Below are 56,137 nucleotides of genomic sequence, written 5' to 3'. Positions count from 1 at the left end.
TTTCCAGCGAACCGAGCATGCCCAGTTTGACCGCCGCGACTTCGGAGTCGTTGAGTACGGCATTGGCTTGAGCCAACACCCACTCACGGTCGAGGACGCGAAAGTCAGTGACATTGACGGTGTCTTGCACAGTCAGGGCGGTGACGGCCGGAGCCGCATGGCAACCCTGCGCGAGCAGGGCTTCGATATCTGCCTGCAAGCCGGCGCCACCACTTGGGTCGTGGCCGGAGAGACAGAGGACAACGGGGCGGGAGCTGTAGATATTCATGGTGCGCGAGCTTACCACCAAAGCTGATTTTCGGGTTCAGTGCTGTTGTGGCGGGCCGATAACCCGGCAAGAGATTGCGACCATGCTGTCACAAGCTGACCAACTCAACAGCTCTAGCTCGCTGCTTTGCTCTGAAACGCCCGTTCTAGAGCCTTTTCAGGAAAAATTTCGATGGTGCTCAATGGCCATCAACGGCTATGCTAGTCTGGATCCAAACCAATAACAGGTAATACCGGTTTTACGTCTACTCAAAGGGAATGGGGGGCTTCCTGACACAACCGGACGAGCCACGCTGGGGCTTCAATGCGCTATTTGCTGATGTTGCTGTTCTGCTTGCCCTTTATGGCGAGCGCCGTCGAATTCGACGAGTTCACCCAGAGCCTCCCTCTGGGCCGGTCGCTGCAAGTGTTCGAAGACCCGAGTGGTCAGGCGAGCATTGCCGATGTTCGCGCGCAGGCTGCCGCCGGCAAGTTCAAACCTCACGATAAAGCCACGCTCAATGCCGGTTATTCACGCTCGGCGTTCTGGTTGAAGATCGACCTGCATTACCGTCCGAGCAATCCCGCCGCCCAGCGCACCTGGTTGCTGGAACTGGCGTATCCACCGCTCGATCATCTCGATCTGTACATGCCCGATGCTGCTGGCGACTACCGTCTCGTCCGGCAAACCGGTGATGCCTGGCCGTTCACCAGCCGCGAGATTCGCCAGAACAACTATTTGTTCGATCTTTCATTCAAACCGGATCAACAGCAAACCGTGTACTTGCGTTTGGCCAGCGAAGGCTCGATCCAGGCGCCGGTGACGTTATGGTCGAGTACCGCGTACCTCGAAGACCAGCCAGTGCGCCTTTATGTGCTCGGCATCATTTATGGCGTGCTGCTGGGGATGGTGGTCTACAACCTGTTCATCTACCTCAGCGTGCGCGACACCAGTTACCTCTATTACATCCTCTACATTGCTTCGTTTGGTCTGTATCAACTGTCAGTGAACGGTGCGGCGGTCGAGTACTTCTGGCCGGACAACCCATGGTGGGCTAATGCCGCGACGCCTTTTTTCATTGGTTGCGCCGGCCTGTTTGGCAGCCAGTTCGCCCGCAGTTTCCTGCAAACCAAAAACCACAGTCGTGCGCTTGATCGTGTACTGATCGGATTGATCGCGTTCAGTGCGTTGGTCATCGGCCTGTCGCTGATGACCACTTACGCCCTGGCCCTGCGCTTGGCGACGACGCTGGCGCTGACCTTCACCGTGGTGATTTTTGCCGCCGGGATTCTGGCCTGGTGGCGCGGCTTGCGCGTGGCGCGCTATTTCATCATTGCCTGGTCGGCGTTTCTGCTTGGCGGCATCGTCAACACGCTGATGGTGCTGGGCCTGCTGCCGAACGTGTTCCTGACCATGTACGCCAGCCAGATCGGCTCGGCCATCGAAGTAGCGCTGCTGTCGCTGGCGCTGGCCGACCGCATCAACGCGATGCGCGAACAACAGGCGCAGACGTTGTACGACGCCGGGCAGAAACTCGAAGTGCTCAACCAGCAACTGGCCCACAGCAACAAACTCAAGGACGAATTCCTCGCGACCCTGACCCACGAACTGCGCACGCCAATGAACGGTGTGATCGGTTCGCTGGAACTGATGCAAACCGTCGAAATGGATCCGGAGCTTGAGCAGTACCAACAGACCGCCGCCGGGTCCGCGCGGGACATGATGCGTATGGTCAACGGCATCCTCACCCTTACCGAGTTGCAGGCTGGCAAGCTCAAGGCCGCGCCGGGCAGTTTCAGCCTGCGTGGCGTGGTCGAAGCGTTGCGCGTGCAATTCGACGGCAATGCGTCGAGCAAGTCGCTGGACTTCAAGGTCGATGTACTGCCGACCCTGCCGGATCGCTTGCACGGTGATAGCGCAAAACTCGCGCAATGCCTGGAGTGCCTGCTGGATAACGCGATCAAGTTCACCCGCGTTGGTGGGCTGGCATTGCGGGTGACTGGCAAACCGTCGACGGGCAATCGTCTGGCCCTGTCGTTCGCAGTGATCGACACCGGCATCGGTTTTACCGATCTGGGCGAAGCGACGATGTATCAGCGCTTCTTCCAGCTCGACGGTTCGATGACCCGCGAATATGGCGGACTGGGCGTCGGCCTGGCGATCTGCCGACAGTTGGTTGAGCTGCTCGGCGGCAAGCTTACCCATCGCTCGGAACCTGGGAGCGGCAGCCGCTTCCAGTTGGACGTCGAGTTCGAATTGCCGGTGGTTGAATCTGCGCCAATCTCCGCGCCTTCGCACGATTGTGTACGCGCGCCGCAGGACTGCACGGTGTTGCTGGTGGACGACAACAGCGTCAACCAATTGGTGATGCGCGGCATGTTGCTCAAGCTCGGTTTCCGCGTGCGCACTGCTGACAACGGCGCGGCGGCACTGGATTGCCTGCAGCGGGAAACCTTCGATGCGGTACTGATCGATTGTCAGATGCCCGCCCCTGAAGGCACGTCCTTGTGCTGCCGGATTCTCGCCATGCCGGGCTGCGCCAACCTGCCGGTGTTCATGCTCGCATTGACCGCTGACCGAGAGCTTTGCGCCACGGGAGCACCGGTCGATTACCTGAACAAGCCGGTGAAATTCGAGGAACTGCAATCCGCACTGGAGCGTCGAGTGCTGTGCTGTTGATAGGGTAAAAGCGCCGCCAATTCGGCGCGTATGACACTTTGATCAGCTTGGGGGCGGTGCTTAACTGACCTCTCCGGTTGATTCAAGGAGCCCCGTCATGAACCTGCATCAGTTCGCTGAAACCCACGAAGTCACCAACCAGCCGCCGTCGCTGGACGGCACCAACCTCTACCGCATCGACCTGCCGCTGCAGGAGTGGTCGCGGCGCTTTGGTGCTGGTTGGGCGGAGTCGCGGATCGATGCTTACGGCGCGCTCGCCGGCGGGCCGCTGATGGAAGCCGGGTTCCTCGCCAATCAGAACAAACCTGCGTTCGCCAGTCATGACCGCTACGGCCATCGCATCGATCTGGTGGAATTTCACCCTGCTTATCACGAACTGATGCGCACGGCGATCGAGCATGGCCTGACTTCGCTGCCATGGGCGCATCCACAGGATGGCGCCCACGTCGCCCGCGCCTCGATGACTTATCTGCACAGCCAGGCCGAGGCGGGCAGCGGTTGCCCGTTGACCATGACCTTCGCCAGTGTGCCGGCCCTGCGCTTGCAGCCGAATATCGCTGAGCAATGGCTGCCGAAAGTCCTCGCCACTGAATACGATCCGCGCAACGTCGGCATGGCGCACAAGGCCGGCGTGACCATCGGCATGGCGATGACCGAGAAACAGGGCGGCACCGACGTGCGCGCCAACACCACCAAGGCCTATCCGGTCGGCGCCAGCGGCCCGGGTCAGGCTTATGAACTGGTCGGGCACAAGTGGTTCTGCTCGGCGCCGATGTGCGATGCCTTCCTGACGCTGGCGCAAACCGACAAAGGCTTGAGCTGCTTCCTGTTGCCACGCCATCGCCCGGACGACACGCGTAATCAGTTCTACATCCAGCGTCTGAAAAACAAACTCGGCAACCAGTCCAACGCCTCCAGTGAAGTGGAGTTTCGTGGCGCGCTGGCGTGGATGGTCGGTGAGGAAGGACGGGGTGTGCCAACCATCATCGAGATGGTGGCGATGACCCGATTCGATTGCATGGTCGGTTCCAGTTCGCTGATGCGTCAGGCGCTGACCCAGGCCAGCCACCACTGCGCACACCGCAAGGTCGGCGGCAAACTGCTCAGCGAACAGCCATTGATGCAAAACGTGCTGGCCGATCTGGCCCTGGAAAGCGAAGCCGCTCTGGCGCTGAGTTTGCGCATGGGCAAGGCGCTGGATCATCTGGATGATCGCCACGAAGCGCAATTTGCCCGGTTGGTGACGGCGGTGGGCAAGTACTGGATCTGCAAGCGTGCGCCGGGGATGATCAACGAAGCGGCGGAATGCATGGGCGGCGCGGGGTATGTCGAGGACAGCATCCTGCCGCGTCTGTATCGCGAGGCACCGGTGAACTCGACGTGGGAAGGTTCCGGGAATGTGCAGTGCCTCGACGTGCTGCGAGCCTTGTCGAAAGAGCCGGGCGTGCTGGATGTGTTGTTCAGCGAGTTGGGCGATGGGCATGGTGACAAGCGCCTGGCCGCGCATATTCAGCAGTTGCAGGCACAGTTCAAGGACACCAGTGACATTCAGTATCGGGCGCGGCAGTTGACTGAGGACATCGCGCTCGGTTTGCAGGCCAAACTGTTGTTGGAAGCCGGCAACTCGGCGGTCAGCGATGCCTTCATTGCCAGCCGTCTGAGCGGTAGCGGCCGCGTCTACGGCGCCTTGCCGCGCGGTCTGGACGTCGAAGCCATCGTCGCCCGCTCAACCCCGCAAGGTTTCTGATCTCAATCTCCCCAACTCCACAAAATCCTGTGGGAGCGAGCTTGCTCGCGAAAGCGGTACATCAGTCGACATCAATGTTGAATGACAAACCGTATTCGCGAGCAAGCTCGCTCCCACAGGGGATATCCGTTGATGGGGAGATTTAGGTACACCCACAACGCCACTGTTCCCGTGACGCCACGATGCAGGCAAGATGAAGCTCTGCAAGTCAGAACACAGGAAGCTGATCGTGACCGAAGCGTTTATTGTCGTTCAAACCGCCGAACAAGCCGTGGATCGTCTGGCCGAGCTGCACGAGCGGGCCACCACAGCGCTGAACTCGGCGCTCAAGCGTTACCTCAAGGATCGCGTCGAACCCGACGCTGCGCAGCGTGCTCTGTTTCGTTATCCCGAACTGCGTCTGACCTATCACTGCCAGGGCGAAGTCCCGCAGACCACCCGTGCTTACGCCAAGGTGCAGCTGCCGGGCACTTACAGCGTCACCGTCACCCACCCGGCGGCGTTTCGCAAATACCTGCTCGAACAACTTGTGCCGTTGATGCACGACTTCACCGTGACCGTGGAAGTCGGCGTCAGCCAGCAGAATATTCCGTATCCGTACGTGGTCGAGCAGGGCGATGAACTGGCCGGCTCCGGCGTCACCGCTGCCGTGCTGGCGCGGGTGTTCCCGAGTACCGACCTGTCCGCCGCCACCGATGGTATCGCCGACGGTCTCTACGACTGGGAAAACACCGACCCGCTGCCGCTGGCGTTGTTCGACGCTGCACGTGTGGATTTCTCGCTGCGGCGTCTGGTGCATTACACCGGCAGCGACTGGCGTCATGTGCAGCCGTGGATTCTGCTGACCAACTATCACCGCTACGTTGACCAGTTCATCGTCCATGGTCTGGAGCAATTGCGCAGTGACCCGCGTTTCGTGCGCATGGTGTTGCCGGGCAACGTGATCATCGAGAAGGGCATGGATCACGGCGAAGCCTCGGCGATTGCTGCCGGTGTGGTCTGGCACCGTTACCAGATGCCGGCCTATCACCTGATCGCCAGCGATGGCCACGGCGTGACCCTGGTCAACATCGGCGTCGGTCCGTCCAACGCCAAGAACATCACCGACCACTTGGCGGTGCTGCGTCCGCATTGCTGGCTGATGATCGGCCACTGTGGTGGCCTGCGTCAGTCGCAGACCATTGGCGACTACGTGTTGGCCCACGCTTACATGCGTCGCGACGGCATTCTTGACCGTGTGGTGCCACCGAACATTCCGATCCCGGCACTGGCTGAAGTGCAAATGGCGCTGCAACAAGCAGCGGCGAATGTCACCGGCGAGAAGGGCGATGACCTGAAAAAACGCCTGCGTACCGGCACCGTACTGACGTACGACGACCGTAACTGGGAATTGCGTTGGGCGCAGGAACGGCCGTTGATCAACCTGTCCCGCGCCGTGGCGGTGGACATGGAAAGCGGCACGATTGCCGCCCAGGGTTATCGCTTGCGGGTGCCGTACGGCACGTTGCTTTGCGTTTCGGATAAACCGCTGCACAGCGAAATCAAGCTGCCGGGTTCGGCCAACGCTTTCTATGAACGCGCGGTCAGCCAGCACTTGAAGATCGGCATCGAAGCGGTGGATCTGCTGCGCACCGAACTCAACTCGCTGCACTCGCGCAAGCTGCGCAGCTTCGACGAACCACCGTTCCGCTGATTTGTGGATGGTCATTTAACGGTCAGGCTACTAGCATTGGCAGCCCTGACCGTTAGATGTTCTTTTCGCCATGTCCCGTCCTCCACGTCCACCTTCCCGCCGTCCTGGCGCGAAGCCTCAGTCTGCTTCCCCGCGCCGTGTTGCCAAGGCACCACCGGCCGAGCCGAAACTGATCCTGTTCAACAAACCGTTCGATGTGCTGACGCAATTCAGCGACGGCGAAGGGCGGGCGACGCTCAAGGACTTCATCGATGTGCCCGGCATTTATCCGGCCGGACGCCTTGATCGTGACAGCGAAGGTTTGTTGCTGCTGACCAACGACGGGCAGTTGCAGGCGCGCATCGCCGATCCGAAACACAAACTGGCGAAGACTTATTGGGTGCAGGTCGAAGGAGTGCCGACGGCTGAGCAGTTGCAGCGGCTACGTGACGGTGTCGAACTGAATGACGGCATGACCTTGCCCGCCGAAGCGCGGCAGCTGGATGAACCTGAGTTGTGGCCGCGCAATCCACCGGTACGCTTTCGCGCGACCATTCCGACTTCGTGGCTGGAACTGGTGATTCGCGAAGGGCGCAACCGACAAGTACGGCGCATGACCGCGGCGGTCGGGTTACCAACGTTGCGGCTGGTGCGGGTGAGAATTGGTGACTGGACGATCGAAGGGCTTGATCAGGGCCAGTGGAAGGAAGTGCCGGCGCGCTTATAGAGCGCCGGATTCGATCAGGCCGATCACCACACTCTTGATGATGAACGCGGCTACGCCCAAGCCCAGTACGAAGAACAGAATGAACGAACCAAAGCGCCCGGCCTTGGACTTCTTCGCCAGATCCCAGACGATGAAACCCATGAAAATGATCAGGATGCTGACCAGTCCGGTCATCATCCACTCTTCTAATAAGGCTGGATCCATTGGGTTTCTCCGACGCGCATGCGGCTAAAAGGGCGCGGCGAGTATACGCCAAGGTATGTGGGGGGGGGCATTGATCTGGGTCTGATCCGAAGCCTTTGCCCTCACCCTAGCCCTCTCCCGGAGGGAGAGGGGACTGACCGGGGGATGCTCAAGGAATACGCCGACCTGAAAGTTCTGTTGTGAATCCACAATCGACTCAATCTTTCAGGTCGATGTATGACAGCAGACATCTCGGTCGGCTCCCTCTCCTAGGGGAGAGGGCTGGGCGGGCGGCGTTCCGATGAGGGGGCCTTTGATCAGCTACGCAAATGAGTCAGCGGCAGTTCAGTGCTGTTGAGCACCTGATTCAGCACAAAACTCGACCGAACGCTGGTCACGCCTTCAATCCGGGTCAGGTGCCCCAGCAACAATTTCTGATAGTGATCCATATCCGGCACCACCACTTTCAACTGGTAATCGGCATCCACACCCGTCACCAGACTGCACTCCAACACCTGCGGCAACGTACGAATCGCTGCTTCGAAATTCTCGAAACGCTCCGGTGTATGCCGGTCCATGCCGATCAGCACATATGCGGTCAGGCTCAGCCCGAGCATCTTGCGATCAAGCAACGCCACCTGACGCGAAATATATCCGTCGTCTTCCAGCTGCTTGACCCGGCGCGAGCAAGGGGACGGCGACAGACCGATGCGCTCGGCCAACTCCTGGTTGGAGATGCGGGCGTCGCGCTGCAATTCCGCCAAAATGCTCAGGTCGTAACGGTCGAGTTTGCTCATCAATCTGTCCTTGGTTGTAACTATTGCGGCGGATTATCTATCCCGGGTTAAAAATTGCGCAAGTGGTGTTTATTTCAGCAATCTTCGCAATCCTCTGTCGCCGCCTCAGGCCTATTCTTATCACCAGAATCACTGCTCGGTAACACAGTCCACGCGGCCCGCCCTATCCGGCCTGCCGCGGCCGCCACCCCCACAGGGGTTGTGCCGGCCCCCGAGCTGCACACTGTCCAGAAGACGGCGTGAGGTGAGCCGACGTCAAAAGCGTCGAGCCAGGACGAAGTTCTCTAAAGGGAGGCCGACGGGTCTCCCTTTTTTCTTGCCTGCGATTTCATGCCGGGCGCTCAATAAATAAGTTGCGCGACTGATAACCTGTTGCAGAACCGGGCGTGTGTATTCCCGGTCTTAGTGACAAGCCCTCTTACATTTACAGGCCCCGCAGTGAGAAAAAGCATGAATTCACGCCTCTGGCGTCTGGCCGGTGTTGGTTTGCTGTGTGTGAGTGTCAGTGTGCAAGCGCTTGCCGATGAGCCGCAAAATCGCGGGCCGGAGGGCGGTGGCCATGGCCAGGACCATCAGGGCAATAATCAGGGCCGTGGCGGCAACAATCAGCCGCGCCCGCAGAACAATCCATCGCAGAATCAACCGCGTCCGCAGAACAACGACATCATTCGTGGCGACAACAGCCGCCAGTTCGAGCACAACGGCAACAACAATGGCCAGTGGCAGAACCACGATCAGAACCGCCCGGCCTACAATCCCGACCCGGTGCGCCAACCACCACCGCCGCCACAACTGCCGGCCAACAGCCTGCCGATCCAGCCACGGCCCGACACCGTGCGCCAGACTCAGGAGCCACGTCAGGGTTACTACCGTGACGAGCGTCCGCAGAACGGTTACCACAATCAGCAATGGCAGACCGGCAACCGCCCCAACGACAATCGCTGGCCGGGGCGCCCGGACGGCCATGGCAATGGCTGGGGTCCAGGCCCGCAGTATCGGCCGGGGCATGTGATCGACCGTTTCCCGGATCGCGACTACCGCGTGCCGTATCGAGGTCAGGATTACTTCTATTCGGGCGGCTACTGGTATCGCCCACAAGGCCCGCGCTACATCGTCGTGCAACCGCCGCGCGGGATCCGCATTCAGTATCTGCCGGATTACGCCCGTGAAGTGTGGATCGGTGGTTCGCTGCTGTTTCTTGCTGCTGGTTCCTACTACGCGTATCAGGAAGCGACGCAGGATTACATCGTGGTCGAACCGCCGGTGCAGCAACAGCCGCAACCGCAGTCTCAAGGCTATGACGTTGAAGCGTATCCGGCCAACGGCCAGTCGCCGGAGCAGGTACAGCAGGACGGTTACCAGTGCTATCAGTACGCCGTGCAGCGAAGCGGTTTCGATCCGCGTACCGCGACGTATCAACCGGCGCCCGAAGTGGTTCAGGCCTACCGTCAGGCTCAGGGCAATTGCCTGAGCAGTCGCGGCTATCAGGTCAGTTACTGAAGCCGGGTTTGCGCCCGTTCTGACTTGACCACTTCCTGCGGGTCGGCGTGCACCAGCACTTCGGCGCGCGGGTAGGCTTTGTGAATGGCATCGGCGGCTTGATCGCTGATGCCGTGGGCCACTGATAACGTCAATTCTCCCGGTAATTCCAGGTGCAACTGCACAAACCAGTGGTTGCCGGAGATCCGCGTGCGCAAGTCATGCGCACCCAACACGCCCGGCACACTGCAGGCCAGTTCGAGCATGTGCTGGCTGACATCCGTCGGCAGTTCTTCATCCATCAGCACCGAAAAACTTTCCCGGGCGATTTGTATCGCGCTCCACAGAATGTAGGCGGCAATTCCCAGACCGAACCATGCATCCAGTTGCTCAAACCCAAAACCGGCGAGGATCAGCGCAATCAGAATGCTGCCGTTGAGCAACATGTCCGAGCGATAGTGCAGCGAATCAGCGCGCACGGCGTTGGAGCCGGTCTGCTTGATCACTCGATACTGCAACACCAGCAATGCCGCCGTCAGCAGCAGCGAAAACACAATCACACCGATGCTCAGCCATGGCGCACCAAGCGGTTGTGGATCGTGCAGTCGCTCATAAGCCTGAAACGCGATCAACACCGCACTGCCGCCGATGAACAACGCCTGCGCCATGCCCGCCAGCGATTCCGCCTTGCCGTGACCATAACGGTGATCGTCATCAGCCGGGCGCAACGCGTAATGCACCGCCAGCAGATTGAGCAGCGAAGTGACGCCATCCAGCGCCGAGTCGGTGAGGCCGGCGAGCATGCTCACCGAGCCGCTCAGCCACCAGGCGACGGCTTTGGCAACGATCAGCGTGCACGCGACCGCCACCGAGGCGCGGGTCGCCAGCCGTAGCAGGCGAGCGTGTTCGGGGCTGGATGTCATTGAACGTCCTTTTTAAGCGGCAGGTTGCAGGCCGAACATGGCCAGTTGTTGCGTGCTGCCCTTGTGTTGAATCAGGCGCGGATCGTCGAGTGGGAAATCTCGGCCCAACTCGCTTTCGAGAATAGCCTGCAACTTGTGATTATCGACCTGACCATCCGGGCCGATGGCTTGCTTGAGCTTGGCCGGATCGATCTGCGCCGTGTGGCCCGGTTCGAAATAGATTGCGCCGGTGGCGAAGTCGACGGCAAACGCGATCAGCCCGGGAATGATGTAGAACAGCAGGCCCACGGCATCGAGCACGGCAATCGCCGGGTCGATTTTGCCGTCGATCTGACCGCGCCGGTCCGGGTAGAAAATCGAACCGCACGCGGTGATTTGCGTGAGCAGGGTGGCGACCAGTACACCGCCGATCAGGCGAAAAGGTAAGCGCATGGGAAAATCTCCTGAGTCATCTGATAACGAAGCGTCGTCGTGTGAAGTTAAGACCCTGACGAACGCCCGCCAGTTCGCCGTTATACTCGGGCCTGGCAGGGCGTGCCCACAGTAAATTGCGGCCTCGTCTCACCCCCTACCGAAATATGTTGAGGATTGACGTTGTTTTCTCCAGATCGATACCGCGTGAAGGCTAATGAATCCTATCGGGGTTCGGCCCTCCGGGCTAAAGCTGTGAGCGCGCCATGCTGCGTTGCGGGACTTGGCAAGGAAACGCCCCTTACCTGCGTCCCGCGCCTTGCCTGGCACGCTCACAGCATTAACGCGACGCGCAATTTACTGTGGGCACGCCCTGGGGAGCCAGCATGAATTCTTTGCCGATCGACGATGTTTTACCCGCCCTGCGTGGAGCCTTGGCGACGCGCCACGAAGCCGTGCTCGAAGCACCGCCCGGCGCCGGTAAAACCACCCGCGTGCCCTTGGCTTTGCTCAATGAAGCGTGGCTTGCCGGGCAGACCATTCTGATGCTGGAACCGCGTCGTCTGGCCGCGCGGGCAGCGGCGGAACGTCTGGCGAGCGAGTTGGGCGAGAAGGTCGGTGAAACCGTCGGTTATCGCATTCGTCTCGACAGCAAGGTCGGCCCCACTACGCGCATCGAAGTGGTCACCGAAGGCATTCTCACCCGTCGCTTGCAGGACGACCCGGCGCTGGAAGGCGTGGGCTTGCTGATCTTCGACGAATTTCACGAGCGCAGCCTCGATGCCGATCTGGCACTGGCCTTAAGTCTGAATGGTCGCGAGCTGTTCCGCGCTGAACAGCCGCTGAAGATTTTGCTGATGTCGGCCACGCTCGAAGGTGACCGTCTGGCCGGGTTGCTGGATGATGCGCCGATCCTGCGCAGCGAAGGGCGCATGTATCCGGTGACGATGCGCTGGGGGCGGCCGTTTCAGCCCGGCGAATACATCGATCAACGCGTCACGCAAACCGTGCTCGAAGCGCTGCACGATGAAACCGGAAGTCTGTTGGTGTTCCTGCCGGGGCAGGCGGAAATCCGTCGCGTTCATCAACAATTGGTCGACTCGATGGGTGAGCGCAGCGATGTGCTGCTGTGCCCGTTGCACGGTGAACTCGACCTTAATGCGCAACGCGCGGCGATCGATCCGGCGCCGCCCGGCCAGCGCAAAGTGGTGCTGGCGACCAACATTGCCGAAACCAGTCTGACCATCAACGGCGTGCGCGTGGTGATCGACGCGGGGCTGGCGCGGGTGCCGCGTTTCGATCCGGGCAGCGGCATGACGCGTCTCGATACCCAGCGGATTTCCAAGGCCAGCGCCACCCAGCGTGCTGGCCGGGCCGGGCGACTCGAGCCGGGCGTTTGTTATCGCTTGTGGTCGCAGGATCAGCACGAACAGCTCGCCGCTTATGGCAGTGCGGAAATTCTTTCGGCGGATCTCGCCAGCCTCGCCCTGCAACTGGGGCGCTGGGGTGTCACGCCGGGCGAACTGGTCTGGCTGGATGTTCCGCCAGCAGCGGCTTATGCACAGGCGCAGGATTTGTTGCAAAGGCTTGGCGCGCTGGAAGGCGAGTCTCTGACCACGCACGGTCAGGCCATGGCTGAATTGCCGGCGCATCCGCGCATCGGTCATTTGTTGCTGCGGGGTCAGGCGTTGGGTCTGGCGAATATGGCGTGCGATGTCGCCGCGTTACTGGGCGAACGCGATATCTTGCGTGGCGCCGGTGCGGATTTGCACAGTCGATTGGCCCTGCTGTCCGGTGAAGAACGCGCGGCCCGTGGTGCGCAGGGCGGGGTGCAGCGCGCCAAGCAACTGGCGCGGCAATATCGCGGTTACCTGCGCGGCAAGGCCAGCGAGCCAGTCAGCGATCCCGATCATCCGCGCTGGCTCGGTGCCTTGCTGGCGCTGGCCTATCCGGATCGCGTCGCGCAACAGCGGCGTGCCGGTGGCGCCGAATATCGTCTGGCCAACGGCCGCGCGGCGCTGTTCGCCGAAGCCGATAGCCTGATGAAAGAACCGTGGATCGTCATTGCCGACCTCGGCAGTCGTCAGGGCCAGCGTGAGGAAAGGATTTATCTGGCGGCGGATTTCGATCCGGCGCTGTTCGATTCAGTGCTCGCCGAGCAAGTGCGTAATGTCGATCAACTGGACTGGGACGAGCGCGAAGGCGTGCTGCGCGCCGAGCGTCAGCGCAAGGTCGGCGAGCTGATTCTCAGCCGTGAACCGCTAACCGGTCTTGACGAAAATGCGCGCAGTCAGGCGCTGGTCAATCTGGTGCGACGCAAGGGTCTGGAGCTGCTGCCGTGGACGCCGGAACTGCGTCAGTGGCAGGCGCGGGTGGCGCTGTTGCGGCAGTTGGAGTTGAACAGTCAGGATGACAGTCAGTGGCCAGATGTCAGCGATGCAACGTTGCTGAACACCCTCGAAGACTGGCTGATGCCCTATCTGGGCAAGGTTTCGCGGCTCAGTCATTTTGCCAATCTGGATCTGTCGAGCATCGTCCGTAATCTGCTGCCGTGGCCGCTGCCGCAGAAGCTTGATGAGCTGGCGCCGCATCATCTGAGCGTGCCGTCAGGGTCGTCGATTCGTCTGGATTACAGCGAGTTTCCGCCGATTCTCGCGGTGCGCTTGCAGGAGTTGTTCGGGCTGGCGGATACACCGCGAATCGCCGGCGGCCGGCAAGTGGTCAAACTGCATTTGCTATCGCCTGCGCGGCGGCCGGTGCAGGTGACGCAGGATCTGGCCAACTTCTGGCGCAGCACCTATGCCGAGGTGAAGAAGGATTTGAAGGGCCGCTATCCGAAACATTATTGGCCGGATGATCCGCTGGTCGCCGAAGCGACTGCACGGGCGAAACCGCGCGGCACCTGAAGATAAAGAGATCGGCAGCGCCTACAAAATTGAAGTCGGCCACAGAATAAAGCTACGACATCAATCAACTGTGGGAGCGAGCCTGCTCGCGAAGACGTCGTTTCAGTCGACGCATCCGTTGCCTGATAAAGCGCTTTCGCGAGCAGGCTCGCTCCCACAGTGATCGGTGGTGTGCCGAAGTTGTGATCTAAGGCGCGGCGGGGAGCAGGAAGCGCGCAATCACCGGCAGGTGATCGGAGATGCGCAAGGTGTCGTCCTGGCGCACTCTCGCTTGCACCCGCTTCATTTTCGGGCTGTAAAACAGATAGTCGACCGTACGATCCGGACCATTCAGGCCAGGATCGTTGGGGTAATGGGTCAGCCACTGCGCACGGTCGATGCCGCTGGCCTCGTTGTTGGTCGGGATCATCGGGTATTTGTCCCACAGCAGGTGCAGTTCGCTGTCGGCGGCGTAGGGTGTGCGCTGCTCGGCGGGCAAGCGACGATATTGACCCAGCGGCAGCAGATTGAAATCGCCACCGATCAACCATGGCAGACCCTGACTTTCGTACTTGTCGAGCACTTTGGCCACGGCGCTCACTTGCGCCTGCAAAGTGTCATCGAGTTGCCTGGCACGCTCCAGATGGGTATTGAAAACGGTCAGTTGCCCACCATCGCTCAGCGGCAGTTTGGTCGCGAGCAAAGCGTCTTTTGGCTGGAACTGGCGGCTGATGAAGTTGGCCGAGGCGACCGGCAATTGCAGGCGCTCGGCGTGTTCGATGCGGTAGCGGCTCAGGGTCGCCAGTTGTCTTCCGACGCTGCCGAAAATATGCGCGTCGGGGATGAATTCGGCTTTCCAGTCAAACGCGCTGGCGCTGCACGGAAGCAGGTCGGCAACGCGTTCCTGCAGTAACTTCAGTTGATCCTGGTAGTCGCTGGCCTTGGCGCCATCATCGAGTTCCTGCAACAGCACCACATCGGGCTGCTCGTCGCGGATCACCCGCGCTACTTCATCGAGGCTGAAGGCCATGTCTTCCTGGGTCGGCGCTTCATCGTTGCCTTGGGCCAGATCATTCCAGAACACGTAACGCTTGCCAGCGAGGTACTGCACGTTCCAGGTCATGACTTTCAGCGCCTGGCCCGGCACCAGCGTCGGTGGCGTCCCCGTGCAACTGACCGGCAGGGTTTCGCGGGCGTCGGGGCGCCAGGTCAGGCTGAAGATCAGCGCGCCGATCAACACGACGGCCAGCACAACAAGCAACAGGGTGTAGCGCAGTAGACGGGTCATGGCTCGGCTTATAGCGTTACAGAAAGTGGCCCCGAGCATACCTGACGGCCGTCTCGAAGCCCAAGCGCAGTGCTGTCAGACCACTCTGTCACGTTTGTCAGGCAATTCGCTGATCAGCATGAACAGGCGGAACAACACCACACTGGTGAACAGTTGCAGAAAGCTGTGAGCGCTGTCGATCAGTATGCCGATCACCGGGTTCTGCGGCTCGGGGTACACCGCCAGCGTCGCACCTTTGAGCAACCACAGCGGCGTCATCACACAGAGAATGCACAACAGGATTCGCCAGAAATGCCCACGGGTCAGGCGCAGGCTTTCTTTCATTGCCTGCAAAGGGCCCATGCCGCGCAGCACCAGCAGGTATTCGCCGAATGCGAGCATGACCATCAGCATCAGGCCGGGCAGGAAGTACAGCGACAGGCCCAGCAGAATCAGCAAGGTGTTCAGCGCCGTGAGCAAAGCGAAACGTGGCCACAGAGTGGCGGCCATCGCCAGCAGATCACGGTTGCGCGGCGCCTCGCCACGGCTGCGTGCATCGAGGAACAGGATCAGCGCTGCGGTGTACAGCGGATACACCAGCAGACCAACGACGATACTGATCGCCGAGATGTTTTCCGGCCCGCTGGCGTGATCAACCACCTGTTGCAGGAATGCTTCGAATATCACCAGCGGCAGGCACAACCGCACGATGCTGCCCAAATGGCGTTTGAAAAAATACAGAGAGTCGCGCAGTACTTCGAGGGCATTCATCAGTCGGTATCGCAGGTTGAAAACAGTGGCTCACTTTAACCGATGATGGCTGGCCCGACACAAACGTAAACATTCGGTAAAGGTCATTGAAACGTTTTGTCACCGTCTCCATTACAGGAGAGCACCTCGGCCAACGTGGACGAGGGCAATGTTATCCCCGGCAATCTACGAGGTCGCCATGAACAGCGAAGAGCAAACCCTGATCGATGGACTGTTTTCCCGGCTGCAACAGGCCGAAACGGAGGCAGCCCCGCGCGATGCCCAGGCAGAGACGCGGATCAAGGAACACCTGACCCGCCAGCCAGCGGCAGGTTATTTCATGACCCAGGCGATTCTGGTGCAAGAGGCGGCGCTCAAGAGCCTCGACGAGCAGAACAAGCAACTGACTCAACAGGTTCAGCAGTTGCAGGCCGAGTTGCAATCGGCCAAGGCGCAAAGTGCCGCCCCGGCGCCGAGCGGTGGTGGCGGTTTCCTGTCGAGCATCTTCGGTGGCAGCCCGCGTCCGGCGCCGACCCAGAGCGCCCCTGCCTCGACTGGCGGCTGGCGCGAACCGGCCCCGCAGCAGAATTACGCGGCCCCGGCGCCACAACAGAACTTCGGCGCAGCGCCGCCTAACTATGCGCAACAAGCCGCTCCGGCAGCTGGCAGCAGCTTCCTCGGTGGCGCTTTGAAAACTGCGGCCGGTGTGGCCGGTGGCGTGATGCTGGCGCAGGGCATCAGCAGCCTGTTCCATCACAACCAGCAGCCGGAAGAAATCGTTGAAGTGATCAAGGAAGAACCGGCGCAGGTTGCCGACCAGAGCAACAACGGCTGGGGCGATGATCAGCGGGTGGCGGACAACGGCTTCTCTGGCAACGACCAGGGCGGCTTCACCGACACCGACTACGGCAACGACAACTCCTCGTTCTTTGATGACGACGATTCCTTCGTCTGATTCACCATTCGTCCGGAGCCCCTGAGGGCTCCGGGCCGATTATTCGCGGAACCCTCCTGATGGCTGGCATACTGAGCGCCTTTTTCGGGCCTGGCGCCTGATCCCGCTTCGTGCGCTTGCGCGCCCACAGGAACTCCGGTGAAAAAAATCGCAGTGTTCGCCGACGTGCAGAACCTCTACTACACCGTGCGTCAGGCCTATGGTTGTCACTTCAACTACGCCGCATTGTGGGCCGACATCAGCAAGGACGGGCAGATCGTCGAGGCCTACGCCTACGCGATCGACCGTGGCGACAGCAAGCAGCAGCAGTTCCAGCAGATCTTGCGCAACCTCGGTTTCACCGTGAAGCTCAAACCCTACATCCAGCGCAGCGACGGCTCGGCCAAGGGCGACTGGGACGTGGGCATCACCCTCGACATCATGGACGCCGCCGACCACGTCGACGAAATTGTCCTGGCCTCCGGTGACGGCGATTTCGACATGTTGCTTGAGCGCATCATCAGCAAGCACGGCGTTCAAGCCGTCGCCTACGGTGTGCCCGGCCTGACCGCCAACTCGCTGATCCGCGCGGCCAGCCGTTACGTGCCGATCGAAGGCGCGCTGCTGTTAAAAAATTAAGCTGAACAATTGATTTGTACGGAGTTGAACCCGGTTTGGAACGCATTGCAGTCATCGACTTTGAAACCACGGGCCTGTCGCCGAACAGCAACTGCCGCGCCACGGAAATTGCCGTGGTCATGCTGGAAAACGGCCGCATCGTCGAGCGTTACCAGAGCCTGATGAACGCCGGCGTGCGCGTTCCCGCGTTTATCGAGCAACTGACCGGCATCAGCAACGCCATGCTGCGCACCGCGCCGCCGGCAGAGCAGGTGATGAACGAGGTGAATGAGTTTGTCGGCTGCACGCCGCTGGTCGCACACAACGCATCGTTCGACCAGAAATTCTGGGATTTTGAGTTGGGCCGGATCAAGCGCACGCGGTTGCAGAACTTTGCCTGTTCGCTGTTGCTGGCGCGGCGGCTGATGCCTGCGGCGCCGAATCACAAGCTCGGCACGCTCACCACGTTTGCGCGCTTGCCGCACACCGGCCAGGCTCACCGGGCCATGGCTGATGCCGAGATGGCGGCCAACCTGATGGCGCATCTGGCCGATGAGTTGCGGCACAAGCACGGCGTCAGCGAGCTATCGCACGACCTGCTGTGCAAACTGCAGAAAGTCCCTGCCGCGAAAGTCAGCGAACACTTGCAGCGCTATCGCTGATCCCCAATCCAGCACACAACCCCTGTGGGAGCGAGCCTGCTCGCGAATACGGTTTTTCATTCAACATTGATGTTGGCTGATACACCGCTTTCGCGAGCAGGCTCGCTCCCACAGGGGAATCATCGTCCTCAGGATTTGCCGTTGCTTTCGATCTGGCCGAGCGGCACGCGTTTTTCGATCGCGCTAGACAACACAATCGAGGTCTTGCTGAAGCCAAACTTCGCCACCCGATTGATCAACTCCTCAAGCTCCGTCATCGACCCCACCGCAGCCTTCATCATCACGCACGGATCGCCTGTCACTCGAAAGCACTCGGTCAGTTGCGGGATTTTCACCAGTTCGTCGTAGACCTTCTGGCTGCCGTTCTGGTGCAGGCGCAATTCGATCATGCACTGGATCGGTAAGCCGATTTTCGACAGGTCGATTTTCGCCTCATAGCCGGTGATTACCCCGGCTGCCTCAAGCTTGGCCACGCGCTCGGCGACGGCTGGGGCGGAAAGGTTCACCTTTCGCGCGAGGTCGGCATAGGACGCACGGCCGTTTTCAAGCAGGGCGCTGAGCAGCATGCGGTCATATTTGTCCAAGGCCGGACTCCTCAAAATGCCAGACTTTCGAAATCGTGGTTTATTCCACCGATCTCCGTGATTTCCAAAGTGTACCGGCGCTATAAACAGGTTTTGTAGCTTATTTTTGCCCGCAAGCCTTTCTAGAATAACTAATCCCGAAAGCCTGACATTCGAGCTGCCCATGCCTGCCTTGCGCCGTTTTTCCTTGCCGCTGATCGCCGCGTTTTTTGCGCTGTACGTGATTTGGGGATCGACCTATCTGGTGATCCGCATCGGTGTCGAATACTGGCCACCGCTGATGCTTGGCGGTGTGCGCTTTGTGATCGCGGGTACGTTGATGTACGCGTTCCTGCGTTGGCGTGGAGCACCGGCGCCGACCTGGGCGCAGTGGAAAGCGGCGGGGATCATCGGGATTTTGCTGCTCAGTTTTGGTAATGGCGCGGTGAGTGTGGCTGAACACACCGGGGTGGCTTCCGGTGTTGCAGCATTGGCGGTGGCAACGGTGCCGCTGTTTACTTTGCTCTGTGGATATTTCTGGGGCGCGCGTAATACGCGTCTCGAGTGGGCCGGGGTGGCATTGGGGATTATCGGTATCGCCATGCTCAACATGGGCTCCAACCTGCAATCGAGCCCGCTGGGTGCGGCGCTGCTGATTTTTGCGGCGGCGACCTGGGCGTTCGGCTCGGTGTGGAGTAGACACTTGCCGTTGCCGCAGGGCGCCATGGCCAGCGCGGTGGAAATGATGGTCGGCGGAGTGGTGCTGCTGATCGGCAGCGCCGTCAGTGGCGAGCATCTGCAAGCGATACCTCCGGTTGAAGGCTGGCTGGCGCTGGCGTACCTGATCTTCTTTGGCTCGATCATCGCCTTCAACTCTTATATGTACCTGCTCAAGCACGTGCGTCCGGCAGCGGCGACCAGCTATGCCTACGTCAATCCTGCGGTCGCGGTGTTGCTGGGGATTGTGTTTGTCGGCGAGACCATCGGGATCGAAGAAGCGCTGGCGATGCTGGTGATCATCAGCGCCGTGGTGTTGATTGGCTTGCCGCAGTGGCGCCGTCCGGCACAGCCGCCAGTCGTGGCGCCGACAGCCGTTCCCGCAGAACAACGTACGAATTAGGGTAAACTGCGCGGCATTGCATGCCCGCGTCATTTTTTCCTACGGTACTTCCATGACTTTCGCCACCCTTGGCCTGATCGAACCCTTGCTGCGCTCCCTCGAGAAGCTCGGCTACCAGACCCCGACGCCGGTTCAGGCGCAAGCCATTCCGGCCGTGCTGGCCGGTCGTGACCTGATGGCTGCCGCCCAGACCGGCACCGGCAAGACCGCCGGTTTCGCCTTGCCGCTGCTGCAGTTGCTGGCCATGGAAGGGCCGAAAGTCGCTGCCAATTCGGCGCGTGCGCTGATTCTGGTGCCGACCCGCGAGCTGGCCGAGCAGGTTCATGAGTCTGTGCGCCAGTACGCCGAAAACCTGCCGCTGCGCACTTATGCGGTGTACGGCGGCGTCAGCATCAATCCGCAGATGATGAAGCTGCGCGGCGGCGTCGATGTGCTGGTCGCCACGCCGGGTCGCCTGATCGACCTGTTCCGCCAGAACGCGCTGAAACTCGATCAGCTGCAAACCCTGGTGCTGGATGAAGCCGACCGTATGCTCGACCTGGGCTTCTCTGAAGAACTGGCGAACATTTATCGCATGCTGCCGAAAAAGCGCCAGACCCTGCTGTTCTCCGCGACCTTCTCCGATGACATCCGCCTGCTGGCGGGGCAGATGCTCAACGATCCGCTGAGCATTGAAGTCAGCCCGCGCAACGTCGCCGCCAATACGGTCAAGCAGTGGATCGTCACGGTGGACAAAAAGCGCAAGGCCGAGTTGTTCGTGCACCTGATGCGCAAGAACAAATGGAAGCAGGTGCTGGTGTTCGCCAAAACCCGCAACGGTGTCGATGCGCTGGTGGAAAAACTTCAGGGCCTGGGCGTGAATGCTGACGGTATCCATGGTGATAAACCGCAAGCAACCCGTCAGCGCGCGCTGGATCGTTTCAAACTCAGTGAAGTGCAGATTCTCGTGGCCACCGACGTTGCTGCGCGAGGTCTGGACATCGAAGATCTGCCGCTGGTGATCAACTTCGATCTGCCAATCGTGGCCGAAGACTACATCCACCGTATCGGCCGGACTGGTCGTGCAGGCGCGACGGGTGAGGCGATTTCGCTGGTGTGCGCGGATGAAGTGAACATGTTGTCGGCGATTGAAATGCTGACGCGGCAGACCTTGAAGCGTCAGAACGAGCCGGACTTCGAACCTGAACACCGCGTGCCGGATACCGATGCCAGCGGACAGGTGATCAAGAAGCCGAAGAAACCGAAGAAGCCGAAGGCTTCCGGTGGTGGCGGCAAGCGCAATCTGGGCAAGTGGGTGGACAGCGGCGAGACGCAGGCGCCAGAGCCTTCGATCAAGCCTGTGCGTAAAGTGCCGGTGTTCAACACTGGACCGCGTAAGCGTAAGCCTTAAGGTCAAAAGCCCCTCACCCTAACCCTCTCCCCAAGGGAGAGGGGACTGATTGGAGGATGCTCAAGAAATACGCCGACCTGATACGTTTATTGTGAATCCATAATCGACAGGGCCTTCGCCAGACACCTCGGTTGGCTGACCAAATCCATAATCGGCTCGGTCTTTCAGGTCGATGTATGGCGCCGAACATCTCGGTCGGCTGACAAAACCCACAATCGACTCGGTCATTCAGGTCGAGGTATGACAGCAGATACCTCGGTCGGCTCTATTGAAAGTGCTTTGCCGAATCCATAATCGACTCGGTCTTTCAGGTCGATGGATGACGTCAGACATCTCGGTCGGCCCCCTCTCCCTCTGGGAGAGGGCTGGGGTGAGGGTTCAGGCAGACGCCTCGGACTTGAGCCACTGCACAATCCCCAACCCCGCCGCCCGCCCGCTGGCAAAACACCCCGTCAGCAAATACCCCCCCGTCGGCGCTTCCCAATCGAGCATCTCGCCCGCGCAGAACACCCCCGGCAACGCCTTGAGCATCAGCCGCTCATCCATCGCCTCGAACGTCACGCCCCCAGCGCTGCTGATCGCTTCGTCCAACGGCCGCGTTTTGACCAGAGTCAGCGGCAACGCTTTGATCGCCCGCGCCAACAGCGCCGGATCAGCAAACGTCGCCGCATCAGTGAGTTCACGCAACAACGCCGCTTTCACCCCATCAATCCCGACCTGACTGTGCAGATGCTTGGCCATTGAGCGCGAACCGCGTGGCTTGCTCAACGCCGCCTGCAATTTATCCACAGGCCGGCCGGGCAGCAGATCAATGTGAATAACCGCCGCGCCATGCTGATTGATCGCCTCACGAATCGGCGCCGACAGCGCATAAATAAGACTGCCCTCAATCCCGGACGCGGTGATCACGCATTCGCCCAAGCGGGGTACATCGTCATTCAAACCGATGGCGATATTTTTCAGCGGCGCGCCGGCGAATTTGCTGACCATCAATTCGCTCCAGGCCTGCACTTCGAAGCCGCAATTACTCGGCTGCAACGGCGCCAGTCCTACACCTTTTTGCTCCAGAGGCAGCATCCATGCGCCGTCAGAACCGAGGCGCGACCAGCTGCCGCCGCCGAGGGCGAGCAGGGTGGCGTCGGGTTTGACGGTGATTTCACCTTCCGGGCTGTCGATACGCAGCGCACCGTGTTCGTCCCAACCGAGCCAGCGATGGCGGGTGTGGATAACTACGCCGCTGTCGCGCAAACGCTTGAGCCAGGCGCGCAAGAGCGGCGCGGCTTTCATGTCGGTAGGAAATACGCGGCCGGAGCTGCCGATAAAGGTTTCGATACCCAGATCATGAATCCATTTACACAACGCATCGGCGTCGAAGCCGCGCAGTAACGGTGCGATCTGCGGTGCGCGTTCGGCATAGCGCGAGAGGAACGCCGGGTAGGCTTCAGAGTGGGTGATGTTCATGCCGCCAACACCGGCGAGCAGGAACTTGCGGCCGACCGAGGGCATGCCGTCGTAGAGATCTACGCGGATTCCGGCCTGGCTCAGCACTTCAGCGGCCATCAGGCCGGCGGGGCCACCGCCGATGATGGCGACGTGAGCGGGGGAGGAGGCGGAGTTCTGGGTCATGGCGTGCGCTGCGGTATGGCGGGATAAGCCGGGCATTCTAACAGCGCAAACCAATGTGGGAGATCCTTGTGGGAGCGAGCCTGCTCGCGAAAGCGGTGGGTCAATCAGTTAAATGTTGAGAGTACTGACGCCTTCGCGAGCAGGCTCGCTCCCACAGGGGAGTCTAATGAGCTCAGTATGTGGTTGAAAAATGATCAATGCGCCGCAGGCCATAACCGGTATGGGCTGCAGTCCCTTTCACTCAGGTTATCCACAGGCAGTTCCACAGCCATTGTGGGTAACGCAGCACAGCTCAATGACAGCCGTGTGACTGCCAGATCCGCTGCGCGCTGTGATGGAGGATGCCGTGGCGGCGGGCGAGGGCGTGGCGGTCCTTGCTGTAACCGCCGCCAATCACGCCGACCACTGGAATATCGCGGCCCAGGCAATGGCGCATCACGCTTTCATCGCGGGCGGCAACGCCTTCGTCGGTCAGTTGCAGATAACCGAGGGCATCGTCCTTGTGTACATCAACGCCGGCGTCATACAGCACCAGATCCGGTTGATACAGCGGCAGCAGATAGTTGAGCGTGTCATCGACCACTTTCAGGTAATCAGCATTGCCCATGCCTTTGGGCAGCGGAATGTCCCAGTCACTTTCCGCTTTGCGTGCAGGAAAATTCTTCTCGCAGTGCAGGGAAACGGTAATCGCCTCCGGCGTGTCATGCAGGATTCGCGCGGTGCCGTCGCCCTGATGCACATCGCAATCGAAGATCAGCACGCGATTGACCCGACCGCTTTGCAGCAGGTAATGGCTGATGATCGCCAAGTCATTGAAGATGCAGAAACCGGCCGGGTAATCGTAATGCGCATGGTGAGTGCCGCCGGCCAAGTGGCAGGCCAGGCCATGTTCCAGGGCTTTTTCCGCGGCCAGAATCGAACCGCCGACCGCCCGCACCGTACGCCGCGCCAACGCTTCGTTCCACGGCAAGCCGAGACGCCGCTGGTCTTCGCGGGACAACTCGCCGCTCATGTAGCGTTCGATATACGCACGGTCATGGGCCAGGGCGAGGATGTCGTTAGGGCAGATCTCGGGGCGCAGCAGGTCGGCATCGCAGGTCAGACCGCTGTCCACCAAGTGATCACGCAGCAGGCGAAACTTATCCATCGGGAAGCGGTGATCCGCCGGAAACTCGGGGCTGTAGTCTTCGTGGTAGATCAGCGGCAGTGGCATGGCGAATTCATGTAGGAACGTAGGAAAGAGTGAAGGATCCTACCAGCGATGTAGACTTGCGGCATGGAAACGGAGGGGCACGATGGAGCCGATACTGGAACTTGAAAGCGCGCGCTTGCTGATGCGTCAGTGGCAGGACGAGGATTTGCCGGCATTTGCCGCGATGTGCGCCGATCCTCAAGTGATGCGTTATTTTCCGGCGCCGTTGAGCCGCCTGGAAAGTGCCTCGATGATCGGCCGCGTGCGCGGGCATTTTGCCGAGCACGGTTTCGGTTTGTGGGCGCTGGAGCGCAAGGACAGCGGCGAATTCATCGGTTTCACCGGTCTCGGCGTGGTCGGCTTCGATGCGCCGTTCACGCCAGCGGTGGAAATCGGCTGGCGCCTGGCCAAGGAACATTGGGGCCTGGGCTATGCCAGTGAGGCGGCGTGGACCGCTCTGCGTTGCGGCTTTGATCGATTGGCTTTGAAGGAAGTCGTCTCCTTCACCGCGCAATCCAATCTACCGTCGGAAAAAGTCATGCAGGCGATCGGCATGCATCACGCTCCGGAAGATGATTTCGATCATCCGAAACTGGCCGTCGATCATCCGTTGCGCCGGCATGTGCTGTACCGCATCACTCGGGAACAATGGCTGCAAACCTTGCATGGATAAGCCGACACGGACGTTTACAATGGCCGCCATATCATTGGCCCGTGCCAGAATCTGAATCGGCCGCCGCAGCCAAGACTGCGCGGCATAGCTTTGTGTGAGGAGAGTCTGAATGAGCCAAGTGTTGGAAGATCTGGTCGACCTGCTGACCCTGGAACCGATCGAAGAAAACCTGTTCCGTGGCCGTAGCCAGGATCTGGGTTTCCGTCAGTTGTTCGGTGGTCAGGTGCTCGGCCAGTCGCTGTCGGCGGCCAGTCAGACCGTTGAAGAGGCGCGTCATGTGCATTCGATGCACGGTTATTTTCTGCGTCCGGGCGATGCCAAGTTGCCGGTGGTTTATTCGGTTGATCGCGTGCGCGATGGCGGCAGCTTCAGCACCCGCCGCGTCACGGCGATCCAGAAGGGCCATCCGATCTTCACTTGCAGCGCGTCGTTTCAATACGACGAGGCAGGCTTCGAGCACCAGAGCCAGATGCCGGTGGTGGTCGGCCCGGAAAACCTGCCGTCGGAGCTGGAGTTGACCCAGCAACGTGCGCACCTGATCCCGGAACACATGCGTGAAAAACTGCTGTGCCCGAAGCCGATCGAAGTGCGCCCGGTCACCGAAAAAGACCCGTACAACCCGCAACCGGCCGATCCGGTGAAATACGTGTGGTTCCGTGCTGATGGTGCACTGGCTGACATCCCGGCGCTGCACAAATACCTGCTGGCCTATGCCTCTGACTTCGGCCTGCTGACCACCTCGATGCTCCCCCACGGCAAATCGGTCTGGCAGAAAGACATGCAGGTCGCCAGCCTCGATCACGCGCTGTGGTTCCACAACGATCTGCGCGCCGATGACTGGTTGCTCTACGCGATGGACAGCCCGTGGGCCGGCAATTCCCGTGGGTTCTCCCGTGGCAGCGTGTACAACCGTGCCGGCCAACTGGTCGCGTCGGTGACGCAGGAAGGCCTGATCCGCCATCGCAAGGATTGGGCATGAGCCTGAAAGAGGTAAAGCACTGGGTGTTCGACATGGACGGCACGCTGACCGTCGCCGTGCATGATTTTGCGGCGATTCGCGTGGCGCTGGCGATTCCGCCGGAGGACGACATCCTCACTCATCTTGCGGCATTGCCGGTGGATGAGGCAGCAGCGAAGCATGCCTGGTTGCTGGAGCACGAGCGCGATCTGGCGCTGGGTTCGACCCCGGCCAACGGGGCGGTAGAGCTGGTGCGCGATCTGCATGCGCGCGGTTATCGACTCGGCATACTGACCCGCAATGCGCGGGAACTGGCGCATGTGACGCTGGAGGCCATTGGTTTGGCTGACTGTTTTGCGGTGGACGATGTGTTGGGCCGAGATGAAGCGCCGCCGAAGCCGCATCCGGGTGGTTTGCTGAAACTGGCAGACGCTTGGGACGTGCCGGCGAGTGAGCTGGTGATGGTCGGTGATTACCGCTTTGATCTGGATTGCGGCCGAGCGGCGGGGGCGCGGACGGTGTTGGTGAATCTGCCGGAAAACCCGTGGCCCGAGCTGACCGATTGGCATGCGAAGGATTGTGTCGAGTTGCGGCGGATGCTGCTGGCCTGAAATCTTTGCTGCCTGAGCTGGCCTCTTCGCGAGCAAGCTCGCTCCCACGGGGAATGTATTCCAAATGTGGGAGTGAGCTTGCTCGCGAAGAGGGCATAAAATCCGCCAAACAGCTTACTGTTCGAACAACGCCTTTTGCCCCTCCGGCGAGGTCAACATCCCATCACCGTTATGCCCAACCCCGGGCACTTCAACCAACCGCTGATTCACCCCTTCCGGATGCCGGCGCAGCAAATAGCCGAAGTAAAATTTCCCACGCTCCAGGCGATACGCACCTTGCGCCTCGGCTTCACAACGCTTGTCCAGCGCCGGATGGTTGGGGTCGACGTCCTGCTGCCCAAGCAGATAAATCACCTCGCGTTTGATGTAACTGCTCTCAAGCTGCAACGGCGTTTGCCCACCGGCATAGACCGGCATGTCTGCCAGACCATACTTCCAGCGGTTGAAACCCGCGCACTTGGCGTGATCGAACGCCACCGGCCGCTGCTCATTGAAATACGCGTACGACGACGGATTCGCCACCACATAGCGCAAACGAATGCCGTTGGCCTTCAGCGCTGGCTGATCCTTGGCGAGCAGGGCATAACGCTGCACCACTTGACCTCCGCCGGAGTGGCCGAATATCACGATTTGCTTCACGTCGGGAAACTGTTTGCGGTCGCTGATCCGCGTGACGATCTCATCGAGCGCGGCGTAGGAGCTCAACGGATTCGGCCCTGTGGATAACCCGCCGCCCATCCACTCGTTGCCTTGCCAGCGCAGCAACGTGGCGGGGAGCGAGTACAGCGCGACATCGCTTTCATTGAGAAACTGCGGGGCAATCACCAAGGTGTGCGTGGTTTGCCCCGCCAGCTCGGCGGCACTCTCGGCGCTTTTGCGATAGGTCTCGGCGTTGCGTAATCGGCCATGAATGACGATCAGCACTCGCTCGATCTTCTCCGGCGCAGGCCCGATGCCTACCGCCATTTCCCCGACCTTGAGTTGCAAACGACCGGGGCTGATCGCATCGACACCGGCAGCGTGCGCGGTGCTGCCAACGATCAGTAACGCCAAAAGCCATTTATGCATTTACAGGTTTTTCGCCGCGAAGGTGTCGCACTGGCCGACCTGGCCCTGCGCGAATCCGGTTTTGAACCAGCGCACCCTTTGCGCCGACGTACCGTGGGTAAACGAGTCCGGCACCACACGGCCCTGACCCTGTTGTTGCAGGCGATCATCACCGATGGCGTTGGCCGCATTCAAGGCTTCTTCGATGTCGCCCGGCTCCAGCCAGTTCAAGCGCTTCTGTGCGCTGTAGGCCCAAACGCCGGCGAGGCAATCGGCCTGCAATTCCTGGCGCACCAGCAAGCCGCCATCGCCTTCCATCTGCCGGCCTTGCTGACGGGCTGTCTGCATTTTCGCCGAGACGCCGAGAAGCGTCTGCACATGGTGTCCGACTTCATGCGCGATGACGTAGGCCTGGGCGAAGTCGCCCGCGGCCTTGAAGCGTTGTGACATTTCCTGGAAGAACGCCATGTCCAGGTAGACCTTCTGATCCGCCGGGCAGTAGAACGGGCCCGTGGCCGAGGTCGCCAGACCGCAGGCGGAATTGACCCTGTTACTGAACAGCACCAGGGTTGGGTCTTTATATTGCCGCCCGGCCTGCTGGAAAATCGTGCCCCAGGTGTCTTCGGTATCGCCGAGGATCGAACGGACGAATTCGGCCTGTTCATCGTTGGCCGGCGGTGCCTGGCGGGTTTGCGAGGTCGGCGCCGCTTGTTGTGTGGATTGCCCGGCGAGCTGGCCGAGGATCTGCAGCGGATCCTGCCCGGTGATCCAGCCGATACCGACGATCAGCAGAATCGCCCCCAGACTCAGGCCTTTGCCACCACCGAAGCGCATGCCGCCGCCACCGCCGGCATCATCACCACGGGCATCGACGACGTTGTCACTGCGTCGGCCTTTTTTCCATAGCATGTGGGAATCCTCTGTGTGTATCGGATGGTGATGAGTGTTGCTGTTGTGTGAGTGTGGCGCCAGTCCGGTCGTCCGTCTATTCGCTCACATGCAAACAGGCCCGGCCTCGTGGTGACGAGGTCGGGCCTGTTATTGACGATGGGAAGGCCTGCGAATTCAATCCCGTGGCGGGTTTCTTTCAGCAGGTCATGAATCAGCGATCAAACGCATCCCACTCTGGGGCGAAATCCGGACTGACCTGACGCTCGCGCTTCGACAGGGCGGCGATCAATGCGCGGTCTTCATCGTCGAGTTCGACCTTCAGCGAGGCGAGGTTGGCCAGTTGATTGGCGCGGCTGCTGGCCTTTGGAATTGCCGCGACATTGGGTTGATCGAGCAACCATTTCAACGCCACTTGAGTCGGCAGCACACCGTGCTTGTTGGCGATCTGTTGAATCTGCGGGATGTCCGAGACCTTGTTGCGCGCCAGCGGGGTATAGGCCGTTAGTGCCAGATTGTGTTGACGGGCGTAGTCGAGCAGGGCGTTTTGGCCGAGGAGGACGTGGTACTCGACCTGAATCGCTGACAGATCGATGCCATATTCCTCGACGACTTTGCGCAGCAATGGCAGTGGAAAATTCGCTACGCCGATGTTGCGCGTCAGGCCCTGCTCCTTGAACGAGGCCAGCGTTTCGAGGGTGCGTGGCAGGTCCCAGTCGGTGGTCGGCCAGTGAATCATGAACAGGTCAACGTAATCACTGCGCAAGGCCGTGAGGCTGCGATCCATGGAGTGGCGCATCGCGTCGGGTTGCAACTGGTCCCACCAGACCTTGGTAGTGACATGAATCTGTTCGCGCGGTGTCGGCGTATTCGCCAGTGCTTGTCCGACCGCGTCTTCGTTGTTGTAGGCCGCAGCCGTATCGATGTGGCGATAACCCAGTTCCAGTGCTTGCTCCACGGCGCGAGTGCATTCGTCGCCGAGCATTGGCCAGGTGCCTAGGCCAAGTTTTGGCATGTTCAAACCCTGGGCGTTAACGATGTGCTGCATGGTCGATCTCCTGTTCGAAAGCAGTCATGCCGGCAATGTGCCGGGCGGCGATGTAACCGAAAGTCAGTGCCGGGCCAAGATTGATGCCGCCCGCCGGGTAGTGGCCGCCCATGATGCTGGCCATGTCGCCACCCGCTGCGTAGAGGCCGGCGATGGGTTGTTCGTTGGCATCCAGCACTTGCGCGTGTGGGTTGACCTTGAGGCCGGCAAACGTACCGAAGCAGCCGGGTTGGACTTTCACTGCGTAGAAAGGGCCGGTGTCTATTGGGGCAACGCAGGGGTTGGGAAGGTTCGCCGGATCACCCTGTTTGCGGTTGTAGGGTGTTGTGCCGCGCCCGAACAATGGGTCTTCGCCATGGCGTGCATGGCGGTTGTAATCGTCGAGTGTTTGGCGCAAACCGATCGGGTCGATGCCGCAAGCGTTGGCTAATTCTTCAATGGTGTTGCCGGTTTTCAGATAGCCGCTGCGGATAAATTCTGACACTGGCAGCGGAAACGGCCGCGATATGCCCAGGCCATAACGCCGTTGAAAGGCTCGGGTGCAGATCAGCCAGGAGGCGACTTCTTCACCTTCCGGCGCAGTAGCGACCATGGCGCTGACGTAGTCGTAGTAACCGTTGGCTTCGTTGACGAAGCGCTGGCCGTTGCGCAGCACGCCGATGATCCCGGGTTTGCCGCGCTCGATGATGTGTGGGAAATGGCCAATGCTGCCGTCGGAATGCGGCACCTGCGATACCGGTGCCCACGCCACGGGGGAAGCCATGTCGGTATTGACCCGTGCACCGACGCTTTCGCCCAGGCGCAAACCATCGCCATTGACGGCCAGTGGCGGCAGCGCCCAATGTTCGTGGCCGGTCGGTGTGCGCGGGAACAAGGCTTTGCGCCGCTCGATGTCATTGGCAAAACCACCGGCGGCGAGCACCACGGCTTTGCGGGCATGAATGCGCATCGGGCCTTTGCGGGTGTTGATCACTGCACCCGAAACACGATTTTCGTCGCGCAGCAATTCCGTTACCGGCGCCGATTCCCACAGCAACACGCCGAGGTCTTCGGCGGACTTCGCCAGCCGTGCCACCAGCGCCACACCGTTGACCAGTTGCATTGCCCGGCCATGCACGGCGAGGTCGAACACGTGCCGAGTGAAACGTTGGGTCACATGCCATGCGGCTTTCATTGAGCGCGTCAGATTGAGAAACGCCGACAGATCCGCCCCAGCCATGATCGGCATGCCCATGAAGGACGTTTCGCGCATGGTGGTACGAAGGCGCTTGAGCAAGCGTCCGACCTTGCGTCCATCGTACGGTGCCGCGATGACCGAGCGACCGCCAGTGCCGGCCCCCGGCGTGTCGCCATGAATGTCGGCGATGGTGTTGCCATCGGCAAATTGCAGCGCGGTGTGCTGCTCGAAAAACGTGACCATGCGCGGTCCCGCTTCAAGGAAAGCGTCGATCATCGCTGGGTCGAAATGCTCGCCCAGTTCATGGCGCAAATAGGTGCGCGGTTGTTCGATGTCTTCGATGATCCCGGCCCTACGCGCCAGTGGATTGCACGGCACCCAAGCCCAGCCACCGGACCAGGCGGTGGCGCCACCGAACACCGGATCTTTCTCGACTACGATGACTTTCAAGCCATGCCACGCAGCAGTCACGGCGGCCGACAACCCGGCAGCGCCGGATCCGACGACCAATACGTCACAGTCGATTTCCGGGAGTTCGGCAGACATCAAACAACGCTCCAGCGATAAATTGTTTTTGGAATTTGATTCCAGAAAATAACCAGTGCTGGTGTGGCTCGACAAGACTCGATGTAACAAAGCGGGCGGTTATCGAACAAGCGGTTCCAGATTTCGCTTTGCCGCTGATGTCTTCTAGAATCGGCAAAATTTCCTTTGGATGTCCCCATGGCCGGCAGTCAAATCGAACGGGTTTTCAGTGTGCTGGAAAGCCTTACCAGTGATCCGCGCGGGCTGCCGATGCAGACCCTGGCCGAGCAACTGGATATCCCCAAGAGTGCAACACACCGCTTGCTCGCCGAGCTGATCCGCTTGGGCTACGTGCGGCAGAATGCGGAAACATTGCGTTATCATTTGTCGACCAAACTGGTCGCGATGGGCTTTCAGTACTTGTCGAGCAGCGGTGCAGATATCGTCCAGCCGGTGCTTGATCGACTGGCGGAGGAAACCGGCGAACTGGTGCGTTTGGGCGTGATCGACGGCGAGCGCCAGACCTGGATTGCCAAGGCGCAAGGTGCGCGCACCGGTCTGCGTTATGACCCCGACATGGGCCGTGATGCGCCGCTGTTCTACACCGCCTCCGGGCATGCGTGGCTGGCGTGCATGAGCGATGCGGAGGCGTTGTCACTGGTCGAGCGGCAGGCAGCGGAAGTGCCGGTGGGGATCGGGCCGAATGCGCCGCGCTCCAATATCGAGTTGCTGGAACGGCTGCGTCTGGCGCGCGAGCAGGGCTATGCCTGGGTCGAAGAGAGTTCGGCAGTGGGGACTTCGGCGATTGCCGCGGTGGTGAGGCATCCAACGGATGGTCGGGTGATTGGTGTACTGAGTATCGCCGGGCCGAGTGCGCGGATGCCGGGGGCGAGGTTGCATGAGCTGGCGCCGTTGCTTCTGCAGTTTGCTGAGGAGATGTCGGCGGCCAGCCTGGCCTCAGAACTGTTTATCTAATCCGCCGCAAATCCCCGGTAGGAGCTGCCGAAGGCTGCGATCTTTTGATCTTGTCTTTTAATAGCAAAATCAAAAGATCGCAGCCTTCGGCAGCTCCTACATGGATATTCGTTTGGCTTGAAATTGTGCGGTGTTCGCACGGTTTTGGGATAGATGGGTGTCTGATTCTGGAACTCGGTTCTAAATTGTTGCTGGAGTGATATTCCAACAACAATCACAAGAGGACCGCACCTTGAATTCGCCCCTTCGAATCGCCCTGATCGGCGCCGGCAACATGGGCCAGCAACATCATCGGCATCTGCAATCCATCAGCGAAGCGACGCTGTGCGCCGTGGCTGATCCCGGTCCGCAAGCCGCAGCTCTTGCGGCTGAATGGGGCGTAAGGCATTTCGCCGATCATCGTCAGATGCTGGAGCTTGTCCGGCCAGACGCGGTCATTGTCGCCAATCCGAATAATCAACACGTCAGCACCGCGCTCGATTGTCTGGCCGCGGGTGTGCCGGTGCTGCTGGAGAAACCGGTCGGCGTGCACATCGATGAAGTGCGCGAATTGGTTGCTATGGTTAAAAGCAGCGGCGTGCCGGTGCTGGTTGGCCATCATCGGCGCCACAATCCGCTGATCGTACGTGCCCATGAGTTGGTGCAGAGCGGGGCACTCGGGCGTTTGACCACGGTCACTGCGTTGTTCCAGTTGCGCAAACCCGACAGCTATTTCGAGATCCCGTGGCGCCGCGAACCGGGCGCCGGGATGTTGCTCACCAACCTGATCCACGACCTCGACCTGCTACGGCATCTGTGTGGTGAAGTGCGCTCGGTGCAGGCGATCACCGACAACGCCGTGCGCGGTTTTGCCAATGAAGACAGCGCGGCGGTGTTGCTGCAATTCGAAGGTGGCACATTGGGCACATTGAGCGGTTCCGACGCGGTCGCCGCGCCGTGGAGTTGGGAGCTGGATTCCGGTGAGAACCCGGTGTATCCGCGCCAGGCCGATCAGCCGTGTTATCTGCTGGCCGGAACCGCCGGCGCCTTGAGCATCCCGCAACTCAAACGCTGGCATTACGCCGCTGATCAGGTCGACGCCGGTTGGCATGAACCCTTGCAGGTGGTGGAAGAGTCCTACAGCGGTGACGAAGCTTTGCGCTTGCAGTTAGAGCATTTCGTACGCGTGGCGCGGCGTGAAGTCGAGCCGCTGGTGAGCGCTGCCGATGCCGCCCGCACCCTTGCGCTGGTCGAAGCGATCCGCGAGGCCGCCGCCACTGGCCGTGCCTACGCCCCTGCACTGATCGAGGCTTGAACATGAACGAACGAATTCTGTCCCTGGCCAGCCTCACCGTGCTGGAGTTGTCGCCACCGCAAATGGTCGAAGTGGCCGCACGTGCCGGTTACAGCCATGTCGGCTTACGCCTGGAGCCAGCGACGCCTGAGGAATATCACTTCCCGTTGGTGGCCGATGCTGATTTGCGCCGTCAGACATTGGCGCGGTTACGCGATACCGGCCTCCGTGTGCTCGACGTGGAAATCCTGCGTCTGAAGCCACAAACCATCGTCGCCGATTTCGAGAAACTTCTTACGGTCGGCGCGGAGTTCGGCGCCACAGAATTACTCGTTGCCGGGAATGATCCTGACGAGCAGCGACTCACCGATCACTTCGCGGCCCTTTGCGATCTGGCGGCCCCTTACGGATTGCATCCGCATCTGGAGTTCATGCCCTGGACTGATGCGCGCGATCTTCAGCAAGCGCTGCGCATTATCGAGAACGCTGATCGGGAAAACGCTGCGGTGCTGATCGATGCGTTCCACTTTGATCGATCGGCGTCACGCTTACAGGATCTGGCCAACGTGCCGGTGTCGCGCCTGCGTTATGCGCAATTATGTGATGTAGCGGGGCCGCGACCGTCAGACATGGCCGAGATCTTGCGTCAGGCGCGCAACGAGCGGCGGTTTCCCGGCGAGGGCGATTGCGATCTGCTCGGGTTGCTGAAAGCGTTGCCGGCTAATATCCCACTGAGCCTGGAAATTCCCACGGTAAAACTGCTGGAGCAGGGCGTGAGCGGATTGCAGCGGGCGCAGATGTCGATTGAAAAAACTCGAGCGTTGTTGGCGCGGCTTTAAGCGGTGCTGCGCACCTGTCGCGGGCAAGCCAGCTGACATAGGACAGTGCTGTTCCAGTGGCGGCTAGACTTTCCTGCGAAGGTTTTTGATCTTTTTGGTAATACAAGGAAACCCAATGACCGTCAGCACCCCGCTCTCCGGTGTCAACCAACCCTTCAAGGGGATCTTGCTGATTGTCGTGGCAACCTTCCTGTTCTCCAGTCACGACGCGCTGTCGAAATACCTGTCCGGTTTCTATCCGATCGTGATGGTGGTGTGGGCGCGCTATCTGGTGCACACCCTGCTGATGGCGGGGATTTTTCTGCCGCAGTCCGGGTTGCGCGTCCTGCGCACCAAAAAGCCGTTATGGCAGTTGGTTCGGGCACTCTGCCTGCTCGGCACCAGCCTGTTTTTCACCACCGCTTTGTTGTACATCCCGTTGGCGGAGGCCACGGCGGTCAACTTCCTTGCGCCGGTTTTGGTGACCGCATTGTCAGTGCCACTGCTCAAGGAACGGGTGACGCGCGGGCAATGGATCGCGGTGATCTGCGGCTTTATCGGCGTGCTGATCATCGTCCACCCGGGCGGTGAGTTGTTCACCCCGGCAGTGTTGCTGCCGTTCTGCTCGGCGCTGTTTTTTTGTTTCTATCAACTGCTGACCCGCAAGCTCGCCGAAGTCGATAGCCCGACCACCAGCAACTTTTTCGCCGGGCTGTGTAACACGCTGGTGATGAGTGCGCTGGTGCCGTTCTTCTGGCAGGTGCCGACGCTGACCCATGCCGGGCTGATGCTGGCGCTGGGCAGTTGCGGGATGACTGCGCATTTGTTTCTGACCCAGGCGTTCCGCCATGCCGCACCGGCACTGCTGGCGCCGTTCGGTTATTGCCAGATCGTGTTTGCCGGGTTGTTGGGCTGGTTGCTGTTCAATCACACGCCGAGTCTGTTGACGATCATCGGCATTGCGGTGATCTGCTGCAGCGGGTTGGCGGCAGCGTGGCAGCAAAGCCGTCGTTGAGCTGACAACACAAGAAACTGTGGGAGCGAGCTTGCTCGCGAAAGCGGTGTGTCAGTCACATTTGTTTCGACTGTCAGTCCGCATTCGCGAGCAAGCTCGCTCCCACAAGGGGCCAATATAGTGGCCAGGTTATTCGGTGAGGGTAGGAATCTTGCGCGGTGCCATGAAGTACATCCAGGTCAGCGCAATGAAGTACATCGCCGGGATCAGGGTGAACAACACGGTGTAGTTGTTGTTGGTGACGGTGAGGATGTGGCCGACGATCTGGGTCATGAACATCCCGCCAATCGCGGCGCACATGCCGCCGAAACCGAACACCGTGCTCATCATGTGCTTGGGCGTGTAGTCCATCACCAGGCTCCAGATGTTCGCCGTCCAGGCCTGGTGCGCACCAATGGCCAGAGAGATCGCAGCGACTGCAACCCACAGATTGGCTGAACCGGCCGCCATGACCACGCCGATGATGCAGCAGGCAAACAGGAACATCGACAGCAGCCGCGCCTTGATCGAGTTCATCCCGCGACCGATCAGGAACGAAGACAGAATGCCGCCGCCGACGCTGCCGAAGTCAGCCGTCACGTAGATAATGATCAGCGGAATACCCATCTGGGTGACGTTGATGCCCAGGTTGTATTGCTGGTTTAGAAACGGTGGCAGCCAGTAAAGGTAGAACCAGAACACCGGCGCGGTCAGCGAGTAGGCGAGGGCGAACGCCCAGGTACCGCGCATGCGCAGGATTTTCGAGAACGGTACGCGGGCCTGCTCTGGTTCGACTTCCTTCTGGATGTAGTCCAGTTCGGACTGTTTGACGCTCGGATGATCTTCCGGGTTGAAGTACTTCAAACCCCAGAACAGCAGCCAGATCCCGCCGAGTGCCGACATGCACAGGAACGCCGCTTGCCAGCCCCAGACATGCAGGACCAATGGCAGCAGCATCGGTGTAAACATCGCACCGACGTTGGTGCCGGCGTTGAAGATGCCAGTGGCGACCGCACGTTCGCCTGCCGGGAACCACAGGCGCGTGGTTTTCACGCAGGCCGGGTAGTTCGCCGCTTCGGTCAGGCCGAGGATGAATCGGCAGACCATAAAGCCAACGGCCGAAGTCGCCAGACCATGTGCACCGGTGGCCAGGCTCCACAGCAGCACGGCGCAGAAGAACACGCGTTTGACGCCGACCCGGTCGATCAAGCGTCCTTGCAGGACGAAACCGATCGCGTAGCCGACCTGAAACCAGAAGTTGATGTTGGCGTAATCCATCGCCGTCCAGCTCATTTCCTTGGCGAGGATCGGCTGCATGACGCCGAGGGCGGCGCGGTCGATGTAGTTCAGGGTAGTGGCGAAAAACACCAGCGCCAGCATGCCCCAACGGGTCTTGCCGACAGCCATGGCGCCGCGGATCTTGTCGCCGATGCCACCCGTGGCAGTGCTCATGGCCGGAGCCATGCGGGAAGTCTGTGAAGGAATCATGTGTTCCACCCGTTTTTGGATTTGTTATTTGGTGTGCTTTCTACTTTGCACGCTGCGACCGGTGGTTCAGATCCGGACTCAATGTGCGGTCGATGTTGGGCAGTGGACGAAAAATCGTCAATTCGCCAAACCGCCATTGTGTTCGATAATCGCACGCAAAACTAACCGGGTAGTACACTTTAAATTGCTGCGCGCGGGGATGCAGCCAATAATTTCCCTCACTATAAAAACCATCCTGTGCAGGAGCTGCCGCAGGCTGCGATCTTTTGATTGTGCTTTTCAGCAATAAAGATCAAACGATTGCTGGCTTCGGCGGCTCCTACAGTAAAGATAAAGCGGCGCAGTCCGGGAGTTGAAACATGCAGCGTTCCATTGCCACCGTTTCCTTGAGCGGCACCCTGCCGGAAAAACTCGAAGCCATCGCCGCCGCCGGGTTCGACGGGGTGGAGATATTCGAAAACGACCTCCTGTACTACGACGGCAGTCCACGGGAAATTAAACAGATGTGCGCCGACCTCGGTATCGCCATCACGCTGTTTCAGCCGTTCCGCGATTTCGAAGGCTGCCGCCGCGATCGCCTCGCGCGCAATCTGGAGCGGGCCGAGCGCAAGTTCGACCTGATGCAGGAACTGGGTACCGATCTGGTGCTGGTCTGCAGCAATGCCTCGGCCGACAGCGTCGGCGATCAACAAATTCTAGTCGATGACCTGCGACTGCTGGCCGAGCATGCCGGTGCGCGCGGCTTGCGCATCGGTTACGAGGCGCTGGCCTGGGGCCGTCACGTCAACACTTATCAACAGGTCTGGGACATCGTGCGGCAGGCCGATCACCCGAGCCTCGGCGTCTTGCTCGACAGCTTTCACACCTTGTCGTTGAAGGGCGATCCTAGCGCCATCGCCGCTATTCCCGGCGAGAAGATCTTCTTCGTACAAATGGCTGATGCACCGATCCTGGCCATGGACGTGCTGGAGTGGAGCCGGCATTTCCGCTGCTTCCCGGGGCAGGGCGAATTCGATTTGCCGGGGTTCCTCGCGCCGATCATCCAGAGCGGTTACACCGGGCCGCTGTCGCTGGAAATCTTCAACGACGGCTTCCGCGCCGCGCCACCACGGGCCAATGCCGCCGACGGTTTGCGTTCGCTGCTGTATCTGGAAGAGAAGACCCGCCAGCGTCTGGAGCAGGACGCGACGCCTGTGGCCAATCGCGAAATCCTTTTCGAAACACCGAAGGCCAGTGAGTACAACGGCATCGAGTTTCTTGAGTTCGCCGTGGATGAAAGCCTCGGCGCCAAGCTGTCGAACTGGCTGGAACGCCTCGGTTTCGTCAAGGCGGGGCAACATCGTTCCAAGAGCGTGAGTCTGCTGCGTCAGGGCGACATCAACCTGATCCTAAATTCCGAGCCTTATTCGTTCGCTCACAGCTTTTTCGAAGCCCACGGCCCGTCGCTGTGCGCCACCGCTGTGCGGGTCAAGGACAGCGCCAGTGCGCTGGCCCGCGCCGTCGCCTACAAAGGTCAGCCCTATCGTGGACTGGTCGGCCCCAATGAACTGGAGCTGGCAGCGGTGCGCGCCCCGGACGGCAGCCTGATTTATCTGGTGGATGAACAGGCCGACGTCTACGGCACCGATTTCAATCTGCTGGCAGATGCGCCGGCCCGTGGCGGCCTTAAACGTATCGACCACATGGCCATGGCGCTGCCAGCCGACAGCCTCGACAGTTGGGTGCTGTTCTACAAGAGCCTGCTGGATTTCGAGGCTGATGACGAAGTGGTATTGCCTGATCCGTACGGTCTGGTGAAGAGCCGCGCACTGCGCAGTCGCGACAGTTCGATCCGCTTGCCGCTGAACATTTCCGAGAACCGTAACACCGCTATTTCTCACGCGCTGTCGAGCTATCGCGGCTCGGGTGTGCATCACATCGCCTTCGATTGTGACGACATCTTCGCCGAAGTCAGTCGCGCCAAAGAGGCCGGTGTGCCATTGCTGGACATCCCGCTGAACTATTACGACGATCTTGCTGCGCGCTTCGATTTCGACGACGAATTCCTCAGCGAACTGGCGTATTACAACGTTCTGTACGACCGTGATGCGCAGGGCGGTGAGCTGTTCCACGTCTACACCGAACCGTTCGAAGGGCGCTTCTTCTTCGAGATCATTCAGCGCAAGAACGGCTATGCCGGTTACGGCGCGGCCAACGTCGCGGTGCGTCTGGCCGCGATGGCCAAATCACGCAGTGGCGCAGTGCGCCAGGCGAAGTTGTAGGAAATTCGTAAACGCGGGATTAAACACAGGCCGCGCGGCTTCCTTCACTGTGCTGCGCGGCCCATAATCGCCGCCTGTGCAGTGATGGCCGTGAGCCCGCAATGACGATGAATACAGAACTTTCCGCAGCTCCTGAAGTGTCCGCTGTAGAGCCGCGCAAGAGTCGCAAGAACAACCCGGAAAAGACCCGCGAGAATATCCTGCAGGAGGCGATCGTCGAGTTCGTCCAGCAAGGTTTGTCGGGGGCTCGCGTCGATGCGATTGCCGAGCGTATCCACACCTCCAAACGCATGATCTATTACTACTTCGGCAGTAAGGAGCAGTTGTACGTCGAGGTGCTGGAAAAGCTTTACGGCGATATCCGCAGCACCGAAAACCGTCTGCATCTGGCCGAGCTGGCGCCGGTGGAGGCGATTCGGCGACTGGTGGAGTTCACCTTCGATCACCACGACCGCAATGTCGATTTCGTGCGCATCGTCAGCATCGAAAATATCCACAACGCTGAATACGTGAAGCGTTCCGATGCGATCAAGGCGATGAACAATACCATCCTCGATTCGCTCGGTGAGATTCTGCGTCGTGGTGCTGATGAAGGTTTATTCCGCGCGGGACTGGATGCGCTGGATGTGCATCTGCTGATCAGTTCGTTCTGCTTCTATCGCGTATCGAACCGGCACACGTTTGGCGAGATTTTTCAGATCGATCTGCCGGATGAAAGCATCAAGCAGCGGCATCGCGAGATGATTTGCGAATCCGTTTTACGCTACCTGCAAGCCTGACGCAGTTCCCTGTAGGAGTGAGCCTGCTCGCGAAAGCGGCGTGTCAGTCAGTAAATATATTGACTGAAGGTACGCTTTCGCGAGCAGGCTCGCTCCCACAGGTTTTTAGCCATTCATGCTTTGAAAATGCGCGAGCATGCGCTGCGCATCCGGCACCACGCCACTGAACAACTCAAACGCTTTCACTGCCTGAAACACCGCCATATTGCCGCCATCCAGCGTTCGGCAACCCAGCGCGCGAGCATTGCGCAGCAGTTCGGTTTCCAGCGGGAAATACACAATCTCGGCCACCCACAATTCCTTGCGCAGCAGTTCGACCGGCACCGGCATGCCCGGCAGTTTGGCCATGCCCATCGGCGTCGTGTTCACCAGACCATCGGCCTGATTCAGCGTACTCGGCAGATCATGCCCAGCCACTGCACGACCAAAGCCGAAATGCTCATTGAGGTTGTTCGCCAGACTCTCGGCGCGCTCACGGTCGACATCGAAAATAGTCAGTTGCTGTACGCCTTCGCTCAACAACGCGTGGGCCACTGCTGCGCCTGCGCCACCGGCGCCCATCTGGACTACGCGCTCGCGGGCGGCGTCTTTCAGACCACGGCGAAAACCTTCGGCGAAACCGAGGCAGTCGGTGTTATGGCCGACACGTTTGCCGTCCTTCAGCACCACGGTGTTCACCGCGCCGATGCCCTTGGCTTCCGCTGACAATTCGTCGAGCAGCGGGATGATCGCCTGCTTGCACGGGAATGTGATGTTCAGCCCGGTGTAGTTCATCCGCTCGGCCGCCAGCAGCAGGTCGGGCAGGGCGGTGCTGTCCATTTTCAACTGATCGAGATCGATCAATCGATAGAGGTAGCGCAGACCTTGGGCATCGCCTTCGTGCTCATGCAGCGCTGGCGTGCGAGAGGCCTGAATGCCGGCGCCGATCAGCCCGGCGAGTATTACGTTAGCGCGAGACATGCGATTTACCCCTTCAGCCGCTGGCTGAAATGTTCCAGTGCCAGTCGATAGCCGTGACTGCCAAAACCGGCCATTACCGCTGTGGCAATCGCCGAGACGAACGAGTGATGACGAAACGGCTCGCGGGCGTGGACGTTGGACAGGTGCACTTCGATCACCGGCAATTCACTGGCCACCAGCGCATCGCGAATCGCTACCGAGGTGTGCGTCCAAGCCGCCGGATTGATCACGATCCCGGCGCAACGGCCACGGGCGGCGTGAATCCAGTCGAGCAGTTCGCCTTCGTGATTGGTCTGGCGAAACTCCACGGCCAGGCCGAATTCTTCGCCAGCGCGACCGCACAACGCCGAGATGTCCGCCAGGGTTTCGTGACCGTAAGTCGCCGGCTCGCGGGTCCCGAGCAGGTTCAGGTTCGGGCCGTTGAGCACCAGAACGATAGGGGGCATGAGGGGTAACTCCACTTATTGTTTTTGGCTTTGGCTGAGGTTTTCAGCCTGTGGAGATAAAATGTACTAGATGGTTACCATGGTCAATTGAACAAAAATGACCTCGGTGTTTTATGTTCGGTGATCGCACAAACAAATAAGCACCCACAAAAAAGCACCCACAAAAAAGCCGTCAATCACGACGGCTTTTTCGCATCCGGCATCGGCAATCAACGCCGGGTCAGCAACACACCCGATTCCATGTGATGCGTCCACGGGAACTGGTCAAACAATGCGGACTGGGTAATGCGGTGCGTGTCGTGCAACTGGGCGATGTTCGCCGCCAGGGTTTCCGGGTTGCAGGAGATGTACAGGATGTTGTCGAAGCGCCGGGTCAGCTCGCAGGTGTCCGGGTCCATGCCGGCGCGCGGTGGGTCGACGAACACGCTGCCGAACTCGTAGCTCTTCAGGTCGATGCCTTGCAGGCGACGGAACGGGCGCACTTCGTTGAGTGCTTCGGTCAGTTCTTCGGCGGACAAACGCACCAGAGTGACGTTATCCACAGCGTTTTCGCTGAGGTTGCTCAGTGCGGCGTTGACCGAGGTCTTGCTGATTTCGGTGGCCAGCACCTTGCGCACGCGAGTGGCGAGCGGCAGGGTGAAGTTGCCGTTGCCGCAGTACAGCTCCAGCAAGTCGTCAGTGCGATCACCGAGTGCTTCGTATGCCCAGTTCAACATCTTCTGGTTCACCGTACCGTTTGGCTGAGTGAACGCGCCTTCCGGCTGGCGATAGCTGAAGGTGCGCCCGCCGACTTCAAGTTTTTCGACCACGTAATCGAGGCCAAGCACTTCGCGTTTGCCCTTCGAGCGACCAATGATGCTGACGCCGAGATCCGCAGACAGTTTGGTGGCTGCCGCGTGCCAGTGTTCGTCCAGCGGGCGGTGATAGCACAGGGTGATCATTGCATCGCCGGCCAGCGTGGTCAGGAACTCCACCTGAAACAGCTTGTGGCTCAGCGCCGAACTGGCCTGCCATGCCGCCTTCAACTGCGGCATCAACTGGTTGATGCGCAGGCTGGCGATCGGGAATTCTTCGATAAGAATCGGCGTGCGCTTGTCGTCCTGAGCGAACATCGCGTAATGCCGATCACCGCCCTCGCGCCACAGGCGGAATTCGGCGCGCAGACGGAAGTTCTGCAGCGGCGAGTCGAACACCGTTGGCTCGGGTGCATCGAACGGCGCCAGCAGGTCACGCAAGCGCGTGACCTTGGCTTGAAGTTGCTCGGCGTAGGCCTGGGAATCGAAAGTCATGCGTTGAACCAACCCAACTTGATCACGAACAGAATCGACAGAATCACCAGCGCCGGGTTCAGCTCACGGGCACGGCCCGACAGCAGCTTGATCACGGTCCAGGAGATGAAACCGAAGGCGATGCCGTTGGCGATCGAGTAAGTGAACGGCATGGCCAGCGCGGTCACGACAACTGGCGCGGCAACGGTGATGTCGTCCCAGTCTATTTCCGCCAGGCCCGAAGTCATCAACACGGCGACGAACAGCAGTGCCGGCGCGGTGGCGAAGGCCGGAACGCTGGCCGCCAGTGGCGAGAAGAACAGCGCCAGCAGGAACAGAATCGCCACAACGATGGCCGTCAGACCGGTACGGCCGCCCGCACTCACGCCGGCAGCGGATTCGATGTAACTGGTGGTAGTCGAAGTACCCAGCAACGAACCGGCCATGGCCGCGGTGCTGTCGGCGATCAGGGCGCGCCCCATTTTCGGCATGTGGCCGTCCTTGCCCATCAGGCCGGCGCGTTTGGCCACGCCGATCAGGGTACCGGAGTTGTCGAACAGGTCGACGAACAGGAAGGCGAAAATCACGCTGACCAGACCGATGTCGAGTGCGCCTTTGATGTCCAGTTGCAGGAAGGTCGGGGCCAGCGACGGAGGCATCGACGTGACGCCGCCGAACGGGGTGAAGCCCATCGCGATGGAAATGATGGTCACGGCCAGAATGCCGATCAGCACCGCACCGCGCACTTTCAGCGCTTCGAGGGCGACGATCAGGGCAAAGCCGAGGGTGGCGAGAATCGGTGCTGGCTGTTTCAGGTCTCCGAGGCCGACCATGGTCGCCGGGTTGCTGACCACGATACCGGCATTGTGCAGGGCGATCAGCGCGAGGAACAGGCCGATACCGGCGGCAATCGCCGAGCGCAGTGGCAGCGGGATGCTGTTGATGATCCATTCACGAATACGGAAGATCGACAGCAGGAAGAACAGCACGGCAGAAATGAACACCGCACCCAGCGCCACTTGCCAGGTGTGGCCCATGTGCAGAACCACGGTGTAAGTGAAGAAGGCGTTCAGACCCATGCCCGGTGCGAGGGCGATCGGGTAGTTGGCGATCAGGCCCATCACCGTCGAGCCGATGGCGGCTGCCAGACAGGTGGCGACGAATACCGCGCCCTTGTCCATGCCGGTCTCACCGAGAATGCTCGGGTTGACGAACAGAATGTAGGCCATGGCCAGGAACGTCGTGATGCCCGCAAGAATCTCGGTGCGCACGTTGGTGTTGTGTGCCTTGAGTTGAAACAGCCTTTCCAGCATGTCTGCTCCCCGTGGCGCGCGTGGCGCCGTGAATGTATCGACCTCAACAGCAAAGCACAGACCGTCGCAAGCGCCTGAAAAATTGTGCTGGGCCGGAAAAAGCCGCGCATCATACCAGCAGCGTGAGGAATATGGCGGTTGTTGGTGTCGATCGTCGGCGAAGTTTTGCGTTGATGCCAACTGCGCCATACTGCGCGCTGATTTTTTCGGGGCGGGAAGCGCATGAGCAAGTGCTGGATGAAGGTTTTGGGTTTGATTGCCGTACTGATGGCCGGGATGTCGACAGCCTGGGCGGCATCGGCGCCACCGTTGACGCAAGTGAAAGTGATCAAGGTGCAATCGCCAGCCTGTGGTCTTGAAGACATCGCCGATGGCCAGGCGCAGACCCAGTGCAATCACAGCGGACCGAACATCAAGGTCTACGTGCTCGAAGTAGGCTACGGCAAGAGCCAGCCTCAGGTCGCACTGGACGGCTTCGAAGTGAACGGCACCCGTGCCCCGGTGTGTGCCTTTGATAACGGCAACTTGACCGAATGCACCCCCGGCAACAAAACCGTCGGTTCTCTTTATACCTTCGATCTGGCGGGCAAGCAGGAAGGCACCTTCACCTTCAGCAACACCTCGATCAACGCGCCGCGCAACACGATGTCGACTCAGCTTTACATCAAGTAACGGCTGTCGCAGCGCGATCCGGGTGAAGCTGACTACGCTTCAAGCATCACTCAGCGGATAACGCCCATGACCTTTAGAGCCCTGATTACCCTCGCCGAGGGCATCGATGATCTGCAAAGCGTGACCCTGATTGACGTGCTGCGCCGCGCCGGTATCGAAGTGGTGGCCGCCAGTATTGAAGGCCGACGCATGCTCACCTGCGCCCGTGGCACACGCCTGACCGCCGACGGCATGCTGGTCGATGTGCTGGCGCAAACCTTCGACCTGATCGTCCTGCCCGGCGGCGCTGTTGGTTCACAACACCTGGCCGCGCACCAACCTCTACAACAGTTGCTCAAGGATCAGGCCAGCGCCGGACGCCTGTTCGCCGCCATCGCCGAATCCCCGGCCGTCGCCCTGCAATCCTTCGGCGTGCTGCGTCAGCGGCGGATGACCTGCCTGCCCAGCGCCAGTCATCAACTCTCGGGCTGTACGTTTGTTGATCAACCGGTGGTAGTCGACGGCAACTGCGTCACCGCGCAAGGCTCCAGCGCTGCGCTGGAGTTTGCCTTGACGCTGGTCGAGCAACTCGGCGGCAAGGCCTTGCGGGCGAAAGTGGCGGGGGAGTTGTAGGTCTGGATCGCTTCAGACCTTCACTTCTTCCACCGGCACATGCATGCGATCGCGATTAGCCAATGTCGGAAACAACTTGATCCACGTCCCGGTCACCACCAGCGTGCCGATCCCGCCCATGACCACCGCCGGCACCGTGCCGAACCAGTGGGCGGTGACGCCGGATTCGAATTCGCCCAACTGATTCGAAGCACCGATAAACAGCCCGTTCACCGCGCTGACCCGGCCGCGCATTTCGTCCGGGGTTTCCAGCTGCACGAAAGACGCGCGGATGACCATGCTGATCATGTCCGCCGCGCCGAGCACCACCAGCACCGCCAGGGAGAACCAGAATGAGGTCGACAGGCCGAAGGCAATGGTCGCGACGCCAAACACTCCGACTGCGGTGAACATCACCCGGCCGACATTGCGCTCCACGGCAAACCGCGCGAGGAACAGCGACATCCCCAGTGCACCGACTGCCGGTGCCGAACGCAGCAGGCCGAGGCCCCACGGCCCGGTCAGCAGAATGTCTTTGGCAAATACCGGCAGCAGCGCCGTGGCGCCGCCGAGCAACACCGCAAACAGATCCAGCGAAATCGCTCCGAGAATGTCCGGGCGGCTGCGAATGAAGCGAATCCCCGCGAGCAACGAATCCAGTGTGGCTTTGCCTTTGTTCAACGGCGTTTGCCGCGCGGGCAGGTTGAGCATCAGGCTGCAGGCGATCACATAGAGCAGCACCGTCGGGCCATAAACCCAGACACTGCCGAACGCATAGAGCAAACCGCCCAGCGCCGGGGCGACGATCGTTGCCGACTGCTGCGCTGACTGCGCCGCTGCCACTGCCCGTGGGAATAGCGCGCTGGGCACGATGCTGGGCAGCAGTGCCTGAGTGGTCGGCATCTCGAACGAACGCGCCGCGCCAAGCAGAAAGGCGAGGATGAAGATCATCTCGCGAGTCACGTGATCGGTGGCGCTGCCAATCGCCAGCGCCAAGGCGATCAACGCCTGCAACGACTGACAGATTGCTGCCACTTTGCGCCGGTCGTAGCGGTCGGCCACATGTCCGGTGTGCAGCATAAACAGCACACGCGGCGCGAATTCGACCAGGCCGACCAGACCCAGATCGAGCACGTTGCCGGTCAGTTGGTAGAGGTTCCAGCCGATTGCCACAGTGAGCATCTGAAATCCGCTGGCGGTAAAGATCCGCGCGAACCAGAAAGCGAGAAATGGGCGGTGATGACGTAACAGCAGGGGCTCTTGGCTGGGCATCTGAAGGCAGGTCTGGCTCGAGGGGAACCGCGAGGTTATCACCAGTCTGTAACAGGAAGTTGCTATGACAAAAAATTTAGTTAGCCAGACATCGATTTTTTTTGCGGTGCAGATGAATTCTGCTGTTCGGGGATTTTTGTCGCCCTCGCGATCTGTACTGTTTTCCACGCTGCCAGCGCTCCGGGGATTTGTTGCAGAGCGTTGCCACGGTTATGAGGCAACTTGTCACGCGGCAAACGACCACGCAGTTCATCGGCAAAAATGGGACTACTCTTTCAACGTTGCTTGATCCAGATCAAGACCCACAAGGAATTGATCCGGTGGCCAGTTGGCCAGACTCCCTGCGTTGCGATGGTTGTTTAAAAAGAACGAATCAGAATTCGCCGCACTCCATATCCGTGGGGGCAGTGGGTGCAGGCCTCCGGGTCCGCAGCCGGTATTACCTGACAGAGGAAGCCATATGTTCGGTTTAGAGGCACTAGATCTCGCCCGAATTCAGTTCGCGTTCACCATCTCGTTCCACATCCTGTTCCCGGCCATCACCATTGGTCTGGCGAGTTACCTCGCGGTACTCGAAGGCCTGTGGCTGAAAACCCGTAACGACACCTACCGTGACCTCTACCATTTCTGGTCAAAGATCTTCGCCGTCAACTTCGGTATGGGCGTGGTCTCGGGGTTGGTCATGGCCTACCAGTTCGGCACCAACTGGAGCCGCTTCTCGGACTTCGCCGGCGCCGTCACCGGGCCGTTGCTGACCTATGAAGTGCTCACGGCGTTCTTCCTCGAGGCCGGTTTCCTCGGGGTGATGTTGTTTGGCTGGAACAAGGTCGGGCGCGGTCTGCACTTCTTTTCCACGGTCATGGTGGCGATCGGCACGCTGATTTCGACGTTCTGGATTCTCGCCTCCAATAGCTGGATGCAGACCCCGCAGGGCTTCGAAATCGTTAACGGTCAGGTGATTCCCACCGACTGGCTGGCAATCATCTTCAACCCTTCGTTCCCGTATCGCCTGATGCACATGGCGACCGCTGCGTTCGTTGCCACAGCTTTCTTCGTCGGCTCCTCGGCGGCCTGGCACTTGCTGCGCGGCAAGGACAACCCGGCAATCCGCACCATGCTGTCGATGGCGATGTGGATGGCGCTGATCGTCGCGCCGATCCAGGCAGTCATCGGCGACTTCCATGGTCTGAACACGCTCAAACATCAACCGGCAAAAATTGCTGCGATCGAAGGTCACTGGGAAAACCACGGTGATGAAGCGACCCCACTGATCCTGTTCGGCTGGCCGGACATGAAAGAAGAGAAGACCAAGTTCGCCGTGGAGATTCCCTACCTCGGCAGCCTGATCCTGACTCACTCGCTGGACAAACAGGTGCCGGCGCTCAAGGAGTTTCCGCCAGAAGACCGGCCGAATTCGACCATCGTATTCTGGTCGTTCCGGATCATGGTCGGCCTCGGTTTCCTGATGATCTTCACCGGTCTGTGGAGTTTGTGGCTGCGTAAGCGCGACTCGCTCTACACCTCGCGTCCGTTCCTGTATCTGGCGCTGTGGATGGGGCCGTCCGGTCTGATTGCGATTCTGGCTGGCTGGTTCACTACGGAAATCGGCCGTCAGCCGTGGGTGGTCTACGGGCTGATGCGCACGGCGGATGCGTCTTCCAACCATAGCTTCATGCAGATGAGCATCACCCTGATCATGTTTGTGGTGGTGTACTTCGCGCTGTTTGGCGCAGGTCTGGGCTACATGATGCGTCTGGTGCGCAAAGGGCCGAAGATCAGCGAAGGCACGGAAACGCCGGACGGTGGTCCGGGCAAGAAACGCACACCGGCCCGTCCGTTGTCCGCTGCCGACGACTCGGCCGATGCCGATCACTGCGACGACGACATTCGCGTGACCAAGGAGATTTGACTCATGGGTATTGATCTTCCGCTGATCTGGGCCGTGATCATCATCTTCGGCATCATGATGTACGTGGTCATGGACGGCTTCGACCTGGGGATCGGGATTCTCTTCCCGTTCATCCCGGGCAAAGTCGATCGTGACGTGATGATGAACACCGTCGCCCCGGTCTGGGACGGCAACGAAACCTGGCTGGTGCTGGGCGGTGCAGCGTTGTTCGGCGCATTCCCGCTGGCTTATTCGGTGGTGTTGTCGGCCTTGTACCTGCCGCTGATCTTCATGCTCATCGGTTTGATCTTCCGTGGCGTGGCGTTCGAGTTCCGCTTCAAGGCCAAGGACGACAAGCGCCATTTGTGGGACAAGGCGTTTATTGGTGGCTCGGTGGCGGCAACGTTCTTCCAGGGCGTGGCGCTGGGCGCGTTCATCGACGGCTTGCCGGTGGTCAATCGGCAGTTCGCCGGCGGCTCACTGGACTGGCTGACGCCGTTCACAATGTTCTGCGGCGCCGCGCTGGTGGTGGCCTATGCCTTGCTCGGCTGCACCTGGCTGATCATGAAAACCGAAGGCAAGCTCCAGGAACAGATGCATGACCTGGCACGGCCATTGGCTTTCGTACTGCTGGCCGTGATCGGTATCGTCAGTATCTGGACGCCGCTGGCCCATCCGGATATTGCCACCCGCTGGTTCAGCATGCCGAACCTGTTCTGGTTCATGCCGGTGCCGATTCTGGTATTGGTGACGATGTACGGGTTGATCCGCGCCGTGGCGCGCAATGCCAACTACATGCCGTTCCTGCTGACTTTGGTGCTGATCTTCCTCGGCTACAGCGGTCTGGGTATCAGCCTGTGGCCGAACATCGTGCCGCCGTCGATCTCGATCTGGGACGCCGCCGCACCGCCGCAAAGTCAGGGCTTCATGCTGGTGGGTACGTTGTTCATCATCCCGTTTATCCTGGGTTACACCTTCTGGAGCTACTACGTGTTCCGCGGCAAGGTCACCCATGAAGACGGTTATCACTAAAACCGTGGGAGCGGGCTTGCCCGCGATGGCGTCGGTAGCGGCGCCATCGATCTGACTGAGGATCGCAATAATGACCGGCAAACATTCCCTGCACGACATTGAAGAAGCCGAAAAAAAACCGCTGTGGCAGCGGCTCGGCTGGCTGGCCCTGATCTGGGTCGGTAGCGTCGGCGTGCTGTTTATCGCCGCCAGCCTGATGCGCATGTTCATGAACGCGGCAGGTCTGACCACGCACTGAATCATCCCCGTCCCGGCGCCTTCGGGAACGGCTTTGCAACCCTCCTCACGGAGGGTTTTTTTTGCCTGAAGGTTTACTTGCGCGCTTTGAGGATCACGAACTTCGGCGTGGCAGCCACTTGCTCGACGCCGCGGAACAGCCGCGCCAGTTTGCTGTGGTAACCCAGATGACGGTTGCCGACTATGTACAGCGCGCCGCCCACTACCAGTGCTTCGCGCGCCTGCTGAAACATGCGCCAGGCCAGGAAGTCACCAACCACCTGCTGCTGATGGAACGGCGGATTGCACAGCACCACGTCCAGCGATTGTGCTTCCTGCCCGGCCAGACCATCGCCGGCCCGCACGATCACTTCGCGATCACCCAGCGCTGCGCGCCAGTTCTCGGCAGCCGATTGCACCGCCATGAACGATTCGTCGACCAGCGTGTAATGCGCATCGGGGTTTTGCAGCGCACTCGCGATGGCCAGCACGCCATTACCACAGCCCAGATCGGCGACTCGGGCACTGCCAAGGTTTTTCGGCAGGTGCGGGAGGAAGGCGCGGGTGCCGATGTCCAGGCCTTCGCGGCAAAACACGTTGGCGTGATTGAGCAGCTCGATCGCCGGCTCGTCGAGGCGATACCGCGAAGGGTAGGGCGACACGGCCGGGACTTTTTCTTCTGGCGTGGCGATCAACAGCCGAGCCTTTTTTACTGCCAGCGAGGCTTGTACCGGGCCGATGTAGCGCTCAAGCAAGTCACCGGCAGCGCGTGGCAGGTGTTTGACCATCGCCGCTGCGATCACTTCAGCGCCGGGCGCGAGTTGCCCTTGCAAGCGGATCAATTGTTCTTCCAGTAGCGCGAGAGTTTTCGGCACGCGGATCAGCACACGATCGAACGGTCCGACCAATGGTTCGCTGGCGGGTATCCCGCGAACCGCGTCAAACGCCCGGCCATTGCGCAGCAGGTTTTTCTCCAGTCCCTGAAAACCCAGAAATGAGTCACCACTGCTACTGACATTAACCTTGCCCGACAGGCTGGCAGCCAAAGCACCGAAGCTGTCGTTGAGCACCAATACGCGGGTGTCGGCCGTCGGTTGCTGCGCCGCCAGATGGTTGAGCAGGTATTCGTCGGCGGCATCGAAGGCTTGCAGCGGTTCATTCTGCTGTTCAGGCTGGCGGATCAGATCGAGCTGGGCGAAGGGCGTATCAAGCAAAGGCATGGGGCGGGGACTCAGGGTAATCAACGGGGTGTTCCGCAGCCCTGACATTGTGCAGCGGAACCGACCGAGTGAAATACAACGCTTAACGTTTGCGTCATCACTCAGGAAGGTCTGGAATGGTACGTTTTTTTCGTCTTTATTACCCGCAAGTTTTCTATGAGGGGCAAGGCTGATCGATTAGATGATCCCGGCTCTGGCGGCCGCGATGACCGCGGAAATCTTGTTGCAGACATTGAGCTTCTCGATGACGTTCTGCACGTGATAGTTCACGGTGCGCTCGCTCAGGCTGAGGATTTTCGAGATCTCATAAGCGGTCTTGCCACCCGCAGACAGTTGCAAAACCTCCAGTTCTCGTGGCGAAAGGTGCGGCTGACGAGGTTTGAGAGACTCTCGCGGCAGGGTTCGGGCAAACAGCTCACTCAGGTGACTGGTGGCGTAGAACATATAACCAAAATGCTCATACAGCTCCAGAGGACTGATCGCACAGTGTTTGCGCGCCAGGCTGATAATGCTGCACAAGCCACTTTGCTCATGATGGAATGACTGTGACCAGCCATGTTGAATACCGTGTTGCTGCAATCCTTGCCATAACTGCCGGGCATCTGAAAATACCGATTCGCACCAGACAATCGGTGTCATTGAATGATTGCAATGTGCTATTAATGGGTCAACTTTGCTGTAATTGTTTTTTTCATATTGCGAGTTCCATTCATCAGGGTAGTTATTGATTTGCAAGGTTTTAAGAGGCATATCCCGATGCAGTGAAACAACTGAAATTGCACAAAAATTGAATCCGAGATTTTCGGCGAACTGCAATAATATCGGATAGGCAGTCTCTACTCCTTTGGCAAAAGTCAGTCTTTTTAATTGTGACTCCTTCCACGTTTCCATCTCTGAACACTCCATTGGCGTTGCGGGGGGGGCGCCGAATGGATCCAAAGGATCCGGCACGCAACGAAGTGTAGGATGTTTCTTACAATAAGCTTTAAATTTTTTCGAGATTGCAGATAGCCAAATATCCATAAAGCGTTCTTAGGGGGCGCGATTTTTATATTGATGCTGTCATCTGATAATACTGCCGACTTGATTAATTGATTGAATGTCATTACCAATCATCAGTGTTTAGACCAGTTAATTTGCGCGACACTGTCGGCAATCGTTCAATGGAGTGTCCCATGACTGCCAGCGCAGAGAAGTACACCACGCAGACGTTGCTCGATGTCCAACCCATGACTCCGAGCCTGTTTACCTTGCGCACCAGCCGCGATGCCGGTTTTCGTTTTCGCGCCGGACAGTTCGCCAGGCTTGGTGTGAGCAAAGCTGACGGCAGCATCGTCTGGCGCGCTTATTCGATGGTGTCGTCGCCTTTTGACGAATTTCTCGAGTTCTTTTCCATCGTAGTGCCGGGCGGGGAGTTCACCAGTGAGCTAAGTCGGCTGCAGGTCGGCGACCAACTGCTGGTGGATCGCCAGGCATTCGGCTACCTGACCCTTGATCGCTTCGTCGACGGGCGAGACTTATGGCTGTTATCCACAGGCACCGGGGTGGCGCCATTTCTGTCGATTTTGCAGGACTTCGAAGTCTGGGAAAAATTCGAGCGCATCATTCTGGTGTACAGCGTGCGCGAAGCGCGGGAATTGGCCTATCAGGAGCTGATTGCCGGACTCACGCAGCGTGACTACCTCAGCGAATATGCGCACAAATTGCAGTTCATCGCGACGGTGACGCGCGAAGCGCACCCCGGTGCACTGCACGGGCGGATCACCACATTGATTGAAAGCGGTGAGCTGGAGCGCGCAGCGGGCGTGGAGCTGTCGGCGCAGCACTCGCGAGTCATGCTGTGCGGCAATCCACAAATGATTGATGACACGCGCGCATTACTGAAAAAACGCCATATGAGCCTCAGCCTGACTCGTCGGCCCGGGCAGGTGGCGGTGGAAAACTACTGGTAAACAAACGGCGCCTCGGAGGCGCCGTTGGTTCTATCGTGCACAGAATTCAGGGCCGGGTGTTCTGGGCCTTGAGCAAGTCGCGGATCTCGCCCAGCAACTCTTCTTCCTTGGTCGGAACCGGTGGCAGGGTAGGCGCTACGGCCTCTTCGCGTTTGAGGCGGTTGATGGCTTTGACCCCCATGAATATCGCGAACGCGACGATCACGAAGTCCAGCACACTCTGGATGAACTTGCCGTAAGCCAGCATGACCGCGGGGGCATTGCCCTCGGCGGCCTTGAGCGTGATGGCCAAGTCACTGAAGTCCACCCCACCGATCAACAGGCCGATTGGCGGCATGATCACGTCACCAACAAACGACGAAACAATTTTGCCGAAGGCGGCACCGATGATGATACCGACGGCCATGTCGACCACATTGCCTTTGACCGCGAAGGCCTTGAACTCACTTAGCACGCCCATAGTTATTTCCTTGTTACAGATGAGTTTGGTGTACGCAGTGTAAATCAGCAAAACGCGTCCTGCGCGAAACACCTTCTTACAATGCCCGTTTTTATCGACACATCAATCGACGATTAGTTTGCAAAGTGCCAGCAATCGCGCGCGAAATATCCCGTAAATCGCTGATCATAAAGCTAATTTTCTCAATCATGGCGTTACGTTCTTTCTATTTATGTTCGACGCCACAGGCCTCTAGCCTTGGGTTGGCGCACCTGGATGCGCCCCAAAAAACCAGAGGATCCTGATATGACTTCCGCACTTGGACTGGGGGCTTTTCCCCGTCGCCACACCCTCGGTGTACTCACCGCCAGCCTGCTGACCTTCTCCGTAAACGCAGCGCCTCTGACTCGCGATAACGGCGCCGCGGTCGGCGACAATCAGAACTCGCAAACCGCCGGCGCCAGCGGCCCGGTGCTGCTGCAGGATGTTCAACTGATCCAGAAATTGCAGCGTTTTGATCGAGAACGCATTCCCGAGCGTGTGGTTCACGCACGCGGCACCGGCGCCCATGGCACCTTCACGGTGACCAACGACCTCAGTGATCTGAGCAAGGCCAAGGTGTTCGCCGCCGGCCAAAGTACACCGGTCTTCGTGCGCTTTTCTGCCGTGGTGCACGGTAATCATTCGCCGGAAACCCTGCGTGATCCACGAGGTTTCGCCACCAAGTTCTACACGGCCGACGGCAACTGGGACCTGGTGGGCAACAACTTCCCGACCTTTTTCATCCGCGATGCGATCAAGTTTCCCGACATGGTGCACGCGTTCAAACCCGATCCTCGGACTAACCTCGATGACGACTCACGTCGATTCGACTTCTTTTCCCATGTACCCGAAGCCACTCGTACGCTGACCGAGTTGTATTCGAACTCGGGAACTCCAGCCAGTTATCGAGAGATGGATGGCAATGGCGTACATGCTTACAAGTTGATCAACGCCAAGGGCGAAGTTAATTACGTCAAGTTTCACTGGAAAAGCTTGCAGGGGATTAATAATCTAACGCCAAAACAAGTCACCAAGGTTCAGGGTCAAGACTACAGTCATATGACCAATGACCTGGTGAACAACATTAATAAAGGTAACTTCCCGAAGTGGGACTTGTACATTCAAGTGCTGAAGCCACAAGATTTGTCCAAGTTTGATTTCGATCCATTAGACGCCACCAAGATCTGGCCAGGTATTCCTGAACGAAAAGTTGGACAAATGGTGTTGAACCGTAATCCGGCAAATGTTTTCCAGGAAACCGAACAAGTGGCCATGGCACCAGCGAATATTGTTCCGGGTATCGAGCCTTCCGAAGATCGTTTGTTGCAAGGTCGAGTGTTCTCTTATGCCGATACGCAAATGTATCGCTTGGGGGCCAATGCACTGCAATTGCCAATCAACGCGGCAAAAGTTGCCGTGAACAATGGCAATCAGGACGGTGCGATGAACTTCGGCGCGAGCAACTCGGGTGTGAACTATCAGCCGAGCCGTCTGCAACCGCGCGAAGAGACGCCAAGCGCGCGTTACAGCCAGTCGGCGCTGTCGGGCAGCACTCAGCAAGCGAAGATCCAGCGTGAGCAGAACTTCAAGCAGGCAGGTGACCTGTATCGCTCGTTCAGCAAGAAAGAGCGCCGTGACCTGATCGACAGCTTCGGCGGCTCGCTGGCCAGCACCGATGACGAGAGCAAGCACATCATCCTGTCCTTCCTTTATAAGGCCGATCCGGAATACGGCACCGGCGTCACGGAAGTGGCCAAAGGCGACCTGAGTCGGGTCAAGGCACTCGCGGCCAAATTGCTCGACTGATCACTACGTAGTGCATACGGGGCCTGACTCGGGCCCCGTTCCGTGCAAGGAGACTGCTGATGCGCACCTGTCTTTTACTGCTGGCCGGTTGCCTGTCGTTCGCGGCGTGGGCAGCACCGGTCGAACAAAGTCCTGAGGCGATCAAGGCCCAACTGCAGGACTACTACTTCGACGCAGCCCGGCGCGGTGATGTACCGATGCTCGATACGTTCATCGAGTCGGGTTATTCCCTCGACACCCGCGACAGCAAGGGCTACACCGCGCTGATTCTGGCGGCCTATCACGGTCAGGCTGCGGCCGTGGAACGTTTGCTTGCTGCCGGCGCCGATGCCTGCGCCCAGGACCAACGCGGCAACACGGCACTGATGGGCGCGATTTTCAAAGGTGAAATACAGATCGCCCGGCGCCTGATGGCAACCGATTGCAGCCCTGATCAGCGTAACGGCGCCGGGCAGACGGCGGCCATGTACGCCGGGTTGTTCAAGCGTCTGGAGTTGCTCGATGCTCTGCAAGCCAAGGGCGCTGACCTGAATGCCGAAGATCCGTTGGGCAATAGCGCCGCGCGTCTGGCCAGTGGCGAAATCCGTAGTGCCGCGCCGCGCTGATCGACGGCCCGTGCGTTATCATCGCGGTTTTTGTCGGGGGTTCTGATGGCCAAGGCCAAGCGCATGTACGGCTGCACCGAGTGCGGCGCAACCTTTCCCAAGTGGGCCGGGCAGTGCGGTGAGTGCGGTGCCTGGAACACCTTGACCGAGACCATGATCGAAAGCGGCGGCGCCACGGCGCCGACCGGCCGCACCGGTTGGGCCGGGCAGCAGGCGCAGATCAAGACGCTGGCCGAAGTCAGCATCGAAGAGATTCCGCGCTTCTCCACCGCGTCCGGTGAACTGGACCGGGTCCTCGGCGGCGGTCTGGTCGACGGTTCGGTGGTGCTGATCGGTGGTGATCCGGGCATCGGCAAATCGACGATCCTGTTGCAGACCCTGTGCAATCTCGCCAAAAGCATGCCGGCCCTCTACGTCACCGGCGAAGAGTCCCAGCAGCAAGTGGCCATGCGCGCCCGGCGTCTCGGCTTGCCGCAGGATCAACTGCGGGTGATGACCGAAACGTGCATCGAAACCATCATCGCCACGGCCCGTCAGGAAAAGCCCAAGGTGATGGTGATCGACTCGATCCAGACGATCTTCACCGAACAACTGCAATCGGCACCCGGCGGCGTCTCCCAGGTACGTGAGAGCGCGGCGCTGCTGGTGCGATATGCCAAGCAGAGCGGCACGGCGATTTTCCTCGTCGGCCACGTTACCAAGGAAGGCGCGCTCGCCGGTCCTCGCGTCTTGGAGCACATGGTCGACACCGTGCTGTATTTCGAGGGCGAATCCGACGGACGTTTGCGCCTGCTGCGCGCGGTGAAAAACCGTTTCGGTGCGGTCAACGAGTTGGGTGTGTTTGGCATGACCGACAAGGGTTTGAAAGAAGTCTCCAACCCTTCGGCGATTTTTCTCACCCGTGCGCAGGAAGAAGTTCCGGGCAGTGTGGTCATGGCGACGTGGGAAGGCACCCGGCCAATGCTGGTTGAAGTGCAGGCCTTGGTCGATGACAGTCATCTGGCCAACCCGCGTCGGGTGACGCTGGG

At 59.8% G+C, this 56,137-nt stretch carries 52 protein-coding genes (2 of these 52 cut by a window edge); 29 read left to right on the top strand and 23 right to left on the bottom strand.

The features are described from left to right. Positions 1 to 268: the 5' end (the start) of a hydroxymethylpyrimidine/phosphomethylpyrimidine kinase gene (locus ACRRSD_RS11485; protein ID WP_435038127.1), read on the bottom strand. It extends 530 nt beyond the left edge of the window; the window shows 268 of its 798 coding nt (coding positions 1-268); the start codon lies at positions 266 to 268; the stop codon falls past the left edge of the window. A 303-nt stretch (positions 269 to 571) separates the two neighbouring features. Here ACRRSD_RS11485 and ACRRSD_RS11480 point away from each other — a divergent pair, with 303 nt between their 5' ends. From ACRRSD_RS11480 to ACRRSD_RS11465, 4 genes are all read left to right on the top strand, one after another. Continuing rightward, positions 572 to 2,926 carry a hybrid sensor histidine kinase/response regulator gene (locus ACRRSD_RS11480; protein WP_435038126.1) on the top strand — a complete coding sequence of 785 codons (2,355 nt, stop codon included), beginning with the start codon at positions 572 to 574 and terminating at the stop codon, positions 2,924 to 2,926. A 97-nt stretch (positions 2,927 to 3,023) separates the two neighbouring features. Next, a complete protein-coding gene (locus ACRRSD_RS11475; protein ID WP_435038125.1) occupies positions 3,024 to 4,673 on the top strand; it encodes an acyl-CoA dehydrogenase family protein in 1,650 nt (549 codons plus the stop codon). Positions 4,674 to 4,866: 193 nt separating this feature from the next. Beyond that, on the top strand, positions 4,867 to 6,366 hold the full coding sequence (gene amn / locus ACRRSD_RS11470; protein WP_161986511.1) for an AMP nucleosidase: 1,500 nt from the start codon (positions 4,867 to 4,869) through the stop codon (positions 6,364 to 6,366). Between the two features lie 70 nt (positions 6,367 to 6,436). After that, complete coding sequence (locus ACRRSD_RS11465; protein ID WP_077574650.1) at positions 6,437 to 7,072, top strand: pseudouridine synthase; 636 nt, start codon at positions 6,437 to 6,439, stop codon at positions 7,070 to 7,072. Here ACRRSD_RS11465 and ACRRSD_RS11460 read toward each other — a convergent pair. Next, entirely contained in the window at positions 7,067 to 7,276 is a 210-nt protein-coding gene (locus tag ACRRSD_RS11460) for a DUF2788 domain-containing protein (protein ID WP_007909655.1), read from the bottom strand. The genes ACRRSD_RS11465 and ACRRSD_RS11460 overlap by 6 nt on opposite strands. Positions 7,277 to 7,572: 296 nt before the next feature. Continuing rightward, positions 7,573 to 8,052 (bottom strand): Lrp/AsnC family transcriptional regulator, encoded by a 480-nt coding sequence (locus tag ACRRSD_RS11455; RefSeq protein ID WP_007909658.1) that lies wholly within the window; start codon positions 8,050 to 8,052, stop codon positions 7,573 to 7,575. Between the two features lie 450 nt (positions 8,053 to 8,502). Between ACRRSD_RS11455 and ACRRSD_RS11450 the strand changes: the two genes are divergently transcribed. Then, a complete protein-coding gene (locus tag ACRRSD_RS11450; protein WP_435038124.1) occupies positions 8,503 to 9,552 on the top strand; it encodes a DUF6515 family protein in 1,050 nt (349 codons plus the stop codon). Here the strand turns inward: ACRRSD_RS11450 and ACRRSD_RS11445 are convergent. Continuing rightward, complete coding sequence (locus ACRRSD_RS11445) at positions 9,546 to 10,454, bottom strand: cation diffusion facilitator family transporter (protein WP_435038123.1); 909 nt, start codon at positions 10,452 to 10,454, stop codon at positions 9,546 to 9,548. The two genes, ACRRSD_RS11450 and ACRRSD_RS11445, sit on opposite strands and share 7 nt — an antisense overlap. A gap of 12 nt (positions 10,455 to 10,466) precedes the next feature. Further along, a complete protein-coding gene (locus tag ACRRSD_RS11440; RefSeq protein ID WP_016986146.1) occupies positions 10,467 to 10,886 on the bottom strand; it encodes a hypothetical protein in 420 nt (139 codons plus the stop codon). 365 nt (positions 10,887 to 11,251) lie between these two features. Between ACRRSD_RS11440 and hrpB the strand changes: the two genes are divergently transcribed. Beyond that, complete coding sequence (gene hrpB, locus ACRRSD_RS11435; protein ID WP_435038122.1) at positions 11,252 to 13,771, top strand: ATP-dependent helicase HrpB; 2,520 nt, start codon at positions 11,252 to 11,254, stop codon at positions 13,769 to 13,771. 187 nt (positions 13,772 to 13,958) lie between these two features. On the opposite strand, the gene ACRRSD_RS11430 is transcribed toward hrpB, so the two are convergent. Together ACRRSD_RS11430 and ACRRSD_RS11425 are read right to left on the bottom strand one after the other, a co-directional pair. After that, positions 13,959 to 15,038, bottom strand: coding sequence for an endonuclease/exonuclease/phosphatase family protein (locus ACRRSD_RS11430; protein ID WP_435038121.1), 1,080 nt, complete (start codon positions 15,036 to 15,038; stop codon positions 13,959 to 13,961). Positions 15,039 to 15,113: 75 nt separating this feature from the next. Then, on the bottom strand, positions 15,114 to 15,788 hold the full coding sequence (locus tag ACRRSD_RS11425) for a YciC family protein (protein WP_435038120.1): 675 nt from the start codon (positions 15,786 to 15,788) through the stop codon (positions 15,114 to 15,116). 178 nt (positions 15,789 to 15,966) lie between these two features. On the opposite strand from ACRRSD_RS11425, the gene ACRRSD_RS11420 reads away from it, so the two are divergent. The 3 genes from ACRRSD_RS11420 (at position 15,967) to ACRRSD_RS11410 (ending at position 17,981) form a co-directional block, all read left to right on the top strand. Further along, on the top strand, positions 15,967 to 16,722 hold the full coding sequence (locus ACRRSD_RS11420) for a DUF2076 domain-containing protein (RefSeq protein ID WP_435038500.1): 756 nt from the start codon (positions 15,967 to 15,969) through the stop codon (positions 16,720 to 16,722). A 138-nt stretch (positions 16,723 to 16,860) separates the two neighbouring features. Then, positions 16,861 to 17,340 (top strand): NYN domain-containing protein, encoded by a 480-nt coding sequence (locus tag ACRRSD_RS11415; RefSeq protein WP_007949802.1) that lies wholly within the window; start codon positions 16,861 to 16,863, stop codon positions 17,338 to 17,340. A 35-nt stretch (positions 17,341 to 17,375) separates the two neighbouring features. Then, positions 17,376 to 17,981, top strand: coding sequence for a 3'-5' exonuclease (locus ACRRSD_RS11410; protein WP_435038119.1), 606 nt, complete (start codon positions 17,376 to 17,378; stop codon positions 17,979 to 17,981). Positions 17,982 to 18,109: 128 nt separating this feature from the next. Here the strand turns inward: ACRRSD_RS11410 and ACRRSD_RS11405 are convergent, their stop codons facing one another. Continuing rightward, entirely contained in the window at positions 18,110 to 18,565 is a 456-nt protein-coding gene (locus ACRRSD_RS11405; RefSeq protein WP_435038118.1) for an Lrp/AsnC family transcriptional regulator, read from the bottom strand. 163 nt (positions 18,566 to 18,728) lie between these two features. Here ACRRSD_RS11405 and yedA point away from each other — a divergent pair, with 163 nt between their 5' ends. Beyond that, the gene (gene yedA, locus ACRRSD_RS11400) at positions 18,729 to 19,664 is read left to right on the top strand and encodes a drug/metabolite exporter YedA (RefSeq protein WP_435038117.1); all 936 of its coding nucleotides are present in this window, start codon (positions 18,729 to 18,731) and stop codon (positions 19,662 to 19,664) included. 52 nt (positions 19,665 to 19,716) lie between these two features. Continuing rightward, positions 19,717 to 21,054 carry a DEAD/DEAH box helicase gene (locus ACRRSD_RS11395; protein WP_435038116.1) on the top strand — a complete coding sequence of 446 codons (1,338 nt, stop codon included), beginning with the start codon at positions 19,717 to 19,719 and terminating at the stop codon, positions 21,052 to 21,054. 378 nt (positions 21,055 to 21,432) lie between these two features. Here ACRRSD_RS11395 and ACRRSD_RS11390 read toward each other — a convergent pair whose 3' ends face one another. Continuing rightward, a complete protein-coding gene (locus ACRRSD_RS11390) occupies positions 21,433 to 22,680 on the bottom strand; it encodes a TIGR03862 family flavoprotein (RefSeq protein ID WP_435038115.1) in 1,248 nt (415 codons plus the stop codon). 292 nt (positions 22,681 to 22,972) lie between these two features. Then, on the bottom strand, positions 22,973 to 23,893 hold the full coding sequence (locus ACRRSD_RS11385) for a histone deacetylase family protein (protein ID WP_435038114.1): 921 nt from the start codon (positions 23,891 to 23,893) through the stop codon (positions 22,973 to 22,975). A gap of 82 nt (positions 23,894 to 23,975) precedes the next feature. Between ACRRSD_RS11385 and ACRRSD_RS11380 the strand changes: the two genes are divergently transcribed. The 3 genes from ACRRSD_RS11380 (at position 23,976) to ACRRSD_RS11370 (ending at position 26,114) form a co-directional block, all read left to right on the top strand. Further along, positions 23,976 to 24,545, top strand: coding sequence for a GNAT family N-acetyltransferase (locus ACRRSD_RS11380; RefSeq protein ID WP_435038113.1), 570 nt, complete (start codon positions 23,976 to 23,978; stop codon positions 24,543 to 24,545). A 109-nt stretch (positions 24,546 to 24,654) separates the two neighbouring features. Continuing rightward, the gene (gene tesB / locus ACRRSD_RS11375; protein WP_003228466.1) at positions 24,655 to 25,524 is read left to right on the top strand and encodes an acyl-CoA thioesterase II; all 870 of its coding nucleotides are present in this window, start codon (positions 24,655 to 24,657) and stop codon (positions 25,522 to 25,524) included. Further along, positions 25,521 to 26,114 (top strand): HAD family hydrolase, encoded by a 594-nt coding sequence (locus ACRRSD_RS11370; RefSeq protein ID WP_435038112.1) that lies wholly within the window; start codon positions 25,521 to 25,523, stop codon positions 26,112 to 26,114. Before tesB ends, ACRRSD_RS11370 begins: the two co-directional genes overlap by 4 nt. 114 nt (positions 26,115 to 26,228) lie before the next feature. Here ACRRSD_RS11370 and ACRRSD_RS11365 read toward each other — a convergent pair whose 3' ends face one another. From ACRRSD_RS11365 to ACRRSD_RS11350, 4 genes are all read right to left on the bottom strand, one after another. Then, a complete protein-coding gene (locus ACRRSD_RS11365; RefSeq protein ID WP_435038111.1) occupies positions 26,229 to 27,182 on the bottom strand; it encodes an alpha/beta hydrolase in 954 nt (317 codons plus the stop codon). Further along, positions 27,183 to 28,070, bottom strand: a complete 888-nt coding sequence (gene ypfJ / locus ACRRSD_RS11360) for a KPN_02809 family neutral zinc metallopeptidase (RefSeq protein ID WP_435038110.1) — start codon at positions 28,068 to 28,070, stop codon at positions 27,183 to 27,185. It lies immediately after the preceding gene. Positions 28,071 to 28,263: 193 nt separating this feature from the next. Further along, positions 28,264 to 29,097 carry an aldo/keto reductase gene (locus tag ACRRSD_RS11355; RefSeq protein ID WP_435038109.1) on the bottom strand — a complete coding sequence of 278 codons (834 nt, stop codon included), beginning with the start codon at positions 29,095 to 29,097 and terminating at the stop codon, positions 28,264 to 28,266. After that, positions 29,081 to 30,820, bottom strand: a complete 1,740-nt coding sequence (locus tag ACRRSD_RS11350; protein ID WP_435038108.1) for an FAD-dependent oxidoreductase — start codon at positions 30,818 to 30,820, stop codon at positions 29,081 to 29,083. Before ACRRSD_RS11350 ends, ACRRSD_RS11355 begins: the two co-directional genes overlap by 17 nt. Positions 30,821 to 30,997: 177 nt before the next feature. Between ACRRSD_RS11350 and ACRRSD_RS11345 the strand changes: the two genes are divergently transcribed. The 4 genes from ACRRSD_RS11345 to ACRRSD_RS11330 all read left to right on the top strand — a co-directional run bounded on the left by ACRRSD_RS11345 (position 30,998) and on the right by ACRRSD_RS11330 (position 34,880). Next, the gene (locus ACRRSD_RS11345) at positions 30,998 to 31,774 is read left to right on the top strand and encodes an IclR family transcriptional regulator (RefSeq protein WP_435038107.1); all 777 of its coding nucleotides are present in this window, start codon (positions 30,998 to 31,000) and stop codon (positions 31,772 to 31,774) included. Between the two features lie 232 nt (positions 31,775 to 32,006). After that, a complete protein-coding gene (locus ACRRSD_RS11340) occupies positions 32,007 to 33,068 on the top strand; it encodes a Gfo/Idh/MocA family protein (RefSeq protein ID WP_435038106.1) in 1,062 nt (353 codons plus the stop codon). Between the two features lie 2 nt (positions 33,069 to 33,070). After that, entirely contained in the window at positions 33,071 to 33,886 is an 816-nt protein-coding gene (locus ACRRSD_RS11335; protein ID WP_435038105.1) for a sugar phosphate isomerase/epimerase family protein, read from the top strand. A 115-nt stretch (positions 33,887 to 34,001) separates the two neighbouring features. Then, entirely contained in the window at positions 34,002 to 34,880 is an 879-nt protein-coding gene (locus ACRRSD_RS11330; RefSeq protein ID WP_034153813.1) for a DMT family transporter, read from the top strand. A gap of 129 nt (positions 34,881 to 35,009) precedes the next feature. Here ACRRSD_RS11330 and ACRRSD_RS11325 read toward each other — a convergent pair whose 3' ends face one another. Further along, positions 35,010 to 36,347, bottom strand: a complete 1,338-nt coding sequence (locus tag ACRRSD_RS11325) for an MFS transporter (RefSeq protein ID WP_435038104.1) — start codon at positions 36,345 to 36,347, stop codon at positions 35,010 to 35,012. 359 nt (positions 36,348 to 36,706) lie between these two features. On the opposite strand from ACRRSD_RS11325, the gene quiC reads away from it, so the two are divergent. After that, on the top strand, positions 36,707 to 38,608 hold the full coding sequence (gene quiC / locus ACRRSD_RS11320) for a 3-dehydroshikimate dehydratase QuiC (RefSeq protein ID WP_435038103.1): 1,902 nt from the start codon (positions 36,707 to 36,709) through the stop codon (positions 38,606 to 38,608). Positions 38,609 to 38,709: 101 nt separating this feature from the next. Further along, complete coding sequence (locus tag ACRRSD_RS11315) at positions 38,710 to 39,387, top strand: TetR family transcriptional regulator (protein ID WP_122599765.1); 678 nt, start codon at positions 38,710 to 38,712, stop codon at positions 39,385 to 39,387. Between the two features lie 105 nt (positions 39,388 to 39,492). Here ACRRSD_RS11315 and ACRRSD_RS11310 read toward each other — a convergent pair whose 3' ends face one another. From ACRRSD_RS11310 to ACRRSD_RS11295, 4 genes are all read right to left on the bottom strand, one after another. Further along, entirely contained in the window at positions 39,493 to 40,347 is an 855-nt protein-coding gene (locus ACRRSD_RS11310) for a shikimate dehydrogenase (RefSeq protein WP_435038102.1), read from the bottom strand. A gap of 5 nt (positions 40,348 to 40,352) precedes the next feature. Then, the gene (gene aroQ, locus ACRRSD_RS11305) at positions 40,353 to 40,793 is read right to left on the bottom strand and encodes a type II 3-dehydroquinate dehydratase (RefSeq protein ID WP_007909727.1); all 441 of its coding nucleotides are present in this window, start codon (positions 40,791 to 40,793) and stop codon (positions 40,353 to 40,355) included. Between the two features lie 209 nt (positions 40,794 to 41,002). Then, complete coding sequence (gene trmA / locus ACRRSD_RS11300; RefSeq protein ID WP_435038101.1) at positions 41,003 to 42,082, bottom strand: tRNA (uridine(54)-C5)-methyltransferase TrmA; 1,080 nt, start codon at positions 42,080 to 42,082, stop codon at positions 41,003 to 41,005. Further along, a complete protein-coding gene (locus tag ACRRSD_RS11295; protein ID WP_122607872.1) occupies positions 42,079 to 43,374 on the bottom strand; it encodes an NCS2 family permease in 1,296 nt (431 codons plus the stop codon). The genes trmA and ACRRSD_RS11295 overlap by 4 nt, the downstream gene beginning before the upstream one ends. A 222-nt stretch (positions 43,375 to 43,596) precedes the next feature. Between ACRRSD_RS11295 and ACRRSD_RS11290 the strand changes: the two genes are divergently transcribed. Both ACRRSD_RS11290 and ACRRSD_RS11285 read left to right on the top strand, forming a co-directional pair. After that, the gene (locus ACRRSD_RS11290) at positions 43,597 to 44,046 is read left to right on the top strand and encodes a DUF4879 domain-containing protein (RefSeq protein ID WP_007909735.1); all 450 of its coding nucleotides are present in this window, start codon (positions 43,597 to 43,599) and stop codon (positions 44,044 to 44,046) included. Between the two features lie 66 nt (positions 44,047 to 44,112). After that, positions 44,113 to 44,658 (top strand): DJ-1 family glyoxalase III, encoded by a 546-nt coding sequence (locus ACRRSD_RS11285; RefSeq protein ID WP_435038100.1) that lies wholly within the window; start codon positions 44,113 to 44,115, stop codon positions 44,656 to 44,658. A 12-nt stretch (positions 44,659 to 44,670) separates the two neighbouring features. Here the strand turns inward: ACRRSD_RS11285 and ACRRSD_RS11280 are convergent, their stop codons facing one another. Continuing rightward, a complete protein-coding gene (locus ACRRSD_RS11280; protein ID WP_095121678.1) occupies positions 44,671 to 45,909 on the bottom strand; it encodes an MFS transporter in 1,239 nt (412 codons plus the stop codon). Between the two features lie 460 nt (positions 45,910 to 46,369). Between ACRRSD_RS11280 and ACRRSD_RS11275 the strand changes: the two genes are divergently transcribed. From ACRRSD_RS11275 to ACRRSD_RS11265, 3 genes are all read left to right on the top strand, one after another. Beyond that, positions 46,370 to 47,818 carry a cytochrome ubiquinol oxidase subunit I gene (locus ACRRSD_RS11275; protein WP_435038099.1) on the top strand — a complete coding sequence of 483 codons (1,449 nt, stop codon included), beginning with the start codon at positions 46,370 to 46,372 and terminating at the stop codon, positions 47,816 to 47,818. A 3-nt stretch (positions 47,819 to 47,821) separates the two neighbouring features. Further along, on the top strand, positions 47,822 to 48,829 hold the full coding sequence (cydB, locus tag ACRRSD_RS11270) for a cytochrome d ubiquinol oxidase subunit II (RefSeq protein ID WP_007909749.1): 1,008 nt from the start codon (positions 47,822 to 47,824) through the stop codon (positions 48,827 to 48,829). Positions 48,830 to 48,899: 70 nt separating this feature from the next. Beyond that, on the top strand, positions 48,900 to 49,067 hold the full coding sequence (locus ACRRSD_RS11265) for a DUF2474 domain-containing protein (protein ID WP_016773090.1): 168 nt from the start codon (positions 48,900 to 48,902) through the stop codon (positions 49,065 to 49,067). A 73-nt stretch (positions 49,068 to 49,140) separates the two neighbouring features. Here the strand turns inward: ACRRSD_RS11265 and ACRRSD_RS11260 are convergent, their stop codons facing one another. Further along, positions 49,141 to 50,265: a methyltransferase gene (locus ACRRSD_RS11260; protein WP_435038098.1), complete on the bottom strand. Its 1,125-nt coding sequence runs from the start codon at positions 50,263 to 50,265 to the stop codon at positions 49,141 to 49,143. Positions 50,266 to 50,442: 177 nt separating this feature from the next. Next, on the bottom strand, positions 50,443 to 51,156 hold the full coding sequence (locus ACRRSD_RS11255; protein ID WP_435038097.1) for an autoinducer binding domain-containing protein: 714 nt from the start codon (positions 51,154 to 51,156) through the stop codon (positions 50,443 to 50,445). A 284-nt stretch (positions 51,157 to 51,440) separates the two neighbouring features. Here ACRRSD_RS11255 and ACRRSD_RS11250 point away from each other — a divergent pair, with 284 nt between their 5' ends. Next, on the top strand, positions 51,441 to 52,217 hold the full coding sequence (locus tag ACRRSD_RS11250; protein WP_435038096.1) for a ferredoxin--NADP reductase: 777 nt from the start codon (positions 51,441 to 51,443) through the stop codon (positions 52,215 to 52,217). Positions 52,218 to 52,263: 46 nt separating this feature from the next. Here ACRRSD_RS11250 and mscL read toward each other — a convergent pair whose 3' ends face one another. Then, entirely contained in the window at positions 52,264 to 52,677 is a 414-nt protein-coding gene (mscL, locus tag ACRRSD_RS11245) for a large-conductance mechanosensitive channel protein MscL (protein WP_007909770.1), read from the bottom strand. 285 nt (positions 52,678 to 52,962) lie between these two features. Here mscL and katB point away from each other — a divergent pair, with 285 nt between their 5' ends. The 3 genes in view from katB to radA are tightly spaced (at most 59 nt apart) and all read left to right on the top strand, a layout consistent with a single transcriptional unit that may run on beyond the window. Beyond that, positions 52,963 to 54,504 carry a catalase KatB gene (gene katB, locus ACRRSD_RS11240; protein ID WP_435038095.1) on the top strand — a complete coding sequence of 514 codons (1,542 nt, stop codon included), beginning with the start codon at positions 52,963 to 52,965 and terminating at the stop codon, positions 54,502 to 54,504. A 59-nt stretch (positions 54,505 to 54,563) separates the two neighbouring features. Continuing rightward, positions 54,564 to 55,109 (top strand): ankyrin repeat domain-containing protein, encoded by a 546-nt coding sequence (locus ACRRSD_RS11235; RefSeq protein ID WP_435038094.1) that lies wholly within the window; start codon positions 54,564 to 54,566, stop codon positions 55,107 to 55,109. A 45-nt stretch (positions 55,110 to 55,154) separates the two neighbouring features. After that, positions 55,155 to 56,137, top strand: partial view of a DNA repair protein RadA gene (radA, locus tag ACRRSD_RS11230; RefSeq protein ID WP_007909773.1) — the 5' portion only. Its footprint extends 385 nt past the window's final position; 983 of the gene's 1,368 nt are visible here — the first part of the coding sequence; the start codon lies at positions 55,155 to 55,157; its stop codon lies off the right edge, out of view.

Origin of the sequence: Pseudomonas neuropathica (genome assembly GCF_051174785.1) — a bacterium.
Lineage (GTDB): Bacteria > Pseudomonadota > Gammaproteobacteria > Pseudomonadales > Pseudomonadaceae > Aquipseudomonas > Aquipseudomonas neuropathica_A.
Note: the sequence above shows the minus strand (reverse complement) of the source record. Positions and strands in the feature narration are given on the sequence as shown.

Bases quoted from the DNA above. Each gene is read 5' to 3' on its own strand.
- tesB (WP_003228466.1), top strand. From the start codon at position 24,655: ATGAGCCAAGTGTTGGAAGATCTGGTCGACCTGCTGACCCTGGAACCG.
- ACRRSD_RS11385 (WP_435038114.1), bottom strand. From the start codon at position 23,893: ATGCCACTGCCGCTGATCTACCACGAAGACTACAGCCCCGAGTTTCCG.
- ACRRSD_RS11335 (WP_435038105.1), top strand. From the start codon at position 33,071: ATGAACGAACGAATTCTGTCCCTGGCCAGCCTCACCGTGCTGGAGTTG.
- trmA (WP_435038101.1), bottom strand. From the start codon at position 42,082: ATGACTTTCGATTCCCAGGCCTACGCCGAGCAACTTCAAGCCAAGGTC.
- ACRRSD_RS11250 (WP_435038096.1), top strand. From the start codon at position 51,441: ATGACTGCCAGCGCAGAGAAGTACACCACGCAGACGTTGCTCGATGTC.
- ACRRSD_RS11365 (WP_435038111.1), bottom strand. From the start codon at position 27,182: ATGCATAAATGGCTTTTGGCGTTACTGATCGTTGGCAGCACCGCGCAC.
- ACRRSD_RS11310 (WP_435038102.1), bottom strand. From the start codon at position 40,347: ATGTCTCGCGCTAACGTAATACTCGCCGGGCTGATCGGCGCCGGCATT.
- ACRRSD_RS11480 (WP_435038126.1), top strand. From the start codon at position 572: ATGCGCTATTTGCTGATGTTGCTGTTCTGCTTGCCCTTTATGGCGAGC.
- ACRRSD_RS11330 (WP_034153813.1), top strand. From the start codon at position 34,002: ATGACCGTCAGCACCCCGCTCTCCGGTGTCAACCAACCCTTCAAGGGG.
- ACRRSD_RS11460 (WP_007909655.1), bottom strand. From the start codon at position 7,276: ATGGATCCAGCCTTATTAGAAGAGTGGATGATGACCGGACTGGTCAGC.
- ACRRSD_RS11450 (WP_435038124.1), top strand. From the start codon at position 8,503: ATGAATTCACGCCTCTGGCGTCTGGCCGGTGTTGGTTTGCTGTGTGTG.
- ACRRSD_RS11455 (WP_007909658.1), bottom strand. From the start codon at position 8,052: ATGAGCAAACTCGACCGTTACGACCTGAGCATTTTGGCGGAATTGCAG.
- hrpB (WP_435038122.1), top strand. From the start codon at position 11,252: ATGAATTCTTTGCCGATCGACGATGTTTTACCCGCCCTGCGTGGAGCC.
- aroQ (WP_007909727.1), bottom strand. From the start codon at position 40,793: ATGCCCCCTATCGTTCTGGTGCTCAACGGCCCGAACCTGAACCTGCTC.
- ACRRSD_RS11465 (WP_077574650.1), top strand. From the start codon at position 6,437: ATGTCCCGTCCTCCACGTCCACCTTCCCGCCGTCCTGGCGCGAAGCCT.
- ACRRSD_RS11425 (WP_435038120.1), bottom strand. From the start codon at position 15,788: ATGAATGCCCTCGAAGTACTGCGCGACTCTCTGTATTTTTTCAAACGC.
- ACRRSD_RS11290 (WP_007909735.1), top strand. From the start codon at position 43,597: ATGAGCAAGTGCTGGATGAAGGTTTTGGGTTTGATTGCCGTACTGATG.
- ACRRSD_RS11345 (WP_435038107.1), top strand. From the start codon at position 30,998: ATGGCCGGCAGTCAAATCGAACGGGTTTTCAGTGTGCTGGAAAGCCTT.
- amn (WP_161986511.1), top strand. From the start codon at position 4,867: ATGAAGCTCTGCAAGTCAGAACACAGGAAGCTGATCGTGACCGAAGCG.
- yedA (WP_435038117.1), top strand. From the start codon at position 18,729: ATGCCTGCCTTGCGCCGTTTTTCCTTGCCGCTGATCGCCGCGTTTTTT.
- ACRRSD_RS11350 (WP_435038108.1), bottom strand. From the start codon at position 30,820: ATGTCTGCCGAACTCCCGGAAATCGACTGTGACGTATTGGTCGTCGGA.
- quiC (WP_435038103.1), top strand. From the start codon at position 36,707: ATGCAGCGTTCCATTGCCACCGTTTCCTTGAGCGGCACCCTGCCGGAA.
- ACRRSD_RS11275 (WP_435038099.1), top strand. From the start codon at position 46,370: ATGTTCGGTTTAGAGGCACTAGATCTCGCCCGAATTCAGTTCGCGTTC.
- ACRRSD_RS11315 (WP_122599765.1), top strand. From the start codon at position 38,710: ATGACGATGAATACAGAACTTTCCGCAGCTCCTGAAGTGTCCGCTGTA.
- ACRRSD_RS11260 (WP_435038098.1), bottom strand. From the start codon at position 50,265: ATGCCTTTGCTTGATACGCCCTTCGCCCAGCTCGATCTGATCCGCCAG.
- ACRRSD_RS11445 (WP_435038123.1), bottom strand. From the start codon at position 10,454: ATGACATCCAGCCCCGAACACGCTCGCCTGCTACGGCTGGCGACCCGC.
- ACRRSD_RS11390 (WP_435038115.1), bottom strand. From the start codon at position 22,680: ATGACCCAGAACTCCGCCTCCTCCCCCGCTCACGTCGCCATCATCGGC.
- ACRRSD_RS11355 (WP_435038109.1), bottom strand. From the start codon at position 29,097: ATGCAGCACATCGTTAACGCCCAGGGTTTGAACATGCCAAAACTTGGC.
- ACRRSD_RS11235 (WP_435038094.1), top strand. From the start codon at position 54,564: ATGCGCACCTGTCTTTTACTGCTGGCCGGTTGCCTGTCGTTCGCGGCG.
- ACRRSD_RS11430 (WP_435038121.1), bottom strand. From the start codon at position 15,038: ATGACCCGTCTACTGCGCTACACCCTGTTGCTTGTTGTGCTGGCCGTC.
- ACRRSD_RS11255 (WP_435038097.1), bottom strand. From the start codon at position 51,156: ATGGAAACGTGGAAGGAGTCACAATTAAAAAGACTGACTTTTGCCAAA.
- ACRRSD_RS11440 (WP_016986146.1), bottom strand. From the start codon at position 10,886: ATGCGCTTACCTTTTCGCCTGATCGGCGGTGTACTGGTCGCCACCCTG.
- ACRRSD_RS11380 (WP_435038113.1), top strand. From the start codon at position 23,976: ATGGAGCCGATACTGGAACTTGAAAGCGCGCGCTTGCTGATGCGTCAG.
- cydB (WP_007909749.1), top strand. From the start codon at position 47,822: ATGGGTATTGATCTTCCGCTGATCTGGGCCGTGATCATCATCTTCGGC.
- ACRRSD_RS11370 (WP_435038112.1), top strand. From the start codon at position 25,521: ATGAGCCTGAAAGAGGTAAAGCACTGGGTGTTCGACATGGACGGCACG.
- ACRRSD_RS11395 (WP_435038116.1), top strand. From the start codon at position 19,717: ATGACTTTCGCCACCCTTGGCCTGATCGAACCCTTGCTGCGCTCCCTC.
- katB (WP_435038095.1), top strand. From the start codon at position 52,963: ATGACTTCCGCACTTGGACTGGGGGCTTTTCCCCGTCGCCACACCCTC.
- ACRRSD_RS11265 (WP_016773090.1), top strand. From the start codon at position 48,900: ATGACCGGCAAACATTCCCTGCACGACATTGAAGAAGCCGAAAAAAAA.
- ACRRSD_RS11285 (WP_435038100.1), top strand. From the start codon at position 44,113: ATGACCTTTAGAGCCCTGATTACCCTCGCCGAGGGCATCGATGATCTG.
- ACRRSD_RS11295 (WP_122607872.1), bottom strand. From the start codon at position 43,374: ATGCTGGAAAGGCTGTTTCAACTCAAGGCACACAACACCAACGTGCGC.
- ACRRSD_RS11325 (WP_435038104.1), bottom strand. From the start codon at position 36,347: ATGATTCCTTCACAGACTTCCCGCATGGCTCCGGCCATGAGCACTGCC.
- mscL (WP_007909770.1), bottom strand. From the start codon at position 52,677: ATGGGCGTGCTAAGTGAGTTCAAGGCCTTCGCGGTCAAAGGCAATGTG.
- ACRRSD_RS11420 (WP_435038500.1), top strand. From the start codon at position 15,967: ATGAACAGCGAAGAGCAAACCCTGATCGATGGACTGTTTTCCCGGCTG.
- ypfJ (WP_435038110.1), bottom strand. From the start codon at position 28,070: ATGCTATGGAAAAAAGGCCGACGCAGTGACAACGTCGTCGATGCCCGT.
- ACRRSD_RS11475 (WP_435038125.1), top strand. From the start codon at position 3,024: ATGAACCTGCATCAGTTCGCTGAAACCCACGAAGTCACCAACCAGCCG.
- ACRRSD_RS11280 (WP_095121678.1), bottom strand. From the start codon at position 45,909: ATGCCCAGCCAAGAGCCCCTGCTGTTACGTCATCACCGCCCATTTCTC.